56 protein-coding genes and 1 other RNA gene (1 of these 57 running past the window's edge) are annotated in these 57,230 nt (G+C 61.0%); 24 read left to right on the forward strand and 33 right to left on the reverse strand.

Annotated features, from left to right (window positions below):
- Nucleotides 1–681 (forward strand): methyl-accepting chemotaxis protein (locus AB5Y91_RS14710; protein ID WP_368170142.1); only part of this gene is annotated, 681 nt, incomplete at its 5' end.
- A 219-nt stretch (nt 682–900) separates the two neighbouring features.
- Here the strand turns inward: AB5Y91_RS14710 and lpdA are convergent.
- The 5 genes from lpdA to ampD form a co-directional block, all read right to left on the reverse strand.
- Nucleotides 901–2,328: a dihydrolipoyl dehydrogenase gene (gene lpdA / locus AB5Y91_RS14715; protein ID WP_106885664.1), complete on the reverse strand. Its 1,428-nt coding sequence runs from the start codon at nt 2,326–2,328 to the stop codon at nt 901–903.
- 153 nt (nt 2,329–2,481) lie between these two features.
- Entirely contained in the window at nt 2,482–4,374 is a 1,893-nt protein-coding gene (aceF, locus tag AB5Y91_RS14720; protein WP_368170143.1) for a pyruvate dehydrogenase complex dihydrolipoyllysine-residue acetyltransferase, read from the reverse strand.
- A 165-nt stretch (nt 4,375–4,539) separates the two neighbouring features.
- Nucleotides 4,540–7,200 carry a pyruvate dehydrogenase (acetyl-transferring), homodimeric type gene (gene aceE / locus AB5Y91_RS14725; protein ID WP_033132345.1) on the reverse strand — a complete coding sequence of 887 codons (2,661 nt, stop codon included), beginning with the start codon at nt 7,198–7,200 and terminating at the stop codon, nt 4,540–4,542.
- A gap of 79 nt (nt 7,201–7,279) precedes the next feature.
- Complete coding sequence (gene pdhR, locus AB5Y91_RS14730; protein ID WP_106885661.1) at nt 7,280–8,044, reverse strand: pyruvate dehydrogenase complex transcriptional repressor PdhR; 765 nt, start codon at nt 8,042–8,044, stop codon at nt 7,280–7,282.
- 275 nt (nt 8,045–8,319) lie between these two features.
- A complete protein-coding gene (gene ampD / locus AB5Y91_RS14735) occupies nt 8,320–8,892 on the reverse strand; it encodes a 1,6-anhydro-N-acetylmuramyl-L-alanine amidase AmpD (protein ID WP_368170144.1) in 573 nt (190 codons plus the stop codon).
- A gap of 136 nt (nt 8,893–9,028) precedes the next feature.
- Here ampD and AB5Y91_RS14740 point away from each other — a divergent pair, with 136 nt between their 5' ends.
- The 9 genes from AB5Y91_RS14740 to yacG all read left to right on the forward strand — a co-directional run bounded on the left by AB5Y91_RS14740 (nt 9,029) and on the right by yacG (nt 16,760).
- Nucleotides 9,029–9,499, forward strand: a complete 471-nt coding sequence (locus AB5Y91_RS14740) for a TIGR02281 family clan AA aspartic protease (protein WP_368170145.1) — start codon at nt 9,029–9,031, stop codon at nt 9,497–9,499.
- A gap of 3 nt (nt 9,500–9,502) precedes the next feature.
- Entirely contained in the window at nt 9,503–10,366 is an 864-nt protein-coding gene (gene nadC / locus AB5Y91_RS14745) for a carboxylating nicotinate-nucleotide diphosphorylase (protein ID WP_368170146.1), read from the forward strand.
- Between the two features lie 312 nt (nt 10,367–10,678).
- Nucleotides 10,679–11,128 (forward strand): prepilin-type N-terminal cleavage/methylation domain-containing protein, encoded by a 450-nt coding sequence (locus AB5Y91_RS14750; RefSeq protein WP_319863885.1) that lies wholly within the window; start codon nt 10,679–10,681, stop codon nt 11,126–11,128.
- A gap of 3 nt (nt 11,129–11,131) precedes the next feature.
- Nucleotides 11,132–12,838: a PilB family type IVa pilus assembly ATPase TapB gene (tapB, locus tag AB5Y91_RS14755; protein ID WP_368170147.1), complete on the forward strand. Its 1,707-nt coding sequence runs from the start codon at nt 11,132–11,134 to the stop codon at nt 12,836–12,838.
- A 130-nt stretch (nt 12,839–12,968) separates the two neighbouring features.
- Nucleotides 12,969–14,210 carry a type II secretion system F family protein gene (locus AB5Y91_RS14760; RefSeq protein ID WP_106885656.1) on the forward strand — a complete coding sequence of 414 codons (1,242 nt, stop codon included), beginning with the start codon at nt 12,969–12,971 and terminating at the stop codon, nt 14,208–14,210.
- 80 nt (nt 14,211–14,290) lie between these two features.
- Nucleotides 14,291–15,163 (forward strand): A24 family peptidase, encoded by an 873-nt coding sequence (locus tag AB5Y91_RS14765; RefSeq protein ID WP_368170148.1) that lies wholly within the window; start codon nt 14,291–14,293, stop codon nt 15,161–15,163.
- Nucleotides 15,164–15,181: 18 nt separating this feature from the next.
- Complete coding sequence (gene coaE / locus AB5Y91_RS14770; RefSeq protein WP_368170149.1) at nt 15,182–15,796, forward strand: dephospho-CoA kinase; 615 nt, start codon at nt 15,182–15,184, stop codon at nt 15,794–15,796.
- 37 nt (nt 15,797–15,833) lie between these two features.
- On the forward strand, nt 15,834–16,556 hold the full coding sequence (gene zapD / locus AB5Y91_RS14775; protein WP_162520171.1) for a cell division protein ZapD: 723 nt from the start codon (nt 15,834–15,836) through the stop codon (nt 16,554–16,556).
- A 9-nt stretch (nt 16,557–16,565) separates the two neighbouring features.
- A complete protein-coding gene (yacG, locus tag AB5Y91_RS14780) occupies nt 16,566–16,760 on the forward strand; it encodes a DNA gyrase inhibitor YacG (protein ID WP_025328449.1) in 195 nt (64 codons plus the stop codon).
- A 74-nt stretch (nt 16,761–16,834) separates the two neighbouring features.
- Here the strand turns inward: yacG and mutT are convergent, their stop codons facing one another.
- The 20 genes from mutT to rsmI all read right to left on the reverse strand — a co-directional run bounded on the left by mutT (nt 16,835) and on the right by rsmI (nt 39,968).
- On the reverse strand, nt 16,835–17,239 hold the full coding sequence (mutT, locus tag AB5Y91_RS14785) for an 8-oxo-dGTP diphosphatase MutT (protein WP_111911126.1): 405 nt from the start codon (nt 17,237–17,239) through the stop codon (nt 16,835–16,837).
- 155 nt (nt 17,240–17,394) lie between these two features.
- Complete coding sequence (gene secA / locus AB5Y91_RS14790) at nt 17,395–20,115, reverse strand: preprotein translocase subunit SecA (protein ID WP_111911128.1); 2,721 nt, start codon at nt 20,113–20,115, stop codon at nt 17,395–17,397.
- Nucleotides 20,116–20,172: 57 nt separating this feature from the next.
- Entirely contained in the window at nt 20,173–21,078 is a 906-nt protein-coding gene (locus tag AB5Y91_RS14795; protein ID WP_025328452.1) for a M23 family metallopeptidase, read from the reverse strand.
- Between the two features lie 140 nt (nt 21,079–21,218).
- The gene (gene lpxC / locus AB5Y91_RS14800) at nt 21,219–22,142 is read right to left on the reverse strand and encodes a UDP-3-O-acyl-N-acetylglucosamine deacetylase (protein WP_041204903.1); all 924 of its coding nucleotides are present in this window, start codon (nt 22,140–22,142) and stop codon (nt 21,219–21,221) included.
- 101 nt (nt 22,143–22,243) lie between these two features.
- Nucleotides 22,244–23,395 carry a cell division protein FtsZ gene (gene ftsZ / locus AB5Y91_RS14805; protein ID WP_005305686.1) on the reverse strand — a complete coding sequence of 384 codons (1,152 nt, stop codon included), beginning with the start codon at nt 23,393–23,395 and terminating at the stop codon, nt 22,244–22,246.
- 39 nt (nt 23,396–23,434) lie between these two features.
- Nucleotides 23,435–24,694 carry a cell division protein FtsA gene (gene ftsA, locus AB5Y91_RS14810; protein WP_025328454.1) on the reverse strand — a complete coding sequence of 420 codons (1,260 nt, stop codon included), beginning with the start codon at nt 24,692–24,694 and terminating at the stop codon, nt 23,435–23,437.
- Nucleotides 24,675–25,427 carry a cell division protein FtsQ/DivIB gene (locus AB5Y91_RS14815; RefSeq protein ID WP_025328455.1) on the reverse strand — a complete coding sequence of 251 codons (753 nt, stop codon included), beginning with the start codon at nt 25,425–25,427 and terminating at the stop codon, nt 24,675–24,677. The genes ftsA and AB5Y91_RS14815 overlap by 20 nt, the downstream gene beginning before the upstream one ends.
- 97 nt (nt 25,428–25,524) lie before the next feature.
- Nucleotides 25,525–26,979, reverse strand: coding sequence for a UDP-N-acetylmuramate--L-alanine ligase (gene murC, locus AB5Y91_RS14820; protein WP_171276948.1), 1,455 nt, complete (start codon nt 26,977–26,979; stop codon nt 25,525–25,527).
- 94 nt (nt 26,980–27,073) lie between these two features.
- Complete coding sequence (murG, locus tag AB5Y91_RS14825) at nt 27,074–28,159, reverse strand: undecaprenyldiphospho-muramoylpentapeptide beta-N-acetylglucosaminyltransferase (protein WP_368170150.1); 1,086 nt, start codon at nt 28,157–28,159, stop codon at nt 27,074–27,076.
- Entirely contained in the window at nt 28,156–29,340 is a 1,185-nt protein-coding gene (gene ftsW, locus AB5Y91_RS14830) for a cell division protein FtsW (protein ID WP_162627267.1), read from the reverse strand. The genes murG and ftsW overlap by 4 nt, the downstream gene beginning before the upstream one ends.
- A complete protein-coding gene (murD, locus tag AB5Y91_RS14835) occupies nt 29,337–30,620 on the reverse strand; it encodes a UDP-N-acetylmuramoyl-L-alanine--D-glutamate ligase (protein WP_368170151.1) in 1,284 nt (427 codons plus the stop codon). The genes ftsW and murD overlap by 4 nt, the downstream gene beginning before the upstream one ends.
- Before the next feature lie 3 nt (nt 30,621–30,623).
- A complete protein-coding gene (gene mraY / locus AB5Y91_RS14840) occupies nt 30,624–31,706 on the reverse strand; it encodes a phospho-N-acetylmuramoyl-pentapeptide-transferase (protein WP_005332102.1) in 1,083 nt (360 codons plus the stop codon).
- A complete protein-coding gene (gene murF, locus AB5Y91_RS14845) occupies nt 31,700–33,055 on the reverse strand; it encodes a UDP-N-acetylmuramoyl-tripeptide--D-alanyl-D-alanine ligase (protein WP_368170152.1) in 1,356 nt (451 codons plus the stop codon). Before murF ends, mraY begins: the two co-directional genes overlap by 7 nt.
- Nucleotides 33,052–34,536 (reverse strand): UDP-N-acetylmuramoyl-L-alanyl-D-glutamate--2,6-diaminopimelate ligase, encoded by a 1,485-nt coding sequence (gene murE / locus AB5Y91_RS14850; protein ID WP_368170161.1) that lies wholly within the window; start codon nt 34,534–34,536, stop codon nt 33,052–33,054. The genes murF and murE overlap by 4 nt, the downstream gene beginning before the upstream one ends.
- A gap of 104 nt (nt 34,537–34,640) precedes the next feature.
- Entirely contained in the window at nt 34,641–36,407 is a 1,767-nt protein-coding gene (locus AB5Y91_RS14855; protein ID WP_106885645.1) for a penicillin-binding transpeptidase domain-containing protein, read from the reverse strand.
- On the reverse strand, nt 36,404–36,718 hold the full coding sequence (gene ftsL, locus AB5Y91_RS14860) for a cell division protein FtsL (protein ID WP_025328463.1): 315 nt from the start codon (nt 36,716–36,718) through the stop codon (nt 36,404–36,406). The genes AB5Y91_RS14855 and ftsL overlap by 4 nt, the downstream gene beginning before the upstream one ends.
- A gap of 3 nt (nt 36,719–36,721) precedes the next feature.
- The gene (gene rsmH, locus AB5Y91_RS14865; RefSeq protein WP_139745600.1) at nt 36,722–37,660 is read right to left on the reverse strand and encodes a 16S rRNA (cytosine(1402)-N(4))-methyltransferase RsmH; all 939 of its coding nucleotides are present in this window, start codon (nt 37,658–37,660) and stop codon (nt 36,722–36,724) included.
- The gene (gene mraZ, locus AB5Y91_RS14870) at nt 37,661–38,119 is read right to left on the reverse strand and encodes a division/cell wall cluster transcriptional repressor MraZ (protein WP_005332092.1); all 459 of its coding nucleotides are present in this window, start codon (nt 38,117–38,119) and stop codon (nt 37,661–37,663) included.
- A 440-nt stretch (nt 38,120–38,559) separates the two neighbouring features.
- Nucleotides 38,560–38,946, reverse strand: an RNA gene (gene rnpB, locus AB5Y91_RS14875) — RNase P RNA component class A.
- Between the two features lie 188 nt (nt 38,947–39,134).
- Nucleotides 39,135–39,968 carry a 16S rRNA (cytidine(1402)-2'-O)-methyltransferase gene (gene rsmI / locus AB5Y91_RS14880; protein ID WP_139745541.1) on the reverse strand — a complete coding sequence of 278 codons (834 nt, stop codon included), beginning with the start codon at nt 39,966–39,968 and terminating at the stop codon, nt 39,135–39,137.
- Nucleotides 39,969–40,167: 199 nt separating this feature from the next.
- Between rsmI and AB5Y91_RS14885 the strand changes: the two genes are divergently transcribed.
- Genes AB5Y91_RS14885 through dolP form a run of 4 tightly spaced genes read left to right on the forward strand, consistent with a single transcriptional unit; the run spans nt 40,168 to nt 43,454 of the window.
- Complete coding sequence (locus AB5Y91_RS14885; protein ID WP_368170153.1) at nt 40,168–41,958, forward strand: penicillin-binding protein activator; 1,791 nt, start codon at nt 40,168–40,170, stop codon at nt 41,956–41,958.
- Entirely contained in the window at nt 41,876–42,271 is a 396-nt protein-coding gene (locus AB5Y91_RS14890; RefSeq protein ID WP_368170154.1) for a YraN family protein, read from the forward strand. Before AB5Y91_RS14885 ends, AB5Y91_RS14890 begins: the two co-directional genes overlap by 83 nt.
- Before the next feature lie 9 nt (nt 42,272–42,280).
- Complete coding sequence (locus AB5Y91_RS14895) at nt 42,281–42,871, forward strand: SIS domain-containing protein (RefSeq protein ID WP_005331389.1); 591 nt, start codon at nt 42,281–42,283, stop codon at nt 42,869–42,871.
- Between the two features lie 4 nt (nt 42,872–42,875).
- On the forward strand, nt 42,876–43,454 hold the full coding sequence (gene dolP, locus AB5Y91_RS14900) for a division/outer membrane stress-associated lipid-binding lipoprotein (RefSeq protein WP_106885641.1): 579 nt from the start codon (nt 42,876–42,878) through the stop codon (nt 43,452–43,454).
- Nucleotides 43,455–43,500: 46 nt separating this feature from the next.
- On the opposite strand, the gene AB5Y91_RS14905 is transcribed toward dolP, so the two are convergent.
- The 8 genes from AB5Y91_RS14905 to zapE form a co-directional block, all read right to left on the reverse strand.
- The gene (locus AB5Y91_RS14905; RefSeq protein WP_025328512.1) at nt 43,501–43,908 is read right to left on the reverse strand and encodes a ClpXP protease specificity-enhancing factor; all 408 of its coding nucleotides are present in this window, start codon (nt 43,906–43,908) and stop codon (nt 43,501–43,503) included.
- Nucleotides 43,909–43,925: 17 nt separating this feature from the next.
- On the reverse strand, nt 43,926–44,555 hold the full coding sequence (gene sspA / locus AB5Y91_RS14910; protein ID WP_025328513.1) for a stringent starvation protein SspA: 630 nt from the start codon (nt 44,553–44,555) through the stop codon (nt 43,926–43,928).
- Between the two features lie 87 nt (nt 44,556–44,642).
- Nucleotides 44,643–45,377, reverse strand: coding sequence for a cytochrome c1 (locus tag AB5Y91_RS14915; RefSeq protein ID WP_025328514.1), 735 nt, complete (start codon nt 45,375–45,377; stop codon nt 44,643–44,645).
- Nucleotides 45,374–46,591 (reverse strand): cytochrome bc complex cytochrome b subunit, encoded by a 1,218-nt coding sequence (locus tag AB5Y91_RS14920; RefSeq protein WP_368170155.1) that lies wholly within the window; start codon nt 46,589–46,591, stop codon nt 45,374–45,376. Before AB5Y91_RS14920 ends, AB5Y91_RS14915 begins: the two co-directional genes overlap by 4 nt.
- Nucleotides 46,592–46,593: 2 nt before the next feature.
- Nucleotides 46,594–47,184: a ubiquinol-cytochrome c reductase iron-sulfur subunit gene (petA, locus tag AB5Y91_RS14925; protein ID WP_025328515.1), complete on the reverse strand. Its 591-nt coding sequence runs from the start codon at nt 47,182–47,184 to the stop codon at nt 46,594–46,596.
- Between the two features lie 300 nt (nt 47,185–47,484).
- Complete coding sequence (rpsI, locus tag AB5Y91_RS14930; RefSeq protein WP_005891084.1) at nt 47,485–47,877, reverse strand: 30S ribosomal protein S9; 393 nt, start codon at nt 47,875–47,877, stop codon at nt 47,485–47,487.
- A gap of 14 nt (nt 47,878–47,891) precedes the next feature.
- A complete protein-coding gene (gene rplM / locus AB5Y91_RS14935) occupies nt 47,892–48,320 on the reverse strand; it encodes a 50S ribosomal protein L13 (RefSeq protein ID WP_033132308.1) in 429 nt (142 codons plus the stop codon).
- A 266-nt stretch (nt 48,321–48,586) separates the two neighbouring features.
- On the reverse strand, nt 48,587–49,681 hold the full coding sequence (gene zapE, locus AB5Y91_RS14940) for a cell division protein ZapE (protein ID WP_368170156.1): 1,095 nt from the start codon (nt 49,679–49,681) through the stop codon (nt 48,587–48,589).
- Between the two features lie 139 nt (nt 49,682–49,820).
- Here zapE and AB5Y91_RS14945 point away from each other — a divergent pair, with 139 nt between their 5' ends.
- The 10 genes from AB5Y91_RS14945 to AB5Y91_RS14990 form a co-directional block, all read left to right on the forward strand.
- A complete protein-coding gene (locus tag AB5Y91_RS14945; RefSeq protein WP_106885638.1) occupies nt 49,821–50,201 on the forward strand; it encodes a YhcB family protein in 381 nt (126 codons plus the stop codon).
- A gap of 81 nt (nt 50,202–50,282) precedes the next feature.
- Nucleotides 50,283–51,641, forward strand: a complete 1,359-nt coding sequence (locus AB5Y91_RS14950; protein ID WP_106885637.1) for a Do family serine endopeptidase — start codon at nt 50,283–50,285, stop codon at nt 51,639–51,641.
- A gap of 89 nt (nt 51,642–51,730) precedes the next feature.
- Nucleotides 51,731–52,852 (forward strand): outer membrane-stress sensor serine endopeptidase DegS, encoded by a 1,122-nt coding sequence (degS, locus tag AB5Y91_RS14955; RefSeq protein ID WP_106885636.1) that lies wholly within the window; start codon nt 51,731–51,733, stop codon nt 52,850–52,852.
- Nucleotides 52,853–53,155: 303 nt separating this feature from the next.
- Complete coding sequence (locus tag AB5Y91_RS14960) at nt 53,156–53,518, forward strand: transcriptional regulator (protein WP_106885635.1); 363 nt, start codon at nt 53,156–53,158, stop codon at nt 53,516–53,518.
- On the forward strand, nt 53,519–53,884 hold the full coding sequence (locus tag AB5Y91_RS14965) for an SFCGS family glycine-rich protein (RefSeq protein WP_106885634.1): 366 nt from the start codon (nt 53,519–53,521) through the stop codon (nt 53,882–53,884).
- Complete coding sequence (locus AB5Y91_RS14970; RefSeq protein ID WP_368170157.1) at nt 53,884–54,180, forward strand: DUF4312 family protein; 297 nt, start codon at nt 53,884–53,886, stop codon at nt 54,178–54,180. Before AB5Y91_RS14965 ends, AB5Y91_RS14970 begins: the two co-directional genes overlap by 1 nt.
- Nucleotides 54,181–54,205: 25 nt before the next feature.
- Nucleotides 54,206–54,982, forward strand: a complete 777-nt coding sequence (locus tag AB5Y91_RS14975) for a DUF4311 domain-containing protein (protein WP_106885632.1) — start codon at nt 54,206–54,208, stop codon at nt 54,980–54,982.
- An 11-nt stretch (nt 54,983–54,993) separates the two neighbouring features.
- The gene (locus AB5Y91_RS14980; RefSeq protein ID WP_025328524.1) at nt 54,994–55,644 is read left to right on the forward strand and encodes a DUF4310 family protein; all 651 of its coding nucleotides are present in this window, start codon (nt 54,994–54,996) and stop codon (nt 55,642–55,644) included.
- Between the two features lie 42 nt (nt 55,645–55,686).
- A complete protein-coding gene (locus AB5Y91_RS14985) occupies nt 55,687–56,826 on the forward strand; it encodes an amidohydrolase/deacetylase family metallohydrolase (RefSeq protein WP_368170158.1) in 1,140 nt (379 codons plus the stop codon).
- Nucleotides 56,810–57,230, forward strand: the start of a protein-coding gene (locus AB5Y91_RS14990; protein WP_368170159.1) for a DgaE family pyridoxal phosphate-dependent ammonia lyase. The gene runs 695 nt beyond the window's last position; only the first 421 of its 1,116 coding nucleotides appear in the window; its start codon is at nt 56,810–56,812; its stop codon lies off the right edge, out of view. The genes AB5Y91_RS14985 and AB5Y91_RS14990 overlap by 17 nt, the downstream gene beginning before the upstream one ends.

Here is a 57,230-nt window from a genome sequence, read left to right on the forward strand (position 1 = left end):
GCCGGCAATGCGTCGCTAGCCGCCGATGTGGCCAAACAGGCCAACGATCAAGCCGATGCGGGTGCGGTCGTGGTGGCGCAGGCCCGCCACGGCATAGTCGGTCTCTCCGGTGAGATCGAGCAGGTGGCCGGGGTCATCGAATCCCTGGCGAGCCAGACCGACTCCATCGGCAGCATACTCGACACCATCCGCAGCATCTCGGAGCAGACCAACCTGCTGGCACTGAACGCCGCCATCGAGGCCGCCCGCGCCGGTGAACAGGGCCGCGGCTTCGCCGTGGTGGCCGACGAGGTGCGCAACCTCGCCAGCCGCTCCGCCGCCTCCACCGCCGAGATCCAGGGCATGATCAACCGCCTCCAGGAGCAGAGCGCCCGCGCCGTCAGCGCCATGGCCCAGGGCCGCAACCAGAGTCTGGAAGTGGTGACCCAGGCCGATGCCGCCAACGGGGCGCTCGGCCAGATCACCGCCCACATCACCCAGATCAGCGACATGAACATCCAGGTCGCCACCGCCACCGAGGAGCAATCCAGCGTGGTGGGCGAGATCAACCGCAACGTGGAGGACATCAACCAGCTCACCACAGAGACAGCCGACATAGCCCACCAGCTGACCGCGTCCAGCCGCAGTCTGCAGCAGCTCTCCGGCGAGCTCGACAAGCTGGTCGGCAACTTCCGCCTCTAGTCTTCCCCTTCCCCTCAGACCAACCACAGGGAGCGTCACGACGCGCCCTGTGGTTTCAACGGCGACCCGCCTGCCTGTCTCATCTCCTGGCAAACAAGCACAGGGCCGGAGGCACTGTGGTGCCATGGTACTCCCCGCCGAATCCGGGAAGACCCCGCGCAACAGCCACAAAAAAGCCGCTCCGAAGAGCGGCTTTTCATCTTGGCGGAGAGAAGAGACTTACTTCTTCTTCTTGGCCTTGGCGTTCGGCAGGTCGGTGATGGAACCTTCGAACACTTCGGCTGCCAGGCCCACGGACTCGTGCAGAGTCGGGTGAGCGTGGATGGTCAGCGCCAGATCTTCGGCGTCGGCACCCATCTCGATGGCCAGACCGATCTCACCCAGCAGCTCACCACCGTTGGTACCGACGATGGCACCACCGATGACGCGGTTGCTGTCCTTGTCGAAGATCAGCTTGGTCATGCCGTCGGCGCAATCGGAGGCGATGGCGCGGCCGGAGGCAGCCCAGGGGAAGGTGGCGACTTCGAAGTTCAGGCCCTGTTGCTTGGCTTCCTTCTCGGTCAGACCGACCCAAGCCATCTCTGGCTCTGTGTAGGCGATGGACGGGATCACTTTCGGGTCGAAGTAGTGCTTCTTGCCGGCGATGACTTCGGCCGCCACGTGGCCTTCGTGCACACCCTTGTGGGCCAGCATCGGCTGACCGACGATGTCACCGATGGCGTGGATGTGGGCCACGTTGGTACGCAGCTGCTTGTCCACTTCGATGAAACCGCGCTCGTTGACGGCAACACCGGCTTTCTCGGCGTCCATCAGCTTGCCGTTCGGCACACGACCGACCGCGACCAGCACGTTGTCGTAGCGAACCGGTTCGGCCGGGGCGTGCTTGCCTTCGTAGGAGACGTACAGTCCGTCTTCACGGGCTTCAACTGCGGTGACCTTGGTCTCCAGCATGATGTTGAATTTCTTGGCAACGCGCTTGGTGTAGATCTTGACGATGTCTTTGTCGGCAGCCGGTACCAGCTGATCGGCAAATTCCACCACGTCGATCTCGGAACCCAGGGAGGAGTAAACGGTCCCCATCTCCAGGCCGATGATGCCGCCGCCGATAACCAGCAGCTTGCCCGGTACTGTGGTCAGTTCCAGCGCATCGGTTGAATCCCAGACGCGGGGGTCATCGTGGGGGATGAAGGGCAGCTTCACCGGACGGGAACCGGCCGCGATGATGGCGTTGTCGAAGGTCACTGTGGTCTTGCCGTCGGCGCCTTCTACCTCGAGGGTGTTCGGGCCGGTGAACTTGCCGAAGCCGTTCACAACCTGGACTTTACGCATCTTGGCCATGCCGGCCAGACCGCCGGTCAGCTGGTTGATGACCTTCTCTTTCCACAGACGCACCTTGTCGATGTCGGTCTGCGGGGCACCGAAGACGATGCCGTGCTCGGCCAGCGCCTTGGCTTCTTCGATCACTTTGGCAACGTGCAGCAGCGCCTTGGAGGGGATGCAGCCCACGTTCAGGCAGACGCCACCCAGGGTGGAGTAGCGCTCGACGATAACGGTATCCAGACCCAGATCGGCGGCACGGAAAGCAGCGGAATAACCGGCAGGGCCAGCACCCAGTACTACGACCTGAGTTTTGATTTCTTTACTCATCATGACCTCTTTGTCGTTCTATATCCCCGGACAGCACAGTCTTATGCCAAAGAAGGCGGCTGCAGCCGTGAAAAAAACGGGGCAAGTTTATAATTTTGTTAATGAAATGAGAAGTGAAAAGGGCGAGCTCTGTGCTCGCCCTCTCATTTACATTTACAGAACCAGTCGACGAATGTCGGACAGCACACCACTCAGGGTGGTGACGAAGCGAGCACCGTCGGCGCCGTCGATGACGCGGTGGTCATAGCTCAGTGCCAGCGGCAGCATCAGACGCGGCACGAACTCCTTGCCGTTCCACTTCGGCTTCATCTCGGACTTGGAAACGCCCAGGATGGCCACTTCCGGCGCGTTGACGATCGGGGTAAAGCTGGTACCGCCGATGCCACCCAGGCTGGAGATGGTGAAGCAACCGCCCTGCATGTCGGCAGCGGTCAGCTTGCCGGCACGGGCCTTCTTGGAGATCTCGGCGAGATCGCGGGACAGCTCATAGATGCCCTTCTTGTTGACGTCGCGAACGACCGGTACGACCAGGCCCCCCGGAGTGTCAACCGCCACACCGATGTGGATGTACTTCTTCATGATCAGCTTGCTGCCGTCTTCGGACAGGGCGCTGCAGAAGCGCGGGTGCGCTTCCAGGGCCTTGGCGGCGGCTTTCAGGATGAACACCAGCGGGGTGATCTTCACATCCAGCTTCTGCTTCTCGGCCAGCATGTTCTGCTCTTTGCGGAAGGCTTCCAGATCCGTGGTATCGGCTTCGTCGAACTGGGTGACATGAGGGATCATGGCCCAGTTGCGGTGCAGGGCAGGACCGGAGATCTTCTGGATCCGGGTCAGTTCCAGCTCTTCGACCGGACCGAACTTGCTGAAGTCTACCTTCGGCCATGGCAGCACGTTCATGCCGTTGCCATTACCGGTACCGGCAGCAGGAGCGGACTCGGCGCGCTTGACCGCATCCTTCACGTAAGCCTGCACGTCTTCTTTGACGATGCGACCCTTGCGACCGGAGGCCTTCACCTTGGCCAGGTTGACGCCGAACTCGCGAGCCAGACGACGAACCGCCGGGGAGGCGTGAACATAGGCATCGTTGGCGACGAAGTCGGAGGCAGCGGCAGCCGGGGCAGCAGCCTGAGCAACCGGCGCAGCGGCAGCAACAGGTGAGGCAACGGGGGCAGCAGCCTGGGCAACCGGGGCGGCGGCAGGGGCAGCACCAGCCACTTCGAACACCATGATCAGGGAACCGGTGGAGACCTTGTCACCCGCCTTCACCTTGATCTCCTTGACCACACCGGCGAACGGTGCAGGGACTTCCATGGAGGCCTTGTCACCTTCCACGGCGATCAGGGACTGGTCGGCTTCGACCTTGTCACCCACGGCGACCATGATCTCGGTGACTTCCACTTCGTCACCGCCGATGTCAGGTACGTTGACCTCTTTGGCAGCGGCGGCAACCGGGGCAGCAGCCACGGGAGCGGCGGCTTGAGCCGGAGCAGCCACAGCAGCAGGCGCAGCGCCAGCCACTTCGAATACCATCACCAGGGAACCGGTAGAGACCTTGGCGCCGGCGGCGACCTTGATCTCGACCACGCGGCCCGCGAACGGCGCCGGCACTTCCATGGAGGCCTTGTCACCTTCCACGGCGATGATGGACTGGTCGGCTTCAACCATGTCGCCCACGGCAACCATGATCTCGGTCACTTCGACTTCGTCGTCACCTATGTCAGGTACGTGCACGTCTTTGGCAGCGGCAGCAACAGGGGCAGCCGGTGCGGCGGCAACCGGAGCGGCAGCCTGAGCCGGAGCGGCGGCGGCAGCGCCTTCCGCTTCGAAGATCATGATCTGGGAACCGGTGGCAACCTTGTCACCCACCTTGATCAGGATCTCTTTGACGATACCCGCGGCCGGAGCCGGGACTTCCATGGAGGCCTTGTCACCTTCCACGGCAATCAGGGACTGGTCGAGCTCGACCTTGTCACCCACGGCGACCATGATCTCGGTCACTTCAACTTCATCGGCACCGATATCCGGCACCATAATCTGTTTGGACATTGTGCTTTATCCTCTTACGCGTACGTTTATCGCGTTAACCTTGGCAAGAGCAGGTTCCGGCTCGTTGTTGCCGTCCGGACCCTGTATGTCCTCTTACCCTTATGTCGCATTAACCTGGGCAAGGCCCTGTCCGGCACGCAAGTCCGGACAGGGCGCTCAATCCTCTTACGCGTACAGCGGGTTAACCTTGTCGGCATCGATGCCGTACTTGGCGATGGCGTCGGCCACAACCTGCTTGTCGATCTCACCGCGCTTGGCCAGTTCGGTCAGGGCAGCAACGACGACATAGAACTCGTTCACTTCGAAGTGACGACGCAGGTTGGCACGGCTGTCGGAACGGCCATAACCATCGGTACCCAGTACACGGTAGTTCTCGGTCGGCACGAAGGCACGCACCTGCTCGGCGAAGGACTTCATGTAGTCGGTCGCGGCTATGGTGGCTTCGGAACCCAGTACCGAGGTGATGTAGGGCACACGGGCGGCCGCAGTCGGGTGCAGCATGTTCCAGCGATCGGCGTCCTGACCATCACGAGCCAGCTCGTTGAAGGAGGTCACGCTGAACACGTCGGAACCCACGCCGTATTCGCTCGCCAGGATCTGGGCGGCGGTACGGACGTGGCCCAGGATGGAGCCACAACCCAGCAGCTGTACCTTGGCCTTGTTACCGGCCACGGATTCCAGCTTGTAGATACCCTTGCGGATACCTTCCTCGGCGCCTTCCGGCATGGCCGGCATCGCATAATTTTCATTGAGAGTGGTGATGTAGTAGAAGACGTTCTCCGGCTTCTCACCGTACATGCGGCGCAGGCCGTCCTGCACGATCACCGCCACTTCATAGGCGTAGGACGGATCGTAGGAGATGCAGTTCGGGATGGTGCCGGCCAGGATGTGGCTGTGACCATCTTCGTGCTGCAGACCTTCACCGTTGAGGGTGGTACGACCGGAGGTCGCGCCCAGCAGGAAGCCACGGGCTTGCTGGTCACCGGCTGCCCACGCCATGTCGCCGATCCGCTGGAAGCCGAACATGGAGTAGTAGATGTAGAACGGGATCATCGGGCAATCGTTGGTGCTGTAAGAGGTCGCAGCAGCCAGCCAGGAGGACATGGCGCCCAGCTCGTTGATGCCGTCTTGCAGAACCTGACCCTGCTTGTCTTCCTTGTAATAGGAGACGATGTCGCGGTCTTGCGGGGTGTACTGCTGACCGTGCGGGCTGTAGATGCCGATCTGACGGAACAGACCTTCCATACCGAAGGTACGGGCTTCGTCGGCCAGGATCGGAACGATGCGCTTGCCGATAGACTTGTCTTTCAGCAGCACGTTCAGGGAACGCACGAACGCCATTGTGGTGGAGATCTCGCGCGCCTGCTCACCCAGCAGCGGGCCGAAGGCATCCAGAGCCGGGATTTCCAGCTTGGTGGTGCTCTCGCGCAGACGGGTCGGTACATAGCCCTTCAGCGCGGCACGGCGAGCGTGCAGGTACTTGTGCTCTTCGGTACCTTCTTCGATCTTCAGGTACGGCAACTCTTCCAGCTGCTCGTCGGTGACCGGCAGGCTGAAACGATCGCGCAGGTGACGAACTGAGCCCAGATCCATCTTCTTGACCTGGTGAGCGATGTTCTTGCCTTCGGCCGCTTCGCCCATGCCATAACCCTTGATGGTCTTGGCCAGGATGACGGTCGGCTTGCCCTTGGTCGCTGCGGCCTTGGAGAAGGCGGCGAACAATTTACGGGGGTCGTGACCACCGCGGTTCAGGGCGAAGATCTCCTCGTCGGTCATGTCTTTGACCAGGGCGGCAGTTTCCGGATAACGGTTGAAGAACTGCTCACGGACGTAAGCGCCGTCGCGGGACTTCATGGTCTGATAGTCGCCATCCACGGTTTCGTTCATCAGCTGGATCAGCTTGCCGGAAGTGTCTTTCTTCAGCAGCTCATCCCACTTGCGACCCCAGATGACCTTGGTGACATCCCAGCCGGCGCCTGCGAACAGACCTTCCAGCTCGTTGATGACCTTGCCGTTGCCGACAACAGGACCGTCCAGACGCTGCAGGTTGCAGTTGACCACGAAGACCAGGTTGTCGAGCTTTTCACGCACGGCAACGGTCAGGGCGCCCTTGGCTTCCGGCTCGTCCATCTCGCCGTCACCCAGGAAGGCGTACACGGTCTGCTCGGAGCAATCCTTGATACCACGGTCGGTCAGGTACTTCAGGAAGCGAGCCTGATAGATGGCGGCGATGGGGCCCAGACCCATGGAAACGGTCGGGAACTGCCAGAAGTCCGGCATCAGTTTCGGGTGCGGGTAGGAAGGAATGCCCTTGCCGTCCACTTCCTGACGGAAGTTGTCCAGCTGCTCTTCGGTCAGACGACCTTCGGCGAATGCACGGGCGTAGATGCCCGGGGAGATGTGACCCTGGAAGTAGACCAGATCGCCACCGTCCTTCTCGCTGCGAGCGCGGAAGAAGTGGTTGTAGCAGACTTCGTAGATGGTCGCGGAAGAGGCGAAGGAAGACATGTGACCACCGAGGTCCAGGTCTTTCTTGGAGGCGCGCAGCACTATCATCATGGCATTCCAGCGGATGATGGCGCGGATGCGACGTTCCATCTCCAGGTCGCCCGGGTAAGCCGGTTCGTCGCTGGCAGGAATGGTGTTGATGTAGTCGCGATTCGCCTTCTCAGCCACGTCAACACCGCTAACGCGTGCCTTCTCAGTAAGCTGTTCAAGGATGAACTGAGCGCGTTGCGGACCCTCTTCACGCAGCAGGGATTCCAGAGAGGCAAGCCACTCCAGCGTTTCTATCGGGTCCACATCGTTCTTCAGGATATCAGACATGGCTGGTTCCTATTTTGTTGTGATTGCACGGCATTGCACGGCGAAGGGCGCAAGCATTCGACAATAGAGCCTTGTGGGATTAGTTATCCTGCTGACGGATCCGACGCATGGATCGCTGGATCCGGCTGTCTTCCCTCTGCATATCCAACAAGGTGTCCTCGATAAAGGCCAGATGCTCATGACAAGCAGCCCTGGCCCGCTCCGGAGCCCCCGACAGGATAGCCTCGATCAGGCTCGCACGATGGCGACGGATCTTGGCTACCACTCCCGGACGGCGATTCAAAATCTCGTTATTTCGTAAAATGTTCTGTTCGAGCATGGGGCCCATGGCCCGCAGCAGGTGCAGCAGCACCACGTTGTGGGACGCCTCCGCCACCGCCAGATAGAACTGGGTGACGGCGGTCGACTCGACCACCAGCGACCCCTGCTGACCCGCCTCTTCGATGGCGGACTGCGCCAGACGGATCCGCTCGAAGTCGGCCTCAGTCCCCCGCAGCGCGGCATAGTAGGCACAGATGCCTTCCAGCGCGTGACGAAACTCCAGCAGGTCATACTGGGCTTCCGGGTGGGTACTGAGCAGTTCGAACAGGGGATCGGCGATCCCCTTGCTCAAGGCATTCTGTACATAGGTGCCACCGCCCTGACGGCGATACAAGAGTCCCCTCGCTTCCAGACGCTGGATGGCTTCGCGCAGGGAAGGCCGCGACACCTGAAACTGGATGGCGAGTTCCCGCTCGGGGGGCAGCTTCTGCCCCGGCTGCAAGCTGCCTTCCAGAATCATGCTTTCCAGCTCGGCGACTATGGCGTCGGCCAGCTTGGGCTGAGTTATCTTGATATAGGGCATGAGGCTACTTTGTTAAATTGGTATTACCAATTCTATGATTGGGGCGAAAATTAGCAGAGGGCTTGGAAAAAGTCCACCCAAAATATGATCTGCATCAAGAACGATGCTTGCCACTTTAGGGGTAAAAAAGCGAAATCATGATATAGCTCATAGAAAATGGTCTGACCAATATTTATGAGCTTGCTCACAGATAACATTTGGCCAACAGCATGAAAAATGGCTCACCCAAAAGGCAAGCCATTGATTTTAAAAACACAAACTAATGTTTGGATTTTTTACTCAAAGTTGAGCATTCCGCGATATCGCTGCCATTCGAAACTGGTGCCAGGATCCGTCTTGCGGCCCGGCGCTATGTCACAATGGCCGACGATGCGTGATGCCGTCACCTCGGGATACTGATCAGAAATGGCCCGACTGAGGCTTGCCAGCACCTCATACTGCGCATCGCTGTACGGCAGCTCGTCGGTTCCTTCCAGCTCGATGCCGATGGAGAAGTCGTTGCACGCCTCCCGCCCCTCCCAGCTCGATACTCCCGCATGCCAGGCTCGCGCAGTGAACGGCACATATTGCACCAGCTCACCGTCGCGCCGGATCAGACAGTGGGCCGAAACCCTCAGTTGATGAATGCCGGCAAAGTAAGGGTGGGCGTCGGGATCGAGGCGACCGAGAAACAGATCGTCGATCCAGGGGCCGCCAAATTCTCCCGGTGGCAGGCTGATGCCGTGTATCACCAGCAGGGAGATGTCGTGCGGACCGATCCGTTCATTGTGATGGGGCGAAGGCACCCTGCGGGCCTGTTCACACCACCCTGCGCGATCGATGGAAAAAATGGTTGTGGGTTCAGTCATCGTCTACTCGACTCACAATGGGGAGAGGGACGTCATGGACTGTGCCCGCCGCCGCAAGAAACCGGAAACAAGCCTCTGAATCCATGGGTAAAGCTGTGTTAGGCTGAGCCATCACTTGCAAGGCACTGGACCCCATATGCACCCGATGGCACGCCGTCTCTGGCTGCTGGCCTGGCTCTCACTGCTGGGTCTGCTGACCCTTTACTTCTACTCCAGCGCCAAACCTAGCGTGACCGCCAGCGGGGAGCTGCTGCTCAAGGCCGATGCCAGTGGTCACTATCGTCTGGAGGGTGCCATCAACGACCAGCCGGTGCAACTGCTGCTGGACACGGGAGCCACCCGGGTAACCATACCGAGCCAGGTGGCGTCACGCCTCGGCCTCGTCACCACCGGTCGCAGCCGGGTCAATACGGCTGCGGGCCAGCTCCAGGTCGAGACGGGCCGGATCGAAAGCCTGGCGATGGGCCCACTGACCCTGTACGATTTGTCCGTCTTTATCAATCCGGCTGCCGACGGGGAGGAGATCCTGGTGGGCATGAATGCCCTGGGCCGGCTGGAATTACGTCAGAAAGACAGGCAGTTGCTTCTCAGACCCTTGCAGGAATAAGGCATGTTACAACAGGACATCAGCCGCGCCGTGCGCGCCGCACTACTCGAAGACTTGGGCGATGCCCTCACCGCACTGGATCAACCGGATGCCAGCGCCGATATCACGGCCCAGTTGATCCCGGCCGATCGCATCTCGACGGCGCGCGTCATCACTCGCGAGGCCGGCGTATTCTGCGGCCAGCCCTGGGTCGACGAGGTGTTTGCCCAGCTCGGCGGCGAGGTCAAGGTTGAGTGGAGGGTTCAGGATGGTGAGCGCCTCTCCCCCAATCAGGAGCTGTTCCGCCTCCACGGCCCGGCCCGGGCGCTGCTGACCGGCGAGCGCAATGCCCTGAACTTCGTGCAGACCCTGTCCGGGGTCGCCACCCTGACCGCCCGCTACGTGGCCGAGCTGGAAGGGACCGAGTGTCGCCTGCTCGACACCCGCAAGACCCTGCCCGGCTTGCGCAGCGCCCAGAAATATGCCGTCACCTGCGGCGGCGGCAAAAACCACCGTATCGGTCTGTTTGATGCCTACCTCATCAAGGAGAACCACATCCTCGCCTGCGGCGGCATCCGGGAAGCCATCACAGAAGCGCGCCGCCTCAACCCGGGCAAACCGGTGGAAGTGGAGGTCGAATCCCTGGCCGAGCTGGAGCAGGCGCTGACCGCCCAGGCTGACATAGTGATGCTGGACAACTTTGACGTGCCCATGATGAAGGAAGCCGTGCGTCTGAACCTGGGCCGCGCCAGGCTGGAGGTCTCCGGCAACGTCACTCTGGAGACGCTGGCCGATTATGCCGCCACCGGCGTCGACTTTATCTCGGTGGGAGCACTGACCAAGCACGTGCGGGCGCTGGACCTGTCGATGCGCTTCATCGAAAGCTGAGCGAGCAGAACGAGTCCACCTGGCCCAAAAATATTACAGGGCTCGAAACTTGCAAAAGGCGCCATCGGCGCCTTTTCTATATGCAGGATCCCACGACATAAGGAGTGTGAAGATGGGCCCTCCCCAATCTTGAGAAGCGTCATTGGAGACCATTTAATCCTTGATTTTGCTATCATTTTCACTAAATGACAGAAAAGTGGTTAACAAGGGCCCTGCCTCTGTTGCCAACCCGAAGCGCTCGGATAAGATGCTGGAGTGTGGATAGATTTCCACCAGCACTTTTCAGGAACCATGGACAAAAGGATATTTGACATGAAAAGACAGTCAGGGTTTACGCTAATCGAATTGATGATAGTCGTTGCGATCGTCGCCATTCTGGCCGCCATCGCGTTGCCGGCGTATCAGACCTATACCAAACGAGCAAAATTTTCAGAAGTTATTGCAGCCACAGGTCCAGCCAAAACGGCTGTCGAAGTCTGCGTGCAGGGCTCCACAGATGCGGTTAATGCCGCCCTTATGGGTACATGCGCCTCTGCGGGTGATGCCGCAGTCTCAGGTGCCTTTGATACGACGAACATTACTTCTGTTGATGCCTCAACAAATAGCGCAAGCGGCGCTGTTGGGGTAACTATCACCGCCACAGGCACCGCTGCGACCTTTGGTACAGCTTCAACATATTCACTAATTGGTACTGCCAATGCGACCACGAAGCAGGTTACTTGGGTTGTATCTGGATCATGTAAAACCGATGGCATGTGCTAACGCATGACCTCTAGCCTCAATAGCGGCCTGGCGACCAGCCTGGCCGCCTCTTCCCTCCTCAGCGAGCCGGATTCACAACGCTATCTGAGCCAGGCCAGGGCGCAGCGCAAGCCCTTTGTCACCTTCCTGATCGAGAACGACATCCTCGACAGCAAAGCGCTGGCGGATTTCTGCGAGCTGGAATATGGGGTACCTCTGCTGGATCTTGCCGCCTTCGACCTGGCCGAGATCCCGCAGAAGTACCTCAATCAGAAGCTTATCGAGAAACATCATGTGCTGCCCATCTACACCCAGGGCCACACCCTCTATATCGCCATGTCGGACCCGACCAATGTGTCGGCCCTGGAGGATTTCGGCTTCAGCTTCGGCCTGCACACTGAAGCCTTGCTGGTCGAGGAGAGCAAGCTCACCGCCGCCCTCGGCAAGCTGATGGACACCGAGCAGGACACCCTGGGCATGGATCACATCGACGAGGCCGAGATCTCGGAGCTCGAGGTGTCCGATGAGGGTTCGCGCCTCGACGAGAGCGTCAATACTGCCGACGACGATGCCCCCATAGTCAAATACATCCATAAAATCATGATGGATGCCATCAAGCGTGGCGCATCCGACCTGCATTTCGAACCCTATGAGACCAAGTACAGGATCCGCTTCCGGATCGACGGCATACTGCATGAAGTCGCGACCCCACCGGTCAATCTGGCGAACCGTTTCGCGGCCCGTCTCAAGGTGATGGCGAGACTCGATATCGCCGAGCGACGCCTGCCCCAGGATGGACGGATCAAGCTGAAGATCTCACGCAGCAGATCCATGGACATGCGGGTCAACACCCTGCCCACCATGTGGGGGGAGAAGATAGTCATCCGCTTGCTGGACTCGTCGGCAGCCCGCCTCAACCTCGATCAGCTTGGCTTCGACGATCGCCAGAAGGCGCAATACCTGCATGCACTCTCCAAGCCACAGGGCATGATACTGGTCACGGGCCCCACGGGCTCGGGCAAGACGGTGTCGCTCTATACAGGTCTCAACATTCTCAATACCAGCGAGGTCAACATCTCCACCGCCGAGGACCCGGTGGAGATCAACCTGCCCGGCGTCAACCAGGTGCAGATCAATCCCAAGGCGGGGCTCACCTTCGCCAGCGCCCTGCGCTCCTTCCTGCGCCAGGATCCCGACATCGTCATGGTGGGGGAAATACGGGATCTGGAAACCGCCGAGATTGCCATCAAGGCCGCCCAGACCGGTCACTTGGTACTATCAACCCTGCACACCAACTCGGCGGCCGAGACCCTGACCCGGATGATGAACATGGGGGTCCCCGCCTTCAACATCGCCTCCTCGGTGACCCTGATCATGGCCCAGCGTCTCGCCCGCAAGCTGTGCGATCACTGCAAGGCGCCCGAGGTGGTGCCCGACGCCGAACTGCAGGAGCTGGGCTTTACCCAGCAGCAGCTGGCCGCCGGACTGCGACTGTTCAAGCCGGTCGGCTGCAAGGAGTGTTCGGGAGGCTACAAAGGACGAGTCGGCATCTATGAAATCATGCTGATGTCGGACAACATTGCCAAGCTGATCATGCAGGGAGCCAACTCGCTGCAAATCGCCGCCATAGCCCAGAAGGAGGGCATGCGCACCCTGCGCACCTCCGGCCTGGAGAAGGCTCGCCTGGGGGTCACCAGCCTGGCCGAGATCAACAGGATCACCACGAACTGAATACGCAGTGTTCGAGTCATCAAGCCGGGTGAGGCCCATGCAGTCACCCTTTTGATGTTCTTCAAGCCAAGATGAGCCGGACAGGCAACACCCTCATCCGGCCACCGTCGCCCAATTGCAGGATGCAGTGATGGCAACATTAGCTCAAAAACAGAATGCACCAAAAAAGGTCTTCTCCTTCCGCTGGCACGGCGTCAATCGCAAGGGACAAAAGGTTTCCGGTGAGTTGCAGGCCGACAGCATTACGACCGTCAAGGCGGAGCTGCGCAAGCAGGGCGTCAATGTCACCAGGGTAAGCAAGCAGGGCCAGGGGATGTTTTCCAAGGGCGGCGCCAGGATCAAGCCGATGGACATCGCCGTCATCTCCCGCCAGATCACCACCATGCTCTCCGCCGGTGTGCCGCTGGTGCAGAGCCTGCAGATCATCGCCCGCGGCCACGAAAAAGCTGCAGTACGCGAGCTGATCGGCCAGATCGCCGCCGATGTGGAGACAGGCACCCCCCTGTCGGATGCGCTGCGTCGCCACCCCCGCCACTTCGATGCCCTCTACTGTGATCTGGTGGAGGCGGGGGAGCAGTCAGGCGCGCTGGAAACCATCTACGACCGGATTGCCATCTATCGCGAGAAGAGCGAGGCGCTCAAATCCAAAATAAAGAAGGCCATGTTCTATCCCGCCATGGTCATCCTGGTCGCCATCATAGTGACCTCCATACTGTTGCTGTTCGTCATCCCCCAGTTCGAAGAGATCTTCAAGAGCTTCGGGGCCGAGCTGCCCGCCTTCACCCGATTCATCATTGCCATCTCCCGCTTCATGCAGGATTGGTGGTACGCCATCTTCGGCGGCATAGCCCTGACAGTGTTCCTCTATGTGCGCGCCTGGCGCAGCTCCCAGAAGGTACGTGACAACACCGACAAGTTCATCCTCTCCATTCCGGTCGTTGGCAACATACTGCACAAGGCGGCCATGGCCCGTTTCGCCCGCACCCTCTCCACCACCTTCTCCGCCGGTATTCCCCTGGTGGATGCCCTGGTCTCCGCTGCCGGGGCCTCGGGCAACTATGTCTATCGCACGGCTACCCTGGCCATACGCAACGAGGTCGTGGCTGGCATGCAGATCAACGTCGCCATGCGCACCGTGGATCTGTTCCCTGACATGGTGATCCAGATGGTGATGATAGGTGAAGAGTCCGGCGCCATCGACGACATGCTCTCCAAGGTCGCCGCCATCTTCGAGCAGGAGGTGGACGACATGGTCGATGGTCTCACCAGCCTGCTCGAGCCCATCATAATGGTGGTGCTGGGGGTGCTGGTCGGCGGCATGGTCGTCGCCATGTACCTCCCCATCTTCAAGCTGGGCTCTGTGATACACTGAGCCCCTTCGGCAGAGCGACCAGCGGGCATGGCTCGTTCTGGTCCTCTGCCATCCTGATTCTCAACGCAAGCGGTTGATTTATGGTGCCTCTGATCGAACTGGCCCAGGGCCTGCCCTGGCTCTATCTCTCCCTGGTTTTTCTCTTCTCCCTGATGGTTGGCAGCTTCCTCAACGTGGTGATCCATCGCCTGCCCATCATGCTGGAGCGGGAGTGGCAGGCCGAATACAGTGACTACTTCGGCAGCGAAGTGGCCACCTCCCCCGCCGAGCCCTACAACCTGATGGTGCCGCGCTCCCGCTGCCCGCACTGCGATCACCCCATAGGCGCGCTGGAGAACATCCCCCTGTTGAGCTGGCTCTGGCTCAAGGGGCGCTGCCGGCAATGCAAGGCGCCTATCTCGGCCCGCTATCCCCTGGTCGAGCTGCTGACCGCCCTGTTGTCGGTCGCCGTCGCCGCGACCCTGGCTCCGGGATGGGGCACTCTGGCCGCGCTCTTGCTGACCTGGGTATTGATGGCCCTCACCTTCATCGATCTGGACAAGATGTTGCTGCCGGACCAACTCACCTTGCCGCTGCTGTGGGGCGGTCTGCTGTTCAATCTGGCGGGGGGCTTAGTGCCGCTGGCCGATGCGGTGATCGGTGCCATGGCTGGCTATCTGGTTCTCTGGAGCCTCTACTGGGCGTTCAAGTTGCTGACCGGCAAGGAGGGGATGGGCCATGGCGACTTCAAGCTGCTGGCGGCGCTCGGTGCCTGGCTGGGCTGGCAGGCGCTGCCCATAGTGCTGCTGCTCTCGTCACTGGTCGGCGCCATCATCGGCATAGGGCTCATACTGCTGCGCAACCATCATCAGGGCAAACCCATCCCCTTTGGCCCCTATCTCGCCATCGCGGGCTGGATAGCGCTGCTGTGGGGGGATAACATCACCCGCTGGTATCTGGACATAGTTCTCTAGCAAGGGGATCACAAATCTATGTATGTGGTAGCCATCACCGGCGGTATAGGCAGCGGCAAGACGACCGTCGCCAACCAGTTTGCGGCCCTGGGGATAGAGGTGGTCGATGCCGACCTGATTGCCCGCGAAGTGGTGGAGCCCGGCACGCCATCACTGACTGCCATCGTCAGCCATTTTGGTCCCGGCATCCTGGATGAACAGGGGCGACTGGACAGGCGAGCCCTGCGCGAGCGGATCTTCAGCGATCCGGCGGCCAAGTCCTGGCTCAATGCCCTGCTCCACCCGATCATCCGCAGCGAAATGCTGCGCCAATGCGCGGCTACCAACTCCCCCTACTGCCTGCTGGTGGTGCCCTTGCTGGTGGAAAACCGGCTCACCGAGCTGGCCGATAGAGTGCTGGTCATCGACGTGGATGAGGCGACCCAGATAGAGCGAACCTGTCGCCGGGACGGGGTCAGCCGAGAGCAGGCCCAGGCCATACTGGCCTCCCAGGCGAGCCGCAGCGAGCGTCTGGCGATGGCCGATGACGTGCTGGACAACCAGAGTGGCACGACTGAGACCATACGGGAGCGAATTTTAGCGCTGCACGAGACATATCTGGCATTTGCCTCTCAACAAGCCCCCCAAGTGTGAGTACACTAGGCCGGTTTATGGCTGGCCAGGATTAGGCATGATTTACGATTTTCCCCTCAACGAAAAAAGCCGGACCTATCTTCGTCTGGAGTCCCTGTTTTCCCAGATCCGCGACAATCTGGAGAGTGACCAGTCCTGGGCACACATCGCCTTCTTCAAGGGGTTGTTCGATTTGCAGGAGTTGCTGGAGCGCGGTGATTTGCGCGCCGATCTGATCAAGGATCTGGAGCGTCTCGGCCAGCGTCTGAGCCATTGGGCCAGCCTGCCGGACGTTGACCTCGAGCAGATCCAGCGGATGCAGCAGGAGAGCACCCAGCTTTCCCGCAGCCTGCTCAATTCGCCACGCCCCGGCGCCCGCCTGAAAGAGGATCGTCTGCTCGGATCCATCCGCCAGCGCTTCTCCATTCCAGGTGGCCTGTGCGCCTTCGACGTGCCACAACTGCACCACTGGCTGGTGACGCCTGCAGTGGCTCGCCATCAACAGATGCAGCAATGGCTTAGCGACATCAACCTGCTGATGAACGCCATCTCCCTGCTGCTGCGGCTGTGGCGTGAATCGGGCCACTTCAGCGATCAGGTTGCCACCAACGGCTTTTTCCAGGATACCGCCGAGGGGGCCGAGTTGATCCGCATCCGTCTGATCGGCTCCCAGTCCTGCTACCCGACCCTGAGCGGCCACAAGAACCGCTTCGCCCTGCGTTTTCTGCCCACCGCAGAACAACCGATTGGCGATGTGCCTTTCCAGCTTGCCTGCTGCTAAGGAGGGCCCATGGTAACCAAGGTAAAATGCCCGACCTGCCAGACTGAACTGGAATGGGGTCCCCAGAGCCCGTTTCGTCCCTTCTGCAGCAAGCGCTGCCAGCTGATCGATCTCGGCGAGTGGGCCGATGAAGAGAAGCGGATCCCGGGGGAGATCAATCCGGATCTGCTGCCGGATCCGGAAGAGGGCGACCAGTGGCTATAAGCCCTGATGGTTTCTCCTCTGCAAAATGAAAAAAGGGCCGATTGGCCCTTTTTTCATTGTCTCTTGCGACCGGCTCACGCCAGCGCGGCCTGCAGCCGCGCCACTATGGGGCCATTGGCATCGGGGAACTGGTAGTTATGCAGCTCTGCCAGCGGCACCCAGCGGCACTCCTGCCCTTCCTTGCCAAAGGGCTCGCCCAGGAAGCGGGTCACCTTCCAGATATCCAGCAACACCTGCTTGTCCGGATAGTCGTGGTGCAGCTCCATGAAGGGGGCGCAATCCTGCACCCGGATGCCTATCTCCTCCCACAGCTCCCTGTCGAGCGCGGTGAGCAGGTCTTCCCCCGACTCCACCTTGCCCCCGGGAAACTCCCAGCGATCACCCTGATGGCGATCGGAGGAGCGCTTGGCGATGAAGATATCGCCCCGTTCATTCTCGATGACGCCGACCGCCACCCAGATCCGCTTTTTCTGTTCCATCTTGTTACCTTTGCACTCAATGCCTGATCGGGTTGCTCTATGACCCCAACACCCGGCTGGGTGAGCTGCCGATGATGCCTAACATCCGATTTCGCGTCGCCATCTGACAAAAACAAGGCGGGCACCGGGCCCGCCTTGTCATGGCATCACGTCAATCAGGTCAACTGACCGTGACAATGCTTGTACTTCTTGCCTGATCCGCAGGGGCAGGGATCGTTGCGACCGACCTTCTGCTCGTCGCGCACGAAGGTCACCGGCGCCGCGTCGGCCTGGGTCTCTTCGTCGGCCAGCTGGTTCTCGGCGGCGGCATGGGTATAGGTGCGGGGAGCCGCTTCCGCCTGCTGGCGCTGCTGCTCTTCCATCGCCTCTACGTCGCGCTCCTGCACCTGAACCCGGCTCAGGATGCTGACCACGTCGCGCTTGAGGGTTTCCAGCATCTGGGTGAACAGATCGAAGGACTCGCGCTTGTACTCCTGCTTGGGGTTCTTCTGGGCGTAGCCGCGCAGATGAATGCCCTGACGCAGATGATCCATGGCCGCCAGATGCTCCTTCCAGAGGCCATCCAGGGTCTGCAGCATCACCGCCTTCTCGAAGTTGCGCAGCACATCGACGCCAACCAGCTCCTGCTTGTGGGCATAGAGCTTGGTGGCCTCTTCCAGGATGCGTTCGCGCAGCTTCTCTTCATAGAGCTTGTCGTCTTCCGCCAGCCACTGCTGCAGCGGCAGATCCAGCGCGAAATCGGACTTCAGGCGCGCTTCCAGACCCGGCACATCCCACATCTCTTCCAGGGACTGGGGCGGAATGTACTCGTCGATCACGCTGCCATAGACGTCATCGCGGATGACGTGGATGGTGTCGGAGATGTCGTTGGTGTCCAGCAGCTCGTTGCGCTGCTCATAGACCACCTTGCGCTGGTCGTTCGCCACGTCATCGAATTCGAGCAGGTTCTTACGGATGTCGAAGTTGCGACCTTCCACCTTGCGCTGAGCATTCTCGATGGCCTTGGTCACCCAGGGATGCTCTATGGCCTCGCCCTCTTCCATGCCCAGCTTCTTCATCATGCCGGTCACGCGATCGGAGGCGAAGATCCGCATCAGGGTATCTTCCATGGAGAGATAGAAGCGGGAGGAGCCCGGGTCACCCTGACGGCCGGAACGGCCGCGCAGCTGGTTGTCGATACGGCGGGATTCGTGACGCTCGGTACCGATAATGTGCAGGCCGCCAGAGGCCAGCACGGCGTCGTGACGCACCTGCCAGGCCGCTTTCAGCTCGGCAATCTGCTCGCTGGTCGGGTTCTCCAGCGCGGCGATCTCGGCCTGCCAGTTGCCCCCCAGCACTATGTCGGTACCACGACCGGCCATGTTGGTGGCTATGGTGACGGCGCCGGTCTGACCGGCCTGGGCAACGATTTCCGCTTCCATGGCGTGGAACTTGGCGTTCAGCACCTTGTGCGGGATGTTCTCCTTGGTCAGGATGCCGGACAGCAGTTCGGAGTTCTCGATGGAGACGGTACCGACCAGCACCGGCTGACCACGCTCGACGCAACCACGGATGTCTTCGACGATGGCGGCGTATTTTTCTTGGGCGGTCAGATAGACCAGATCGCCCATGTCCTTGCGCACCATCGGCTTGTTGGTCGGAATGACCACGGTATCCAGACCATAAATCTGCTGGAATTCAAAGGCTTCGGTATCCGCAGTCCCCGTCATCCCCGCCAGCTTGTCATAGAGACGGAAGTAGTTCTGGAAGGTGATGGAGGCCAGGGTCTGGTTCTCGTTCTGGATCTTGACCCCTTCCTTCGCCTCGACCGCCTGGTGCAGGCCGTCGGACCAGCGACGACCCGGCATGGTACGGCCGGTGTGCTCGTCGACGATGACGATCTCGTCCTTCTGGACTATGTAGTCGACGTTGCGTTCAAACAGGGTATGGGCACGCAGGCCGGCGTTGACGTGGTGCAGCAGGCTGATGTTGGTGGCGGAGAACAGGGAGTCCTCTTCCGCCAGCAGCCCCTCTTTCTTGAGCAGCTCTTCCACGAAGATCTGGCCGTTTTCGGTCAGCAGCGCCTGGCGGTTCTTCTCGTCCACAGTGTAGTGGCCGTCGCCGGTATACTCTTCCGAGTCTTCCTTGTCCTGCTTGACCAGCAGCGGGATCAGCTTGTTGATCTGGGTATACATGGCGGAGCTGTCTTCCGCCGGACCCGAGATGATCAGCGGGGTACGGGCTTCATCGATGAGCACCGAATCCACCTCATCCACCAGCGCGTAGTTGAGCGGGCGCTGCACGCGCTGCTCCGGCGAGAACGCCATGTTGTCGCGCAGGTAGTCGAAACCGAATTCGTTGTTGGTACCGTAAGTGATGTCGGCGGCGTAGGCGTCGCGCTTCTGGGACGCATCCATGCCGGGCACGTTGCAGTCGACCGTCATGCCGAGGAAGGTGAACAGCGGGCGGTTCGCCTCCGCATCACGCTTGGCCAGATAGTCATTCACCGTCACCACGTGCACACCGCGACCGGTCAACGCGTTCAGATAGGCCGGCAGAGTAGCAGTCAGCGTCTTACCTTCACCCGTCTTCATCTCGGCGATGCGGTTGGAGTTCAGCACCATGCCGCCGATCAGCTGCACGTCGAAGTGACGCATGCCGAACACCCGGCGGGACGCCTCGCGCACTGTGGCGAACGCTTCCGGCAACAGCTGCTCCAGGGTCTCACCCTGCTCCAGGCGCTGACGGTACTCGGCGGTCTTCGCCTGCAGCTCGCCATCGGACAAGGCCTCGAACTGAGGCTCCATCGCATTGATCTGTTTTACAATTTTGCGCAAAGCCTTGAGCGTTCTGTCGTTCCGGCTGCCGATAATCTTGGTGAGCAGTGTGCTAATCATGTGTACCAACTGTTTTGGTTATATAAGCGTTCCGTCACTGGAACCTGAAGAAAAAACCTAACCCCGTCTGGCATTCAGAAAGCGTGCGGGGTTGACCTGACGACCATCTTTCAACACTTCGTAATGCAGATGGACCCCGGTCGCACGACCGGTACGCCCCATCAAGGCAATCTTCTGGCCCTCATCGACCAGGGTGCCCACATCCACCAACAACTTGGAGTTGTGGGCATAACGGGTCACCAGACCATTGCCATGGTCTATCTCCACCATGTTGCCAAATTGCGGGTGGCGGCCTGCCCAGCTGATGATCCCCTTGCCGGTTGCCAGGATGGGAGTGCCAGGCTTGCCACGAAAATCCACCCCCTTGTGCATCTTGGCGCGACCGTTGAACGGGTCAACCCGCCCACCGAACCCGGAGGAGATCCAGACTCGCTCCTGCTTCACCGGTGAACCCGAGATGAAACCGGCATCGGTGATATGGTGATTCATGATGAAAGATTCAAGTACCGACAGCTGTTCTTCACGGCTGCTGAGCTGCTGGCTGAGGTGTTTCATGGAGGCTTGCAGCTCGCCCAGGTTCACTTCCAGCTCTTCGTCATAGGAAGGGCCGCCCATGGGGGGCAGCTCCTTGAAATTGAACTCGTCGGGATCGAGGTCTGCCTTCTCGGTCAGACGCTCGCCGAGCGCGTTGAGGCGACCGAGCTGCCCCTGCATGGTGCCCACCTGGGCGGCCAGCATGGCAAGCTGTTCACGGGCTTCATCGGCCCCTTGCGTGGATTTTTGCTGTTCGGCCATGGCCAGCGCGACTTCCAACGCCTCCATTTTCTGGTGCCAGCTCTGCCAGAGCCAACCACCACTCAGTGCCAATACAGTGAAGAGGATACCGCCGACCCAGGCCAGACGTTGTTTGGGTAAGTGCAACTTGCGGCGCTGCTTACCGTTGAGGATCAGGGTAATGCTCATAGAAATCTGTCTTCTCGGTCAGGTGAGGCCAGGAGCCTGCACGGGCAATAAAACCGGGAGATAATCGGTATTAAAGGATGGAATAAACAAATGACAGGACGTCGGTGCGGAGAGATGACCGACGTCCTGTTGCACAGCTATCAGGCCAGAACCAGACCGTTATCGTAGTAAGCGATGGGCGCTTTGTCGCCCTCACCCTCGAAGGTCACCAGTTCCCAGGCCTCCTGCTTGGCCAGCAAGGCACGCAGCAGTTTGTTGTTCAGGGCATGGCCCGTCTTGTAGGCACGGAATTCGCCGATGATGCTGCGGTTGCACATATAGAGGTCACCGATGGCATCCAGCATCTTGTGCTTGACGAACTCGTCCTCGTAACGCAGACCATCTTCGTTCAGCACCCGATAGTCATCCAGTACCACGGCGTTTTCCAGGCTTCCGCCCAGGGCCAGGTTCTGGGAACGCAGGTACTCGATGTCACGCATGAAGCCGAAGGTACGGGCACGGCTGATCTCTTTCACGAAAGAGGCACCGGAGAAATCCAGCACGCAACGCTGGTTGCGGCCTTCAAATACCGGATGCTGGAAATCGATCTCGAGATCCATTTTGAAGCCGTTGCGATAGGGGTGGAATTCCGCCCACTTGTCGCCGTCTTCAACCCGCACACTCTGCTTGATCCGCACGAACTGCTTGGGCGCATTCTGCTCACGTATACCCACTTCTTGCAGCAGGTAGATGAACGGGTGCGCACTGCCATCCATCACCGGGATCTCGGGGGCATCAACCTCGACATAGAGGTTGTCGATCCCCATCCCGGCCAGGGCGGCAGAGAGGTGTTCGATGGTTGACACGCGGACACCGGCTTCGTTTACCAGAGCGGTACAAAGCACGGTATCACGCACCTGATCGGCGTTGGCTGGCAGCGCGACCACAGGATTCAGATCGGTACGCAAGTAAACGATCCCTGTGTTCACAGGCGCCGGACGGAACGTCATTGTGACTTTCCGGCCCGAATGCAGGCCCACACCGGTGGCCTGGACACTCGTTTTCAAGGTTCTTTGTCTAATCATGGGCGTATCCGCTTAACAGCTCAAATTCCTGACCAGATGGTCGTTGCCGGGCCATCTTAGCACAATCCTTAAGCAACAAACAAACCAGGTCCATGCGAGACTTAGTCAGCTTGCTTGCGCAGGAACGCAGGAATATCGAGATAATCCGGTTCGCGACGAGCTTGCGGCTCGGCGTTCACCACCTTGGCCGGGGCCTCTTCCATCACGCGAGACTGCAGGGCTTCGCTGATCAGGGGCTGACGGGCCGGACGCTCTTGTACCATGTTGTTCTTGACCAGCGTGATGTCGGGCTTGCGCTCGGCACCGATGCCGGTAGCCACCACGGTGACCCGCAGTTCGTCGTGCATTTCCGGGTCGATTACGGTACCCACCACTACGGTGGCGTTCTCGGAGGCGAAGGCCTTGACCGCGTTACCCACGGTTTCGAACTCTTCGATGGTCATGTCCATGCCGGCGGTGATGTTGACCAGGATGCCACGGGCACCGGCCAGATCCACGTCTTCCAGCAGCGGGCTGGAGATGGCCTTCTCGGCCGCTTCTTCGGCACGGTCATCACCGGAGGCGGAGCCGGTACCCATCATGGCGGTACCCATCTCGCGCATCACGGTACGCACGTCCGCGAAGTCGACGTTGATCAGGCCCGGACGGGTGATCAGCTCGGCAATGCCCTGTACCGCACCCAGCAGTACATCGTTGGCCGCCTTGAAGGCGTCCAGCAGGGAGATGCCACGACCCAGCACCTTCAGCAACTTGTCGTTGGGGATGGTGATCAGGGAGTCGACGTTCTTGGACAGCTCCTCGATACCGTGAGCGGCGAAGCCCATCCGCTTCTTCCCTTCGAAGGAGAACGGCTTGGTCACGACGGCGACGGTCAGGATACCCATCTCGCGGGCCACTTCGGCCACGATAGGTGCGGCACCCGTACCTGTACCACCACCCATGCCGGCGGCGATGAACACCATGTCTGAACCGGTCAGCAGCTCACGCAGCGCTTCCCTGTCTTCCATGGCGGCATCACGGCCCACTTCCGGATTGGCTCCGGCTCCCAGACCCTTGGTGATACCACCGCCGATCTGCAGAGTCGTGTTGGCACTGGAGTTGCGCAGTGCCTGGGCGTCGGTGTTGACGGTAATGAACTCAACACCCTCGATGTTTTGACGAACCATGTGTTCGACTGCGTTGCCGCCGCCGCCACCCACACCTATCACCTTGATGACGGCTTCGTCAGTGTGGCTATCCATAAATTCAAACATGTTGTCTCTCCGCTTTATTTGCTGACTGACGCAAAATCTTTAGAACTCGCCACGCAACCAGTTGCTGACCCGTTTGACCAGCCCACCTACGCTTGCCTTGGCGGCATATTCCTTGCTACTGCCGGTGGATTGATTGGTACGGCCGTACTGCAGCAGCCCGACCGCGGTCGAGTACACAGGTGCCTGCACGTAATCGCTCAATCCCCGAATGTTCATGGGTTCGCCCACCCGGACCTGGCTCTGGAAGATCTGCTCTGCGCACTCCACAATGCCTTCGATCTGGGCCGCGCCACCGGTCAATACCACACCGGCCGCCAGCTGATGCTTGACCCCCTGTGCCTTCAATTCGCTCTGCACCCGTACCAGCTCGTCATTCACCATGGAGAGCAATTCCGTGTAACGGGGTTCAATCACTTCAGCCAGTGTCTGCCGTTGCAGGCTACGCGCCGGGCGACCGCCGACACTGGGGACTTCAATATTGTCTTCTTTGCTGACCAGGCGGCCGAGGGCGCAACCGTAGCGCACCTTGATCGCTTCGGCGTCCAGCGGCGGTGTGCCGAAGGCGTAGGCGATGTCGCTGGTCACAGTGCTGCCGGCGTACGGGATCACCTTGGTGTGACGCAGGGCACCGCCGGTAAACAGCGACATGTCCATGGTACCGCCACCTATGTCCACCACGCAGACACCCAGCTCCTTCTCGTCTTCGGTCAGCACGGCATAGCTGGAAGCCAGGGCCGAAAAGATCAGCTGATCCACTCGCAGACCCACCTTCTCCACACACTTCTCGATGTTGCGAGCCATGTCGTTGTGGCAGGTGATCAGGTGCACCTTGGCCGCCATCCGCACGCCGGAGAGACCGACCGGATTCTTGATGCCTTCCTGATAGTCGATGGCGAACTCCTGGGGCAGCACGTGCAGCACCCGCAGTTCGTCCGACAGTCGCACCGACTTGGCGGTGTGGATGACGTTGTCCACGTCCTCCTGGGTCACCTCTTCATCGGAGATGGGCACCATGCCGGTTTCGTTGCGGCAATCGATGTGCTTGCCGGACAGCCCCAGATAGACGGAGCTTATCTGGCAGTCGGCCATCATCTCGGCCTCTTCCACCGCGCGGCGCAGGGACTTGACCACGGAGTCGAGGTCATTGACCCCGCCCTTCTCCATCCCGCGAGAAGCGTGGCTGCCCATGCCGATGACATTGAGTTCGCCATCGGGCAATACTTCGCCAACCAGTACCGCCACCTTGGTCGTGCCGATATCCAGTCCGACAATCAAATTTCTATCTGCGGTGTTGGTCATTCACTTTCTCTTCGCTTTTCTTCCAGCCAACTGCCATTCCGGTGTCGTATCGAAGATCCACGTAAGCAACCCGCTCACGGGGTTCGATGACCGGAAAGGCATCGATAAACCGCTGCAGGCGAAGCGCGATATCCGAGCGCCCCACGAACAGCTGAATGTTGCCATCCAGGGTCAGTTCCCAGGCATGGCGGGGAGTCAGATTCACCCCCAACAACTTGTATCCCTTGGCCGCCAGCAGCGTCTCGTACTGATGGCTGGCTTCCAGCACCTTGGCGGCCTGATCATCGGGCCCGGACAACTGCATCAGGGGTTTCTTCACCCTGTCCGGTGCACTGAACACCTCACCCTTGGTGTTGACGAAGCGGTTGCCGTTCCAGCGTGCCGCCACAGCCTGTTCGGTGAGGTAGACCTTGATCTTGTTCGGCCACTTCTTGCGTACCGAGACCTGGGCCACCCAGGGCAGGGCGTTCAACCGCCCCTGCAATTCGTTCACGTCCAACTCGAAGAAGTTGCGCAACTCGGCGCCATCCAGCACGGCGGCGCGCAACTCATCGGCTTTCAAATATTCGTGTTGCCCCTGCAGCAACAGCTCGCTCATGGGCAACCGACTGGCATCTGTCAGCCAGTCTTTAACATCCAGCGCAGTCTGGTAGAGCCCCCACATGACCAGGATGAAAAATGCCACCCCGGCGATGAAGCCCCCCTTGGTGCGCCCTTGTGCCCTTGCCTCCACCCGATCTATCCCCGTATAACGCGCCATGCCGGCCACTTGCAGACCGGTTCGCCATTATATAGGCCTCGGCTTGGCGGTCAAAATACTCATTGGGCCCTCAGGCACCGGATTTCATGCTATCCACGCTCAATTTCATCTCACCGAGACGGCGGGCCAGTGCCCCGACGTTACCGGCGCCCTGAGTCAGCACCAGATCCCCCTCGCCGATCAGGTCGGCCAGCACGGCCGGCACATCGTCAGGGGTTGCGACAAAGATGGGTTCCAGGGTGCCGCGAGAACGGATGGAGCGGCACAGGGCACGGCCATCGGCCCCCGGGATCGGCTCTTCACCGGCGGCATACACCTCCAGCATCACCAGCACATCCACCTTGGAGAGCACGTCGGCGAAATCTTCATAGAGATCCCGGGTCCGGCTGTAACGGTGCGGCTGGAACACCATCACCAGTCGCTTCTCGGGCCAGCCGGCGCGGGCGGCATTGATGGTCACCTTGACTTCGCTCGGGTGGTGGCCGTAGTCGTCCACCAGCATGGCCTTGCCACGCCCCGTCTCGAACTCGCCATATTGCTGGAAGCGGCGACCCACACCTTCAAACTTGGCGAGCGCCTGGATGATGGCCTCATCGCCAATGCCGTCTTCGGTCGCGACCGCGATGGCGGCGGCGGCGTTGAGGGCGTTGTGAATGCCCGGCAGATTCAGGGTCACGGTCAGCTCGCCAGCATCCTTGCGGCGCACCCGGAAGCGGCTGCGGTTGCTGGTCTGCACAAAGTCCAGCACCTGTACGTCGGCATCCTCGGCAAGGCCGTAGGTCAGGGTCGGACGGGCGATCTCCGGCAGCATGCCACGGATCACGGGGTCATCCACACACACCACGGCCAGACCGTAGAACGGCAGGTTGTGCAGAAAGTCGATGAAGGTGGCCTTGAGCTTGGAGAAGTCGCCGCCATAGGTGTCCATGTGATCTGCTTCGATGTTGGTCACGATGGAGACCATGGGTTGCAGATGCAGGAAGGAGGCGTCGCTCTCGTCCGCCTCGGCGATCAGGTAGCGGCTGCTGCCCAGGCGGGCGTTGGTGCCGGCGCTGTTGAGCAGACCGCCGATGACGAAGGTCGGGTCACGGTCGGCTTCGGCATAGATGCTCGCCACCAGGCTGGTGGTGGTGGTCTTGCCGTGGGTGCCGGCGACGGCAACCCCGTGGCGGAAGCGCATCAGCTCGGCCAGCATCTCGGCACGGCGCACCACGGGAATGCGCAGCTCACGGGCAGCCAGCAACTCGGGGTTGTCCTGCTTGATGGCGGTAGAGACCACCACCACGCTCGCCTCGTTCACGTGCTCGGCACTGTGCCCCACGAAGATATGGGCCCCCAGGGACGCGAGCCGCTCTGTCACCGCATTGCGGGACAGATCGGAGCCGGAAATCTGGTAGCCCTCGTTGGCAAGCACCTCGGCGATCCCGCCCATACCGGCACCACCTATGCCGATGAAGTGGATGCGACGCACGCGGCGCATTTCGGGGATCACGGTACGCAGTTTTGCCAGTTCAACCTTGGTCATAGCTCTCTCTTCAAGTCTGCCGTCAGCGGTTTGCGCTCGGCGGCATCAATAAATACGGGGACAAGACTGCACGGCCTGGCCTGTGCAATCTTGCTCAACATGCTTTCTCGCTCTGCCCGCTGGCGAGCCGCTTGCACTCATCGGCAACCCGCTCGGCGGCATCTATGATGGCCACGCGACGGGCGGCCTGGGCCATGTTCAACAGTGTCTCCCTGCGTCCGGCGAGCCAGGAGAGACGCGCAGCCAATGAGGCCGGGGTCAGCTCGGACTGGGGCAGGAATTCGGCCGCCCCGCCGTCGACCAGGGTCAGGGCGTTGCGGGTCTGGTGATCATCCACCGCATGGGGCAGCGGCACGAAGATGGCGGCCACACCGGCGGCAGCCACTTCGGAGACCGTCAGGGCCCCGGCGCGGCACACCACCAGATCGGCCCAGGCATAGGCATCGGCCATGTCCTTGATAAACTCGCTCACCTCGGCCTCGACGCCCTGCTCGGCATAGGCCTGGGCGACAGTCTCCCGGTTGCCCTTGCCACACTGATGACGCACTTCAATCGGCACGCCGGCGGAGGCCACCGCTGGCGGCACCTGCTCGTTGAGCACCCGGGCACCCAGGCTGCCACCGACGATCAGCAGGCGCAGCGGTTCGCTGCTGCTGCGCAACTGGGGATCCGGCAGGGCCACCACCTCGGGGCGCACCGGATTGCCCACCACTGCGGTGCGGGCACTCGGCGCAAAGGCGCCGGGGAAGGCCATCAGCACCCGCTTGGCGAGGCGGGCCAGCAGCTTGTTGGTGAGACCGGCCGCCGCGTTCTGCTCGTGCAGCAGCAAGGGAATACCGGACAGCCAGGCCGCCACCCCGCCCGGGCCTGAGGCGAAGCCCCCCATGCCGAGCACCACATCAGGACGAATGTTTTTCAGCACGCGACGTGCCTGCAGCACAGATTTCACGATGCGATAGGGGGCGACCAGCAGCCGCTTGATGCCGTTGCCACGCACCCCCTGAATGTCGATGAAGGAGATGGGGTAACCGTGGGCGGGCACCAGCTCGGCCTCCATCCGGTCGGCGGTACCGAGCCAGTGAATGGTCCAGCCCTGGGCCTTGAGGCGATCGGCCACGGCCAGCCCGGGGAACACATGGCCCCCGGTACCACCCGCCATCACCAGTAACGTCTTGCTCACGAAACCTCCCGCACACGCGCCTGGGCACTGGCCTGGCGCAACTCGAAATCGATACGAATCAACATGCTCACCGCCACCATCATGATGATGAGACTGGAGCCGCCGTAGCTGACCAGCGGCAGGGTCAGGCCCTTGGTCGGCATCATGCCGCTGGCGGCACCGACGTTGACGAAGGTCTGGAAACTGAACCAGATGCCAATGCCGATGGCCAGATAACCTTCATACAGCCGTTCGGACACCAGCGCCTGGTGACCGAGCTTGAGCGCCTTCACCGCCAGCGCAAAGATGAGGAAGAGCGCACCCAGCACCCCCACGTAGCCCAGCTCCTCGCCCAGGATCGCAAACACGAAGTCGGTGTGGGCCTCCGGCAGGTACTCCATCTTCTGGATGGAGTTGCCTAGCCCCTCGCCAAACCAGCTGCCACGGCCGAACGCCATCAGGGACTGGGTCAGCTGATAGCCGCTGCCGAAGGGATCGGCCCAGGGATCCAGGAAGGAGGTGACCCGCCGCATCCGGTAGGGCTCTGCGATGATCAGGGTCACCACGGCGCTCACCCCCACCAGGATGAGACCGATGAACTGCACCATGCGGGCCCCCGCCAGGAACAACATCCCGAGGGAGGTGACGAACATCACCACCACGGATCCCAGGTCGGGCTGGGCCAGCAGCAAGGTGGCCACCACGAACAGCACCGCCATGGGTTTCATGAAGCCGATGAAGCGCTCGCGCACCTCGCTCTGGCGGCGTACCAGGTAACCCGCCAGATAGACGAACAGCGCCAACTTGCCGAATTCCGCCGGCTGCAGGTTGAAGGGGCCGAGCGGCAACCAGCGCACCGAGCCGTTGACGCTGCGCCCCACCAGCAGCACCAGCACCAGCATCACTATGGCGAGCAGCAGCATGGGGCCGTTGTACTGCTGCCAGCGCGCCATGGGCACCTGCAGCACGAACCAGGAGATGCCGAGCGCCATCACCAGGAAGAGACCGTGCCGCTTCACGAACATGAAGGGGTCATCGCCCAGGGCAATCCCTTCGGGAATGGAGGCAGAGGCCACTATCACCAGGCCCACCGACATCAGCGCCAGCGCCAGCACCACCAGTTGCCTGTCGTAGAGACCGGCGGGACGCGCCGGCAACAACCAGCGCTGCAAGAAGCCTGCGACGGCGCGAAGGGCGTTCATAACTTTTGTACCAGCTCGGTGAAGCGATCGCCGCGAGCCTCGAAGGACTTGAATTGATCCAGGCTGGCGCAGGCCGGCGCCAGCAGTACCCAGTCACCGGGTCTGGCATCGGCGGCTGCCTTGGCAATTGCGTCGTCGAGGGAGGCGACCTTCTCGGTCTGCTCACCCAGCGCGAGCAGTATGTCCGCGTCCTGACCGAAGCAGTACATGTGATCTATCTGGTTGCCGAGCAGTGCCTGCACAGGGCCGAAATCCTGTCCCTTACCCTGACCACCGGCCAGCAGCAGCAGGCGTCCCCTGACCGATTCACGCACCCCGGCCACGGCGGCCAGGGTGGCCCCCACGTTGGTGGCCTTGGAGTCGTTGATCCAGCGCACCCCGTTCACCTCCCGCACGAAGCGGGCACGGTGGGGCAGTCCTTCGAAGCGGCGCAGCACGGCGAGTTGCGGCTCGCGGGGAATGCCGACCGCATCGCACAGGGCCATGGCCGCCAGGGCGTTGGCCTGATTGTGGGCGCCGACTATCTTCATTTCGTCCACCGCCAGCAGCGGCTCCCCGTGCAGGGTCAGCCAGTGGCGACCCGCCAGCTCGCAGCGGCCGTAGCCGTTGCAATCCAGCCCGAAGCTCTGCCACACCTGACCCACGTCGGGCAGGGTCTGGGGATCGTCCCGGTTGACCAGGATGTGCTGGGAGTGCTGATGGATCTCCTGCTTGGCGGCGCGGTAATCCGCCATGCCCTGATAGCGATCCATATGATCCTCACTGAGGTTTAACACCACGGATGCCGCGGCACGCAGGCTGTAAGTGGTCTCCAGCTGGAAGCTGGAGAGCTCCAGCACGCAGAGATCCATGGGCTGCTTGAGCAGCTCCAGCGCCGGGGTGCCGATGTTGCCACCCACCCCCACCTTGAGGCCCGCCTCGGCGATCATCTCGCCGACCAGGGTGGTGACTGTGCTCTTGCCGTTGGAGCCTGTGATGGCAATGACTGGGGTCTGGGTCTCGCGCACGAACAGCTCTATGTCGCCGACGATGCGCACCCCGAACTCGGCCGCGGCCTTCAGCTCGGGCGTTGCCAGGGCGATACCCGGGCTCGCCACTATCATGTGCGCCTGCTTGAGCAGATCGCCGTCCAGCCCGTGGATCAGCTCCACCTCGGGGGGAAGTTGTTCCTTGCCCGGGGGATTGGCGCGGGTGTCCATCACCAGGGGCGTGACACCACGACCGAGGAAGTAGTCGACGCAGGAGAGTCCGGTTTTGCCGAGTCCGATGATGATGACCATGGCTTACCTCACCTTCAGGGTGGCGAGGCCGAGCAGCACCAGCATGAGGGTGATGATCCAGAAGCGCACAATGACGCGCGGCTCCGGCCAGCCCTTCTTCTCATAGTGGTGATGGATGGGCGCCATGCGGAAGATGCGCACGCCGCGCAGCTTGTAGGACCCCACCTGCAGTATCACGGAGACTGTCTCCATCACGAAGACGCCCCCCATGATCACCAGCAGGAACTCCTGGCGCACCAGCACGGCTATGGTGCCAAGTGCCCCGCCGAGGGCCAGGGAACCGACGTCCCCCATAAAGACCTGGGCCGGATAGGTGTTGAACCAGAGGAAGCCAAGCCCCGCACCGACGATGGCGGTACAGACGATCACCAGCTCGGAGGTATAGGGCACGTAGGGAATGTGCAGGTAGTTCGCGAAGTTCACGTTGCCGGTGGCCCAGGCGACAAAGGCGAAGCCCCCCGCCACCATCACGGTCGGCATGATGGCCAGGCCATCCAGACCGTCGGTCAGGTTGACCGCGTTGGAGGTACCGACGATGACGAAGTAGGTCAGCACTATGAACATCAGGCCGAGCTGCGGCATCACATCCTTGAGGAAGGGCACCACCAGCTGGGTCTGGCCGTCATGGGTCGCAGTGGCATAGAGGAACACGGCCACGGCCAGGGCGACCGCCGACTGCCAGAAGTACTTCCAGCGGGCGATCAGGCCGTCGGTGTTCTTGCGCACCACCTTGAGGTAGTCGTCGGCAAAGCCGATGGCGCCGTAGGCACCGAGCACGAACAGCACCAGCCAGACATAGGGGTTGTCGAGGCGGCTCCAGAGCAGCACTGAGATGAAGATGGCCGCAATGATCATCAGGCCCCCCATGGTCGGGGTGCCCTTCTTGCTGAGGTGTGACTCTGGGCCGTCGTTGCGGATCACCTGACCGAATTTCAGGATCTGCAGGCGGCGGATGAGGCGCGGCCCCATCCAGAGCGCCACCACCAGACCCGTGATGATCGACAGGATGGCGCGGAACGTCAGGTAGGAGAAGACGTTGAAGAAGGTGAAGTGCGGGGTGAGCAGTTCCGCCAGCCAGACTAGCATGTGGCTGACTCCTGACGGTCAACGACCATCTTGACGATATCTTCCATGCGGGAACCGCGGGCACCCTTGACCAGGATCGAGATTTCTTGATGTGTATTTATCATTTGCGCAAGCACTTCAAACAACGACGCCTTGTTATCGAAATGTCGACCCGCCGCGGCATCTGCGGTGTGACGACTCTGTTCCCCTACCGTCAGCACGGCGTCGAGGCCCTGCTCGCGGGCGTGGTGTCCGACCCGGGTGTGCTGGGCCGCGGACTCCTCACCCAACTCCTTCATGTCACCGAACACCAGCACCTTGTAGCCGCCCATGGCGGTCAGGGCATCGATGCCCGCCAGCACGGACTCCACGCTGGCGTTGTAGGTGTCATCCACCAGGGTGAGACCACCCCAGCGTTGCACGCAGAAGCGGCCCTTGACCGGTGCCATCTGCTCCAGCCCCGCCTTGACGGAAGCGAGGGAGGCGCCCAGCGCCAGACAGCCGGCGGCGGCAGCCAGGGCATTGGCCACGTTGTGGCGGCCCGGAATGGCCAGGGTCAGGGTCAACTCTCCCTGCGGGGTCACCATCACAAATTCGGCGCAGCCCTGCCCGTTGAGCGCTATGTCACGGGCATGGAAGGGCTGACTCTGATCTTCGAGGGAGAAGGCGCACCGAATGCCCTTCTCCTGCCACTTGGGCCAGAACTCGTTGTCGGCATTGACGATGGCGGTGCCACCCTCGCCCAGGCCCTCAAAAATTTCGCTCTTGGCGTGGAAGACCCCTTCCAGGGAGCCGAAGCCTTCCAGATGGGCGGCGGCCACGTTGTTGATGAGGGCGGCATCGGGCCGGGCCAGGGAGGTGGTCCAGGCGATCTCCCCCGGGTGGTTGGCACCCAGCTCCATCACCGCAAACCGGTGCTGCGCCTCGAGGCGCAGCAGGGTGAGCGGCACCCCCACTTCATTGTTGAAGTTGCCGGCGGTGGCCAGCACCTCCCCCTCACCGCGCAGGATGGCGGTCGCCATCTCCTTGACCGTGGTCTTGCCACAGCTGCCGGTGATGGCCAGCACTTTAGGGTTGATGCGCTCGCGCACCAGCTTGCCGAGGCGGCCCAGTCCCTTGAGGGTATCGGCCACCACCAGTTGCGGTATGGCGAGCGGCAGCTCGCGCTCCACCAGCAGGGCAGAGGCCCCGGCGGCCAGGGCCTGGTCGCAGAAATCGTGGGCATCGAAACGCTCGCCACGCAGGGCGACGAACAGCGCCCCCTTGCCCAGGGTGCGGGTGTCGGTACTGACTGCCGTGATCTCGAGATCGCCGCCGATCAGACGGGCATCGAGCACCTGCGCCAGGTCGGCAAGCCTGAGGGTCATCATCTGAATGACTCCATTAATGTGTGCAAGGCGGCCGCGACGGTTTCCCGGTCGCTGTAGTGCCGCTTGTCGGTTCCAATGATCTGATAATCCTCGTGGCCCTTACCGGCCACCAGGATGATGTCCTGCTTGCTCGCCTGACTGAGGGCCAGCCGGATCGCCTTGACCCTGTCGTGCTCGATCTGCACGGCAGCAGGATCGCGAAGGCCCGCCACCATGTCCGCCATGATCTGCTCCGGCGCCTCGGTACGGGGATTGTCGTCGGTCAGGATCACGCGATCCGCATGTTGCTCCGCCATGGCGGCCATCATGGGCCGCTTGCCGCGATCCCGGTCGCCACCACAGCCCACCAGGCACCAGAGCCGACCTTCGCAGTGCACCCGCAGGGCCTGCAATGCCTTCTCCAACGCATCCGGGGTATGGGCATAGTCGACCACCGCCAGCGGCGCCTTGCCACCGCCGAAGCACTCCATGCGACCGGTCACGGGTTGCAGTTTCGGGGCGCTGGCCAGCAGTGCATCGAAGTCATAACCCAGTACCAGCATGGCGCCCATGGCGGCCAGCACATTGCTGACGTTGAAGCGGCCGAGCAAGGGGGCGGATAATACACCATTCCCCCAGCTGGAGTTAATGCGCGTGTCAAATCCTTGTTGGTGGAAATGGGGATCCTGCGCCGTCAACTGTCGCCCGGCATGGTTTTCAATCGGGCCATGCACGCCGAAGGCCACCGCAGCGGGGTAGGCGGCCAGCCACTGGCGCCCCAGACGGTCGTCGGCATTGATGACGGCGCAGGGCTCGTCCACCAGTTTCAGCAACTCTTCCTTGGCGGCGCCATAGGCCTCCATGGTGCCGTGATAATCGAGATGATCCCGGCTCAGGTTGGTGAACACAGCCGCGGAAAACGGCAGGGCCGCCACCCTGTGCTGCACCAGACCGTGGCTGGAGACCTCCATCGCCACCAGATCGGCCCCCTGCTGTTGCAGGGCGGCAAGATTGGCCTGCACCTGGACGGCGCTGCCTGTGGTGTTTTCCGCTTCCACCAGTTCACCGAACATGCCATTGCCTATGGTGCCCATCACCCCGGCCTTGCCTCCCAGCAGGGTGCGCCAGTTGGCGACCAGCAGGGCAGTGGTGCTCTTGCCGTTGGTGCCGGTGATGCCCACCAGTTGCAGCTTCTGCGCCGGATAGTCATAGAAATGGCCGGCCAGTTCGGAGAGACGAGCGGGCAGATCCTTGATCCCGAAACAGGGGACCGAGGTGGCGGGGGCCACGAATTCCCCATCCTCCTCAAACAGGACGGCGGTCGCTCCCTGGGCCACCGCCTGTTCGATGAAACGCCTGCCATCCATCTGGTGGCCCCGGATTGCCACGAAGAGAGAACCGGGCCCGACTCGCCGGCTGTCGAGCTGGATGTCGGTGAGCGCGAGCGCCGGGGCATGGATGCCAAAATGGCTCATGAGTTGATCAAGTGCGCGGGGCGGCAACATGGGAAGCCTCCGAATGGGCAGGAATGCAGGCGCTCAGGGAATGCGGCGCCATGGAAAACACCCCGACAGTCGCGGGGTCGACAGAGAGAAACGGATGCCAATCAGGTACGAGGTGCGCCATGGGCGGCCTCCGTACGGGCAAGCTTCGCCGGCACCTCGGGGGGGATGGCGTCGGGACGAATGTTGAAGAGCTGCAGCACGCCCCCCATGGCCTCGGCGAACGGCGGGGTCGCCACGGCACCGCCGTAGTAGGCATCGCCCTTAGGCTCGTTGATCACCACCACCATGACGAAGCGGGGGTTGCTGGCCGGGGCGAAACCGGCAAACCAGGCCATGTAATCCTTGCCGTAGCCACCGGCGACGGCGACCTTGGCGGTACCACTCTTGCCGCCGACCCGATAACCCGGGATCTGCGCCTTGGGAATGGCATTGCTCACCACGTACTCCAGCGCCTGCAGCATGGCGGTGGCGTTGTTGTGGTCGATGACCTGCTCACCCTTGGGCGGCGTGGTCACCTTGATGATGGAGAGCGGCACCCGCTTGCCCTTGTTGGCCAGGGTCGCGTAGGCGGAAGCCAGCTGCAGCGGGGTGACCCGCAGGCCATAGCCGAACGACAGGGTCGCCCGCTCGATGTCGGACCAGCGGCGGCGCTGGGGCAGCATACCGCCGCTCTCTCCCATCAGGCCACTGCCGGTATCCATGCCGAAGCCGACCATGCTGAGGGTGTTGATCATCTCCTGGGCCGGCATCCGCAGCGCGATACGCGACATGCCGATGTTGGAGGAGTAGCGCAGTATGTCGTACAGGTTGGTCGCCTTGTGAATGCTCACGTCGCGGATCTGCTTGGCCCCGATGAACAGGGGACCACCGGGTATGGTGTCCTTCCAGCTGGTGACTCCCGCCTGCAGGGCGCTCAACAGGATCAGCGGCTTGACGGTCGAACCAGGCTCGTAGGTGTCGGTCACCACCCGGTTGCGCACCCGGAAGCTCTGGTACTGGCCCCGGTTGTTCGGGTTGTAGGAGGGGGTATTGACCATGGCGAGCACTTCGCCGGTCTTCACATCCAGCATCACCATGGAGCCGGAGGTGGCCTTGTTCTCGTCGGTGGCGCGCTTGAGGGCACGGTAGGCCAGCGCCTGCACCCGCTGATCTATGCTCAGTTGCAGATCGTTGGCGTGCTTGCCCTCCTTGACCAGTCCGAGCCGCTCGATGACCCTGCCCTGCCTGTCCTTGCGCACCCGCATCTCGCCAGGGGTCGCAGTCAGCCATTCGTTGTAGCTGCGCTCTATCCCCTCGATGCCGCTACCGTCTATGTTGGTCACCCCCACCAGGTGGGCGCTGATCTCGCCGGTCGGGTAGAAACGGCGCGCCTCGGGGCGCAGGTAGATGCCCCCCAGCTTCAAGCCCTTGATGTATTCCGCCACGGCAGGCGTGACCTGGCGCTGCAGATAGACGAAGCGCTTACTGGGGTTGGAGATGCGGTGCTTGAGGGTGTTGATGTCGAGCTTGAGCACGGCGGAGAGCGCCAGCCAGGCGCGCTCGTTGTGGATGGCGCCGGACTCGTGCACCGTCTTGGGATCGGCCCAGACCGCCTCGACCGGCACCGAGACCGCCAGCTGCTCGCCGTTGCGGTCGGTGATCATGCCGCGCACCGCCTGGGTGGAGGTGGTGCGCAGGGAGCGCATGTCCCCCTCCTGGCGCAGCCTGTCCGGATCTATCACCTGGATCCAGGCCAGCCGCAGGATCAGGCCGGCAAACGCAATCCCGATGAAAAACACCAGGGTGCGAAAGCGCCACGGGTAGAGTGACGGAGCTTTAGCCTTGGCTTTGTCCTTTGCCGGAGCCTTGGTGGCGGCCTTGCGTGTCATGGTTGTGTAATTACCTTCTCGGTGGTCACCAGCGGGCGAGCCATCTGCAATTTATCCATGGCCAGACTCGCGACACGGGAGTGTTCGGCCAGGGTGCCCTGCTCCAGCAGCAGGTGCCGCCACTCGATGTTGAGTCTGTCCTCTTCCGCCATCAGGTCATTCTGCTTGGCCGTCAGCCCCCGGGTCATGTTGGTCACCAGGATCACCGCAAAGGCGGTGATCAGCACGGCCAGGGTCAGCACGACCTGCAACTTGTGGCGCCAGAGATCACCGATGATCTCCCTGGACAGATGAATACGTACCTCGCTCATGACTCAATCCGCCAGACGCTGGGCGACTCGCAGCACAGAGCTGCGGGATCGGCTGTTTTCGGTGACTTCATGTTCGGAAGGTTTGAGCGCCTTGCCGACCGACTTCAACTTGCGGCCACCGGCCAGTTGCGCCTCGGTCAACGGGATGCCATGGGGCACTTCCGGCCCCTTCTCGTGCTTGCGGATGAAGTGCTTGACCAGACGGTCTTCCAGAGAGTGGAAGCTGATGACGGAGAGGCGACCCTCGGGCGCCAGCGCCTGCAGAGCACCGTTCAGCGCGGTTTCGATCTCGTCCAGCTCGCTGTTGATATAGATGCGGATGGCCTGGAAGCTGCGGGTTGCCGCATGCTTGCCCTTCTCCTTGCTCGGGTTGACCCGGGCAATCATCTCCGCCAGCTGGCGGGTGCGCACATAGGGTTCGGTGACGCGGTCATGGACGATGGCACGGGCAATCTTCTTGGCAAAACGCTCCTCGCCGAAGGTCTTCAGCACCCAGGCGATGTCATCCACATCGGCCTTGGCCAGCCACTGCGCGGCGCTCTGGCCCGTGGTCGGGTCCATCCGCATGTCGAGGGGGCCGTCTTTCATGAAGCTGAAACCGCGCTCGGCGTCGTCGAGCTGGGGAGAAGAGACCCCCAGATCCAGCAGGAAGCCGTCGACTTTGCCGAGCAGGCCGCGATCGGCCAAATAGGTGGTGATACCGGAGAAGGGACCGTGCACTATCTCGAAGCGGGGATCCTGGATCTTGGCCGCCTCGGCAATGGCCTGGGGATCCCGGTCTATGGCGATCAGCCGACCCTGCGGACCGAGCTGTTGGAGAATGAGACGAGAGTGACCACCCCGGCCAAAGGTACCGTCGACGTAGATACCGTCCGGCTTGATGGCCAGCCCTTCGACGGCTTCGTGCAACAGCACTGTGATGTGTTCAGCGGCTTGGGTCATTTATAAAGAAAAATCCTGTAGTCGTGGTGAACTTGCCCAGTCGTCCTCGGGCAGGCCCAGGATGTCGTCATTGATCTGTTGTTGCCAGCGGGCTTCATCCCACAACTCAAACTTGTTGAGCTGGCCTACCAGCATGATCTTCTTGTCCAGCCCGGCGTGGCTACGCAGTGGCTGGCTCAGCAGCAGACGGCCATTGCCGTCCAGTTCGCACTCGGTGGCATGTCCGAGCAGCATGCGCTGCAGGCGGCGTTCCGCCGGATTGGTACTGGAAAGGGTCTTGAGCTTGCGCTCTATCTCTTCCCATTCACTCAGGGGGTAAAGCAGCAGACAGGGATGGGCTATGTCGATGGTGCAGACCAGCTGGCCGTCGCGCTCGGAGCGCAGCCAATCTCGATATTTGGTCGGAATCGCCAGTCGCCCTTTGCTGTCCAGGCTGATGGCGTGAGCGCCACGCAACAAATTGCAGTCCCCGAAGGTGAGTTATGGAGGCAAATTGCCCAATAAAACCACTTTGATCCACTTTTCTCCACCATGAAGTTTAAGGACGAGCAGGGGGCTTTTCAAGCAAGGATCTCAGGCATGGGGAACATATTGACGCAGCGCGGGGAGGCTACAGATTAACTGAGTTGATTTTCCACAAGTTATTTGTGTTAACAGCCATAGGATTAATTGCGAACATTTTTAAAATGAACAATGTGAAAGAAGTAAATCATGCTGGAGTCTCCCCTCTTTTTACACACTAGTGCATGACAAAAGTATGCAAACAAAAAAACAACAACTTGATTTATAAGGTATTTTTATAATCCCCTCATGTCGGCCAATATCGCCGTTCAATCTTTTACTATTTCTACCGCTATAAAAAAGAGCCTCGCGATAAATCGCAAGGCTCTTCAGGAATAGGTCGGAGTCGGCCTGTAAGCCGGGTTCTGTACCGGGTTGCCCCGGGTAGCAATCATTCCTCTAGGCCAGCAATCGCTCACTGGCTCAAGCAACCTACCCGCCCCCAACGCGGGCCGCGCCAATAGGGGCCTATTTGGTCTTGCTTCGGGTGGAGTTTACCGTGCCACGAACTGTTGCCAGTCGCGCGGTGCGCTCTTACCGCACCCTTTCACCCTTACCTGATCCCTTGCGGGCCATCGGCGGTTTGCTCTCTGTTGCACTGGTCGTAGGCTCGCGCCTCCCAGGCGTTACCTGGCACCCTGCCCTATGAAGCCCGGACTTTCCTCCCCTCCGCCCGTCTGTCCCGAGGGACACAACGACGAAGCAGCGATTGCCCAGCCGACTCCGAGGCGCGGATTATAGCCTCGTGACACAGTGGGGTAAACCGGCAATTCCCGTTTGCAGCAATTAATAGTGCGCCAACCCCTGCCAGCCGGGCCCACTCTTGCGGGCCCCCTGGCCTGCGCCAGTCAGCACGCTCTCATTTTGCCTATTTTTACGCCTTGGCGGTACTCATTTGACCCGCTTGCACGGCTCAGTGGTGCTCGAGACCGTATTTGTAGAGGGCATTCTTCTTTACGCCGTGGATCTCGGCGGTGAGAGCAGCCGCTTTTTTCAGCGGCAGCTCCGCCACCAGCAGCCCCAGGGTGCGGATAGCCTCGGCGGGCAGCTCTTCATCCACCTTGCTGGCACCGGCGACCACCAGCACGATTTCGCCGCGGCAGCGATTATCGTCTTCCCCAAGCCAGGTCAGCATCTCGGAGGCAGGCAGACCGTGGATGGATTCGAAAGTCTTGGTCAGCTCGCGGCACACCACCACCTGGCGTTCACCGAGGATGCGAGCGATGGCTTCCACCGTATCCTGCACCCGGCGCGGCGACTCGTAGAACACCAGGGAACGGGTGTCTTCGATGACGGCCTGAAGCCGATCGTCACGCCCCTTGGCTTTTGCCGGCAGAAACCCTTCGAAGGCGAAGCGATCTGTGGGCAGACCGGCGGCAGAGAGTGCCGTGATGGCGGCGCAAGGGCCCGGCAGCGGCACCACCTTGACCCCGGCCTCGCGACAGCGGGTGACCAGGTGATAACCGGGGTCGCTGATGAGCGGCGTACCCGCATCCGAGACCAGGGCGACGCTCTTGCCCTCCTTGATCCGGCCGATCAGCACATCCGCCTTCTGCTGCTCGTTGTGATCGTGCAGGGCGAAGGTCGGCACCGAGATCTGGTAGTGGCTGAGCAGGATGCCGGAGTGCCGGGTATCTTCGGCGGCCACCAGATCGACGCTGCGTAAAATGTCCAATGCACGCTGGGTGATATCCGCCAGATTACCGATGGGAGTGGGGACTATATACAGGGTTGGGGTGTCACTCATGGGATCTCCGAGTGTCCCGACAATTGTGTCGCCATATTGGCCCGTTTACACTATGGAGAACTTCAACACTGGTCGGGGAATGAACTTGAACCGGGTTACAAAGCAGCTAAGTGTATCACGACTCTTCGGCATCATACTCGCGGCAGTACTGCTCGCCGCCTGTGCGTCGGAGCCCAACCCATCTTCCGCGGAGCCCGGCATGCCGTCGGCGTTCTCGGATCTGACCAAGAATGCCCAGTGGTATCTGGAGCAGGTGGATCCCGCCAAACCGGCTGAGGCCTTCACCTGGCAGGTGATGGCGGCGCGCAGTTATCTGGCGCTCGGCCAGGCCAAACCGGCCGCAGCCCTGTATCAACAGTTGCAGAAGCAGGCCGGCAACCCGGTGCAGCAGGCACAACTGCAACTGCTGCAGGCGCACCTCTTGCTGGCCCAGGGCAATGCCAACCAGGCGCTGATCCTGCTGGAAGGCAAGCCGGAAGTGGCCCTCGATGCCGATACCCAGAAGGATTGGTATCGCCAGCGGGTGGTGCTGCAACTGGACATCAACAACAAGTTTGGTGCGGCCAAGTCGCTGATCCTGCTGGAGCCTTACCTGGCCAAGAATGAGCTGGCCACCAACCACCAGCAGATCTGGTCACTGCTGAAAAGCATGACCCCCTCCACCCTGCAGGCGCTGGAAGAGGCGCCGGCCCCCGACGTGACCACTGGCTGGCTGCGACTGGCTGCACTGGTGAACGAGTTTGGCGCCCAGCCAAGTCAACTCGCGCGCCAGCTCGCAGGCTGGAAGCAGAGCTTCCCGAACCACCCGGCCCAGACTGACATGCCGGCTGGCCTCGGGGATCTCGCCACCACGGATACAGGTGCACTGCAGCAGGTCGCCGTCTTCCTGCCCCTCTCCGGCAACCTGGAGGCGCAGGGCGCCGCCATCCGCAACGGCATGCTGATGTCCTACAAGGAGAATCAGGGGCAATTCACCCTGAACTTCTATGACACTCAGGGCAAGGCGATGGGGGATCTCTACAAGCAGGCGATCCAGGAGGGGACCAACATGATCATTGGCCCGCTGCTGAAAGATCAGGTCGAGGAACTGCTCAAGGCCAACCCGGCCGTGCCGGTGCTGGCGCTCAACGAGCTGGACAAGCCCGTCATCAACGACAACACCTTCTACTTCTCCCTCTCCGCCGCCGCTGATGCGAGCCAGGCCGCCCAGTACCTCTATGGTCAGGGTTACCGCAAGCCGCTGCTGATCGCGGCGCAAGGCCGGATTGGCTACAGCAGCATCAAGGCATTCGAGCAGGCCTGGGCCGGCGTCAGCCAGGAGAAGCCCGTGGTCGCCACCTTCGGGGCGCGCAACGAGGTGCAGGGCATGGTCAAGAATGCCCTGAGCGGTCGTTCCACCGCCCGGGCCGGGGAGATAGTGCAGCTCTCTGATGCGGCGCCGCGCAGCATAGATGCCGTCTATGTGGTGGCCAACAGCCTGGAGACCCGGATGATAAAGCCCTATGTGGACATCTCGGTCAATCCCATGGGCAGCCTGCCCATCTACAGCAGCTCGCGAGGCTATGACAGCGGAGCGACCGAGGTGGCTTCCGAACTCAACGGCATGCACATCTCCGACATGCCGCTGCTGCTGGGAGGCTATGAGCAGCAACGGGAACAGATCGCCCTGCTCTGGCCACAGACCCAAGGTGACCTGCTGCGCCTGTTTGCCCTCGGCTACGATGCGGTCAGCCTGGCTAGCAACCTGCCGCAGATGCGCAAGCTCAATGCCATGCAGCAACCGGGCATGAGCGGGCAGCTGAGCGTGGATCCCCAGGGCAACATAGTGCGCATGCTGGACTGGGCCACCTACCAGAATGGCAAGCTGGTCAGCGACAGCGCCGTGCCCCAGCTGGAGGACACCACCCATGAAGAGGCTACTGGCACAACTGCACCAGCAGTGGTTGAACCTGTTGCCGTCGGCAGCGACGAGCAAGGGACAGCACTTTGAGCAAGTAGCGGAACGCTGGTTGCAGGCCCGCGGCCTGCAACCCGTGACCCGCAACTACTGCTGCCGTGGTGGTGAAATAGATCTCGTCATGCGCCAGGGGGATACCCTGGTGTTTGTCGAGGTCAGATATCGCGCTCGGGCCAGCCATGGCGGAGCCGCCAGCTCGGTCACCCGGCGCAAACAGCACAAGATCGTGCTGGCCGCGCGCCACTATTTCAAGCAACATGCCATCAACGAGGCCAGCCAGGCCTGCCGATTCGATGTGATCGCGTTCGAGGGCGACCAGCCAGACTGGATCCAGAACGCTTTTTAAGAGGACCCCATGACTGATCCCATCAAAGAGAATTACACCGAAAGCATCCAGACCAAGATAGCCGCCGCCGAGGCGCTGCCGGACGCCATCCACACCGCGGCCCAGATGCTGACCATCTGCCTGCTCAATGGCCACAAGGTCATGGCATGCGGCAATGGCCCCTCCTCGGCCCTGGCACAGCTGTTCATCTCCGAGCTGGTCAACTGCTACGAGACGCCACGCCCCTCCCTGCCCGGCCTGGCCCTGACCCCCGACATGGCCACCATCAGCGCCATCGCCACCGATCACGGCTTCGAAGAGGTCTATGCCAAGCAGATCAGGGCTCTGGGTCAACCCGGCGACATCCTGGTGGTGCTCACCACCACGGGTAACAGCCGCAGCCTGATCAAGGCCGCTGAGGCGGCACTCTCCCGCGACATGACCATCATAGTGCTCGGTGGGGGCGACGGTGGTGAGATAGCCGGCCTGCTCGGGCCCAATGACGTGGAGATCCGCGTGCCATCCGCCCGCCGTCCTCGCATTCTGGAAGTGAATCTGTTGACCCTGCACTGCCTCTGTGATCTCATCGACCAGACACTTTTCCCGCAACAGGAAGATTGAAACCATGAAGAAGCCTATTCTCGCACTCGCCCTGCTGACCGGCGCCCTGCTGCTGCAAGGCTGTGCCGCCGTGGTAGTGGGTGGCGCAGCCGGTACCGCCAAGGCGACCGGGGATCGCCGCACCCTGGGTGCCCAGTGGGACGATCAGACCATAGAGCTGAAAGCGGCCAATCTGCTGGCCGACAACAAGTCGCTGAGTGCCTCCAGCAAGATCAGCGTCTACAGCAACAACGGCCGTGTCTTGCTGGTCGGTCAGACACCGTCTGACGCTTACAAGCAGGAAGCGGGCAAGATTGTGGGCCGGATCGAAGGGGTTCGTCATGTCTACAATGAACTGCGTCTCGGCAAGCCGGTGAGCATAGGGGTACGCAGCAACGATACCTGGATCACCTCCAAGGTACGGGCCGACATGCTGGGCACCAAGAACTTCGACAGCACCAAGGTCAAGGTGGTCACCGAGAACAGCGAGGTGTTTCTCATCGGCCTGGTGACCCGTCAGGAAGGGGATCAGGCAGTGGAGATCGCCCGCCACGTCAGCGGGGTCAAGCAGGTTATCAAGGCCTTCGAATTTGCCCAGAACTAAGCGGGCAATGATGAGATAAAAAAACGCAGCCAGTTGGCTGCGTTTTTTATTTGATGACTTTCAGGGTCGGACGACCGGTCGGGCGCGGTGGCTCCGGCTCGGGTTCTACCGGCGCCTCGGCCTGCTCCAGCCAGAGATCGTAGCCCGGCTCAGGCGGGAACAGGGTTCCCACGCCGTTTTCCCTGGCATGAATGGCCAATATGGCCGCCATGGGAATGTAGACCTGCTGTGACACGCCGCCGAAGCGGGCGCTGAAACTGACGGCATCATTATCCATGTGGAACTGGCCCACGGCCCGAGGCGCTATGTTCAGGACGATCTGCCCATCCTGCACGAACTGCATCGGCACCATCACATGGGGGATATTGGCATTGACCACCAGATGCGGGGTCAAGTCGTTATCCAGCAACCAGTCAAAAAACGCCCGCAACAGATAGGGGCGACTGGGTGTCATGGTCGGTTCCATACTACTCATACGCTGGCACGGATCTCGCGTTCAGCCTCGGTCAGGGAGGCCTGGAAGGATTCACGTTCGAACAGACGGACCATGTAAGCCTTCAGCTCTTTGGCACCGCGACCGGTGAAGTCGATGCCCAGGCTCGGCAGACGCCACAGCAGCGGAGCCATGTAGCAGTCAACCAGACCAAACTCTTCGCTCATGAAGTAGGGCATTTCACCGAAGATCGGCGCTATGGCCAGCAGGTTGTCACGCAGCTCGGCACGGGCAGCTTCGGTATCGGTGCCCGCCATGATCTTGTCGGCCAGCGAGTACCAGTCCAGCTCGATGCGATGCATCATCAGACGGCTGTTGCCGCGAGCCACTGGATAGACAGGCATCAGGGGCGGGTGCGGGAAGCGCTCGTCCAGATACTCCATGATGATGCGCGAGGTGTACAACGCCAGCTCGCGATCCACCAGAGTCGGTACAGTGTTGTACGGGTTCAGCTCGGCCAGCTCGTCCGGCAGGTTGCTCGGGTCAACCTGGCAGATATCCACGCTAACACCCTTCTCCGCCAGGACAATACGCACCTGATGGCTGAACATATCGTTGGCACCGGAAAACAGCGTCATTACCGAACGCTTATTGGCAGCTACAGCCATTGAACCCTCCCGTCATTAAAAAGCAGAAACGGCAATGAAGCATCTTGATCTCCATTGCCGTGCGTCATATTACTCCGATCTGGTCGCTTAGTGAACGTCGCGCCAGAATTCCTTCTTCAACAGCACAGTGAAGATGAAGAAGATTGCGATGAAACCTAGCACCCAGAAGCCCATGCGTTCGCGCTCCTGCTGCACCGGCTCAGCCGAGTAGACCAAGAAGTTTACCAGATCCAGTACCGTCTGATCATATTCTTCGTTGTTCATTTCACCATTGCCGTCAGATTTGATGCTGACGACTTGCTGCATCTCCACTCCATCCAGGGTGTGCGTCTCGAACTCGGCACGGGGAGTCCCCTGCAACGGCTCCAATACGTGGGGCATGCCCACGGACGGGAAGACTGCATTGTTCACACCGAACGGCCGGGTTTCATCCACATAGAAAGAACGCAGATAGGTGTATATCCAGTCGGCGCCCCGCACCCTGGCCACCAGGGTCAGATCCGGTGGCGGCGCCCCGAACCAGCGCGCCGCATCCTTCTCGGACATGGCGCTCTTCATCAGATCGCCAATCTTGGCACCGGTGAAGACCAGGTTCTCCCTCATCAGCTCTTCCGGAATGCCGATGTCGGCGGCAACCCGGTTATAGCGCTGATATTGGGTGGAATGGCAGCCGGCGCAGTAGTTCATGAAGGTCGCGGCCCCCCGTTGCAGGGATGCCTTGTCACTCAGATCGTACTCTGCCTTGTCGAGGGGGAAGCCACCGCCAGCGGCCAATACCAGACCGGGTAGCAGGGCCAGTACTGCAAAAATTATTCTTTTCATTTGAATGTCACCCTCTCCGGCAGCGGCTTGGTGTTCTCATTCTTGCTGTAGAAGAACAACAGGATGAAGAACCCGAAATAACCCAGAGTGCAGAGCTGCGCGATCAGCGTCAGCATAGGCGTCGATGGCAGAACGCCCAGCACACCCAGGATGACGAAGCAGACAACGAACTGGGCGATGTTCAGCTTGTGCAGGGTGCTGCGGTAGCGTACCGAACGCACCTTGCAGCGATCCAGCCAGGGCAGCAGGAAGAGCACGACTATGGAGAGCCCCATCATGATGACCCCCAGCAGCTTGTCCGGCACTGCGCGCAAGATGGCGTAGAAGGGGGTGAAGTACCAGACAGGGGCTATGTGCGCCGGCGTCTTCAGCCCGTTCGCCACTTCAAAGTTCGGTTTCTCGAGGAAATAGCCCCACATATCCGGCTTGAAGAAGATGATGGCGCAGAACAGGAACAGGAAGCCCGCCACCCCTATCATGTCCTTCACAGTGAAGTAGGGATGGAATGCCACCGCATCCAGCGGCCAGCCTTTCTCATCCTTGTGCTTCTTGATATCGATGCCGTCCGGGTTGTTGGAGCCCACTTCGTGCAACGCCAGTATGTGCATGGCAACCAGCATCACCAGCACCAGCGGCAAGGCGATCACGTGCAGCGCGAAGAAGCGGTTCAGGGTAGCCCCAGAGATGACGTAATCACCCCGGATCCACAGGGTCAGATCGTCACCTATGACCGGAATGGCGCCAAACAGCGAGATGATGACCTGGGCCCCCCAGAACGACATCTGTCCCCAGGGCAGCAGGTAACCCATGAAGGCTTCGGCCATCAGCACCAGGAAGATCAGCATGCCGAAGATCCACAGCAGCTCGCGCGGCTTCTGATAGGAGCCGTAGATCATGCCGCGAAACATGTGCAGATAGACCACAACGAAGAAGGCGGAGGCGCCGGTGGAGTGCATGTAGCGCAGCAGCCAGCCGTAGTCCACGTCCCGCATTATGTATTCCACGGAGGCAAAGGCCCCCTCCGCCGACGGGTTGTAGTTCATGGTGAGCCAGATGCCGGTGATGATCTGGTTGACCAGCACCAACATGGCAAGGGAACCGAAGAAGTACCAGAAGTTCAGGTTCTTGGGAGCCGGATACTTGGCCATGTGGTCGTTGTACATGGCCGTGAGCGGGAAACGATCGTCAATCCAGCCCATGATTTTGGCAAACATGGTCAGGCCTCCTTGCCATCGGCACCGACCAGAATGGTGGTGTCGCTAAGAAATTGGTATGGCGGAATGACCAGGTTCAGCGGTGCGGGCACGCCCTGGAACACTCGACCGGCCATGTCGAACTTGGAACCATGGCATGGGCAGAAGAAGCCGGAGGTCACCCCTTGCACCTGCTCGCCGAAGCTGTCCGGCAGGTAGGAGGGGGAGCAGCCCAGATGGGTACAGATACCGACCGCCACGAAGATCTCCGGCTTGATGGATCTGTAGCCGTTGTGGGCATAGTCCGGCTGCTGTGGCTCATCGGAGGCGGGATCGCGCAGTTTGTCATCGTGCGTGGCCAGGGCATCCAGGGTCTGCTTGGTGCGCTTCACCACCCAGACCGGCTTGCCGCGCCACTCGACGCGGATCAGCTGACCCGGCTCCAACTTGCTGATATCCACCTCTACCGGTGCCCCGGCCGCTTTGGCTTTGGCACTCGGATTCCATGACTTTATAAACGGCACTGCGGTAAAAGCAGCTCCTACACCGCCAACGGCAACCGTTGACCAGGTAAGAAATCTGCGGCGACCGGTATCAACTGGCGCATTGCTCATCCAAAAACTCTCCCATGTGGACTCCGCTCATTCTTATAGTGTCCCCGTTTCCTATCTCCTCTCCCTCTGACAACTGCGGCGGAAGCGGAGTGGCAATTGACACAGAAAGACCATGGAAATTTTAAAGAAAAGATAACAATTTGACAAGAAAGAGAAGCGATGGGCAAAAACAATAAACACACAAATTTTTGTCTTTTGTGACGTATGGTTAGCATTGGCCTATGTAATATTACCAATAAAAAAAGCCTGGCACATGGCCAGGCTTTTTTGACACTCGTGAGAGTGCGTACCAAAAGCGAATTAACGCTTGGAGTACTGCGGACGCTTACGCGCTTTGTGCAGACCGACTTTCTTACGCTCAACCTTACGGGCATCGCGAGTAACAAAGCCAGCTTTACGCAGTTCGCCACGCAGGGTCTCGTCGTACTGCATCAGAGCACGAGTGATACCGTGACGGATCGCACCAGCTTGACCGGAGATGCCACCACCGTTAACGGTGATGTACAGATCCAGTTTCTCGGTCATCTCAACCAGTTCCAGCGGCTGACGAACTACCATACGAGCAGTCGGACGGCCGAAGTATTGCTCCAGGGAGCGCTGGTTGATTACGATTTTACCGCTACCCGCTTTGATAAAGACGCGAGCAGTGGAGCTTTTGCGACGGCCGGTACCGTAGTATTGATTTTCTGCCATGTTGCCAGTTCCCGTTAGATATCCAGTACTTGAGGTTGCTGAGCAGCATGAGCGTGCTCTGCGCCTGCGTAAACTTTCAGCTTACGGAACATGGCACGGCCCAGCGGACCCTTCGGCAGCATGCCCTTGACGGCAGCTTCGATTACCATTTCCGGCTTGCGCTGAATCAGCTTGTCAAAGCTGATGGACTTGATACCACCCGGGAAACCGGAGTGAGAATGGTACATTTTGTCGGTAAATTTCTTACCGGTTACGTGTACCTTCTCAGCGTTTACAACGATGATGTAATCACCGGTGTCAACGTGCGGAGTGTATTCAGCTTTGTGCTTACCACGCAGACGAGCAGCGATCTCGGTTGCGATACGACCCAGAGTTTTACCTTCTGCGTCCACAATGTACCAGTCACGTTTTACGGTTTCTGGCTTGGCAACGAAAGTTTTCATTAAGTTAAACCCAATTACCTGTTACAGACCCAATTGCTTATGGGGGCTCTCCCACAAACAACAAACGATGGCCTACCTGTACCCCTTCGAATACAAGTAAAGCTTAAAGTGTTGCTGTCTTATCGACAGCTGTAACGTGGGCCGGGCGATTATAAGTGAAGTTGCCTTAAATATCACCTGCTAATTTCACTGCCATGAAGCTAGCAAATGTCGCCCGGCCCTACCTGCCGCAGATGCCCATCCGACTGGCAGGCGCAGTATTGTGACTAAGGAAGGTGCACTCTTGCAAGGTATTCGTGCGATTGCATTTCCTGAAGCCGCGAAAGACAGCGCTTGAATTCGAAATTCAGCAGGCCATCTCCGTAGAGCGCGGCCATGGGCACCGCCGCCGACAGAATGAGTTTGACGTGCCGCTCATAGAACTCGTCCACCATGGCGATGAAACGGCGCGCCGCATCGTCCGTGCCTGTGCCCATGGGCTGCACGTTGGCCAGCAGGACGGTGTGAAACTCCCGGGCCAGCTCTATGTAGTCCCCCTGGGATCGCGGGGTGCAGCAGAGTTGCTCGAACTCCATATAAAGCACCCCTTCCCCCATGCCCAGCGCGTTCAGTTGACGATGGTTGATCTCCAGCGTGGCGGCCGCGATCTGCCCCAGCCCGGTCAGTTGCCCAAAATAGCGGTCCAGATTGGACTTGGCCTGCTGATCCAGCGGGAAGTGATAGATTTCCGCCTGCTCCAGGGTGCGCAGCCGGTAGTCGACGCCACCATCCACATTGAGTACCTCGCAGTGGTGCTCTATGAGGGCGATGGCAGGCAGGAAGCGGGCTCGCTGCAGCCCATTGCGATAAAGGTCCCGGGGCGGGATGTTGGAGGTGGCCACCAGCACAACGTCATGACCGAACAGCTCCTGGAACAGGGTGCCCAGCAGCATGGCATCCGTGATGTCGGAGACGAAAAACTCGTCAAAGCAGATGATGTCTGTCTCGCCGGCCAGCTTGCTGGCGATGAGCTTGAGCGGATCGGCCTGACCGGTCAGCCCCTTGAGTTCATCGTGCACCCGATGCATGAAACGGTGGAAGTGGACGCGCAGTTTGCGCTCCCCCGGCAGGCTGTCGAAAAAAGTATCCATCAGCCAGGTCTTGCCTCTGCCCACTCCGCCCCACATATAGAGACCCAGGATGGGCTCGCGGGCTTTCGGCTTTTGCAGCCAGCCCAGCAGGCCACGGGATCTGGTCGGAGTCGGGCTGGCGCACAAATCCTGATAGAGTCGCTCCAGGCGGGTCACGGCCATCGCCTGGGCCGGGTCGGCCAAAAAGCCGGGACGCTGCAAATCCTGCTGGTATTTTTGCTGCGGGGTCATCCTGTAAACCGCCTCCAAGTCCCTGAATGAGGGACAAAATGGTATCACGCTCTCGGGGTGCACGGTATAGTGCCAACGAGGCATCGCGGTCAATCCGGCCGCCTCAAACTCATCGATTTAGCTGTAACAAGGAGCTTCTATGACTCTGTTAAACGGGATCCTGCTGGCGGTAGCCGCCCTGATCATCGGCGTGTTGATCGGCCGTTTCACTGTCCGCAGCCGGGATGCCGGGCGCCTGGAACAGGAGCTGAAAAAGGCTCACAAGGAGCTGGAAAGCTACCAGGGCCAGATCACCACCCACTTCGCCGACAGCGCCGCCCTGATGGAGCAGTTGGCCGATCAATACCAGACCCTCTATCGCCACATGGCCGAACAGAGCAAGTTCCTCGCCAAGGCGCAGGAGCCCTTGTTCCGCGAACCTCAGGTGGAAGAAGGCAACGCTGACTCCGCCAACGAGGAGCCGGGCCAGCCGCCCCGTGACTACGCCGGGGCCTCCGGCCTGCTCAAGCAGCCCGGTTAGCCTCTGGTGGAACTAATTACGCCTTATCGTGGTCAGACCTTGACGATTGCATTGCAACTTTTTCTGGGAGCTGTTTCTCATATGCGTAAATCTCTTTCTGTATTCAGTGTGTTAGCCCTCAGTGTCGGTATCGCCCTGTCAGCAGCGCCGGCACAAGCCGCCCTGCCCCTGATGGGCAACAGCCAGGAGATGCCGAGCCTGGCCCCCGTCCTCGAGCAGGTAACCCCTGCCGTGGTCAACATCTCCGTCTCTGGCAAGAAGATCACCCGCCAGCGCCTGCCGGAACAATTCCGCTTCTTCTTCGGCCCCAACATGCCCGATGAGCAGGTGAGCGAGCAGCCCTTCCAGGCCCTTGGCTCCGGCGTCATCATAGATGCCAAGAAGGGCTACGTGATCACCAACGCCCACGTGGTCCACGAGGCGGACGAGATCAAGGTCAACCTGAAAGACGGTCGCGAATACGCGGCCAAGAAGATAGGTGAAGACAAGCAGTCCGACATCGCCCTGCTGCAAATCAAGGCGGAGGACCTGGTGCAGATCAAGTTCGCCGACTCGGACGAGCTGCGGGTCGGTGACTATGCCCTGGCCATCGGCAACCCCTTCGGCCTGGGTCAGACCGTCACCTCGGGTATCGTCAGCGCCCTGGGCCGCAGCGGCCTCAACATCGAGAACCTGGAGAACTTCATCCAGACCGATGCGGCCATCAACTCGGGCAACTCAGGTGGTGCCCTGCTCAACCTGCGTGGGGAGCTGATCGGCATCAACACCGCCATCCTGGGCCCGAACGGTGGCAACATCGGCATCGGCTTCGCCATTCCCTCCAACATGGTGCGCGACCTGTCCGAGCAGATCGTGAAATACGGTGAAGTGCGCCGTGGCCAGTTGGGGATCACCGGCACAGAGCTGACCACGGATATCGCCAAGTCCTTCGGCTACAACAAGAAGGATGGTGCCTTCGTCAACCAGGTCATGCCTGACTCCGCCGCCGCCAAGGCGGGCATCAAGGCCGGCGACATCATCATCAGCATAGATGGCAAGCCCATCCGCTCGTTCGGTGAACTGCGTGCCAAGATCGCCACCATGGGCGCCGACAAGCAGGTTGCACTCGGCCTCATCCGTGATGGCAAGGAGCAGACCGTCAAGGTCACCCTGAAGAAGGCTGATGACAGCGAGATCCTCGCCAGCGCCCTGCACCCGGCACTGGAAGGGGCCAAGCTCAGCACCACCTCGGATCCGGTGACCGGCGTAGCGGTGGCCGACATAGATCCGCGCTCCCCTGCCGCCGCCGCCGGCCTGCAGAAGGGCGACATCATCATCGGGGTCAACCGTCTGCGCATCAACTCCATGGATGAGCTGACCAAGGCCTTGAAGAACAAGCCGGAAGTCTTGGCGCTGAACATACAGCGCGGCGACTCCTCGCTCTATTTGGTGATCCGTTAAGTCCCTCACACCCGCGGCAACCGCCGCGGGTGATTTTTATCCACCGATAATGTTATTCTCTGCGCGCAGCATGTACGGACGAGAATGACATGAAAATCCCACCTTTGATCAGTTACTTGGGCAAGTCTGTCGGCTTTGGCCTCACCGTGGCTGCGCTCCTGCTGCTGCTGTTCCCCAGTTTTCGGGGCGGCGCCCCCTTGCCGGGTCTCATCACCAATGCCCGCGAGCTGAGTTTCTCCTATGCCGCCCACCGCGCCGGCCCTGCCGTCGTCAACATCTACACCCGCAGTTTCGCCGGCAATCGCGGCGAGAAGGCAGAGCTGAGGCCACAGGGGCTGGGCTCAGGGGTCATCATGAACCAGCGCGGTCATGTGCTGACCAACTACCACGTCATCGCCGATGCAGACCAGATCATAGTCGCGCTACAGGATGGCCGGGTATTCAGCGCCGAGCTGGTCGGCACCGACAAGCTGACCGATCTCGCCGTGCTCTACATAGAGTCGGACAACCTGCCGGTGATACCGCAGGATCCGGAGCGGCTGCCGGACGTGGGCGATGTGGTGCTCGCCATCGGCAACCCCTACAACGTCGGCCAGACCATCACCCAGGGCATCATCAGTGCCACCGGCCGCATCGGTCTCTCCAGCATGGGACCGGACAGCAACGGCCGGCAGGATCTGCTGCAGACCGATGCCGCCATCAACGAGGGCAACTCGGGTGGCGCCCTGGTCAATGGCCGTGGCGATCTGGTGGGCATCAACACCGCCGCCTACCACCTCAATGGCAACCAGGAGAGCTACGGCATCAGCTTCGCCATCCCCTACAAGCTGGCCAAGCGGATCATGGACGAGCTGATCGCCAATGGCCGTGTCATTCGCGGCTACCTCGGCATCTCCAGCGTCGAGATCAACCCCATAGTCGCGCGCATGATGAATCTCGGGGATCTACAGGGTCTGGTGGTGGAGAGTCTGGATCCCGACGGTCCGGCCACCAAGGCCGGCCTCAGACGCGGGGATGTGCTGCTCAAGATCAACGGCGAAGCCATCAGCGGCGTGCGCCCCGTGATGGACAAGATCGTCGAGAGCCGCCCCGGCACCAAGCTGACCATCTCGGTGATCCGCAATGGAAAGCCTCTGGACGTCGACGTCATCATAGAGGAAGACGTGCGCTACCAGAATCTGCCCACCAGCAGCGCATCACCCGCCAGCTGACGGCAAGGGAACCAACAGAGGGGCCATCAGGGCCCCTTTTTCGTGCCTCCTTCTCAGGCGGCGTGAGATGACTCACAGTTTCCACCGGCACACGACCGGGCGGCTGCGGGGTGAAACTGTGGCCCCGCTCACACAGTGCCGGGGTCAATCCCCTCCCTTTCCCCCTTGCCGCCACAAATTCGGCCTCTTTCGGGGCTTTTTGCCCGGAATTTCCATTTCAAATCGGAAAAACAGTGCCTCCTCCTGCTCTCATCCCCGTCTTAAGGTAATCCCATCCTTTCTGCCAGCCTTGGAGAGCAGACCTTGACTACCGACACTCATGACACAGCCCTGACCCCGAACAGCCCGGCGTTGCTGCGCAAGACAGATCTCACTCTGGCGCGCATCCACAGCCTGCTGGCGGATCAGGGCATCATCCCCAACGAGGTGCAGAAACAGATGCTCGCCTCCCACGTCAAGGCCATGGTGTGGCGCTCCCACAGCGGTGAAGCCCTGCCCGAGGTCGACCTCAGCCTGTTCGAGGAGATCTCCCCCCTCTCCCTGCGCCTCGCCGAACAAGTGGTCGGCTGGCTGGACAGGCTGGCCTATGAAGAGGCCCACCTCTTGTCCGTCCATTTCGAAGTTGCCAAAGAAAATGAACTCAGCTCAGTCAAAGGAGAAATCTAAATGTCAGCCATCAAACTCGTGATTGGAGATCGTCTCGGCAAGGGCCAGAAGGTAGGAGCAGGGGCAGAGGCAGCCGGCGCCACAGTGACCGTCATCCCCGGCATGGCCGCCGACATGAAGCTCGGTGATGTGATGAACAAGGAGCAGGCGGATCTCGGCATCTCCTTCTGCGGCAGCGGCGGCGCCGGCGCCATCACGGCCCAGACCAAGTACGGCTACAAGTGCCGCTACGGCATGCGCTCCGTCGAGGAGGGTGTGACCGCCATCAACGAAGGCTGCGTGGTGCTGGGCTTCGGCTTCATGGACAAGGAAGAGCTGGGTCAGAAGCTGGTCGAGGCCTTCGCCAAGAAACACGGGCGCGCCTGATGAAAGAGGACTTCACCACCCAGGTCATGGTCAACGGCAAGGGGGCGACCCGCCAGCAGGCGTTTGCCGCCGCCCTCGGTCAGGTGCAATCCAACCTGCTCAAGGACAACCCCAGAGTGATGCTGCGCATCGAGCCGCTCGAGGTCCGGGTGCTCAAGGCCGAGGAGTCGGTCCGGGTGGAGAAGTTCCTGTTCTTCTTCCTGCCGCGCCAGCGCCGCGAGTTCCGCGTCCAGCTGGAGATCTCGGTCAAGGTCAGCAGCCTGGATGTCGACAAGGTGGATTTCACCAGGGCGTAACCCCACAACCAAAAGGACATGTTGGATGTTTCTAATCATTTTGATGAAGTCACTCATCATCGGCGGCCTGGTGGGCGTCGGCGTGGGAGCCGGTGCGGCGCGGATGTTCCACGCCCCGACAGTACAGGGTATGGGTGCCTTCCGCACCCTGGGTGAGCTCAACTCCTGCGAAGGGGATCCCGCCTCCCACTTCTCGTTCGGTCTTGGCTTCTTCTTCAATGCCTGGGCCTCAACGGTCGCGGCAGGTGCCTTCACCCAGGACGTGGATCACCGCATCATCCCGCACTGGGCCACGGCCGCGCTGCTGTTCAAGAACCGGGATCTCGCCACTACCCTGCACGACCCGAAGAAGATGGCCATCGCCGGCGGCATCATAGGTGCCATAGTCGTCGCCTTCCTCAACAGCACGGCGGCGGCCGTGCCCGAGGCCCTGCAGGTCACTGCGGTCAAGGTGCTGGTGCCAGCCGCCAACCTGCTGGTCAACACCGTCATGCCGGTGATCTTCTGGCTGGCCGCCATAGAGGCGGGCAAGAAGTCCGGCTTCTGGGCCACCATCTTCGGCGGTCTGGCGCAGCTCATCATGGGCAACGCCGTGCCGGGCCTGGTACTTGGCATCCTGATCGGCAAGGGGGTCGAAGAGAGCGGCTGGAACCACGTCACCAAGGTGATGATGAGCGCCATAGTGCTGCTGTTCGTGCTGAGCGGCTTCTTCCGCGGCTTCGATATGAAACTGATTGAGTCCTTCCACCTGGGCATTCCCCTGTGGCTGGAAAACGTCCATCACCTGCTTGGCAGTAAATAAGGGACCACACCATGGATGAGAAACTGAGAAACAACTTCTGGTACGCCGACTGGTCCTTCCCCATCTTCGTCGGTCTGCTGTCGGCCGGGGTCTTTGCCGGGACCCACATGTTCTACCTGTACGGGGTCGGCGCCTTCAACGAGGTGGCCTTCGTCGCCATGCTGAAAGCCGGGATGGACACAGGTGCCTACGGCGCGGTCGCAGCCTTCGGTGCCAGCTTCCTGTTTGCCCGCATCATAGAGGGCTCCCTGGTGGGGATCCTGGACATAGGCGGTGCCATCCAGACCGGCGTCGGCCTGGGGGTTCCCGCCCTGCTGCTGGGTGCCGGCATCGTCTACCCGGTGGAGAACTTCGGCGCCTCCCTGGTCACCGGCATGGCCATAGGTCTGGCCATCGGCTACGTGATCATCCTGGCGCGCAAGTTCACCATCAACCAGAGCAACTCCACCTACGGGGCGGATGTGATGATGGGGGCTGGCAACAGCTCGGGCCGCTTCCTCGGCCCCCTGATCATCCTCTCCGCCATGGGGGCCTCCATCCCCATAGGGCTGGGTTCCCTGGCGGGAGCGCTGCTGTTCTACATCTGGGAGAAGCCCATCACAGGCGGCGCCATCCTGGGTGCCATGCTGCTCGGTACCTTCTTCCCCGTCGCCCTGGCCTAAGCCCCCGCCGCCCTTCGGGGCGGCATTTCAGAGGTCATCACCATGTATGACATGATCATCAGAGCGGGACGCCAGGGAAATGGCCAGCTCATCGACATCGCCATCCAGGACGGCAAGATAGCGGCGCTGGGGGCTCTACCAGCGTCCGCCGAGGCGAAGCGAACCCTCACGCTGGCCGGACAGGTTCATGTGAGCGCCGGCTGGATTGACGGCCACACCCACTGCTACCCCGCCTCCCCCATCTATCAGGATGAGCCGGACAAGGTAGGCGTCGAGTCCGGTGTCACCACCGTCATCGACGCAGGCAGCACCGGGGCCGACGATGTGGACAACTTCCAGCGCCTCGCCGCTGGCTGCAAGACCCGGGTCCATGCCCTGCTCAACATCTCCCGCATCGGCCTGCTGCGCCAGAACGAACTGGCCAACCCCGCCGACATAGACCCTGAGCTGGCCAAGGCGGCCATTCGGCGTCACCCCTCCTTCATCGTCGGCATCAAGGCGCGGATGAGCGGCAGCGTGGTGGGCGAGAACGGCCTGCAGCCCCTGCGCATGGCTAAACAAATCCAGCGGGACAACGGCCAGCTGCCGCTCATGGTGCACGTGGGCAACACGCCGCCGGATCTCGACGAGATAGTCGCCCTGCTGGGAGACGGGGATCTGCTGACCCACTGCTTCAACGGTAAGCCCAACCGCATCCTGACCCCGGCGGGTGAGCTGCGGGTCGCGGTGCGCGAGGCGATGCAGCGGGGTCTGCGCCTCGACATCGGCCACGGCGGCGCCAGCTTCAGCTTCGAGGTGGCGGAGGCCGCCATCCGGCAAGGGATACTGCCTCACACCATCAGCTCGGACATCTACTGCAAGAACCGCATCAAGGGCCCCGTCTACAGCCTGGCTCACGTGATGTCGAAGTTTCTCGCCATCGGCATGACCCTGGAGCAGGTGATCGCCTGCGTCACCAGCCAAGCCGCCGATGCCCTGCGTCTGCCCGGCAAGGGACGACTCGAGGTGGGCGCCGATGCCGATCTGACCCTGTTCGAGGTCATGAGCGGCCCGACGCTCTTTACCGATACCGAAGCCGAGTCCCGCCACGGCGACCGGCAACTGCGCCCCCTCGCCGCCCTGGTCGGCGGTGACCTGGTTCTCACTCAATATGGACAATCCCACCATGCCTTCCGTGTATGAGAAATATCAGCTCAAACCCGTGATCAACGCCTCCGGGCGCATGACCATCCTCGGCGTCTCCACCCCGGAGCAGGAGGTGGTCGACGCGGTCAACTTCGGCCTTGGCCACTACTTCGAGGTCAAAGACCTGGTCAACAAGACAGGTGCCTACCTGGCCGGCCTGCTCGGCGTGGAAGACGCCGTGGTGGTCTCCTGCGCCAGTGCCGGCATAGCCCAGTCGGTGGCCGCCGTCATAGTACGCGGCGATCCCTACCGCCTCGAGCAGTTGCATGCCCATGCCCACGGGGTGCCAAGCGAGATAGTGCTGCCCAAGGGTCACAACGTGAACTTCGGCGCGCCGGTCGGCACCATGGTCAACCTGGGGGGCGGCAAGGTGGTAGAGGCCGGCTATGCCAACGAGTGCT

It is taken from the genome of Aeromonas sp. R4-3, from assembly GCF_040908275.1.
GTDB classification, from domain to species: Bacteria; Pseudomonadota; Gammaproteobacteria; order Enterobacterales; family Aeromonadaceae; genus Aeromonas; species Aeromonas rivipollensis.

Coding starts and splice junctions, on each gene's coding strand:
- lpdA (WP_106885664.1), bottom strand. CDS start 2,328: ATGAGTAAAGAAATCAAAACTCAGGTCGTAGTACTGGGTGCTGGCCCT.
- aceF (WP_368170143.1), bottom strand. CDS start 4,374: ATGTCCAAACAGATTATGGTGCCGGATATCGGTGCCGATGAAGTTGAA.
- aceE (WP_033132345.1), bottom strand. CDS start 7,200: ATGTCTGATATCCTGAAGAACGATGTGGACCCGATAGAAACGCTGGAG.
- pdhR (WP_106885661.1), bottom strand. CDS start 8,044: ATGCCCTATATCAAGATAACTCAGCCCAAGCTGGCCGACGCCATAGTC.
- ampD (WP_368170144.1), bottom strand. CDS start 8,892: ATGACTGAACCCACAACCATTTTTTCCATCGATCGCGCAGGGTGGTGT.
- AB5Y91_RS14740 (WP_368170145.1), top strand. CDS start 9,029: ATGCACCCGATGGCACGCCGTCTCTGGCTGCTGGCCTGGCTCTCACTG.
- nadC (WP_368170146.1), top strand. CDS start 9,503: ATGTTACAACAGGACATCAGCCGCGCCGTGCGCGCCGCACTACTCGAA.
- AB5Y91_RS14750 (WP_319863885.1), top strand. CDS start 10,679: ATGAAAAGACAGTCAGGGTTTACGCTAATCGAATTGATGATAGTCGTT.
- tapB (WP_368170147.1), top strand. CDS start 11,132: ATGACCTCTAGCCTCAATAGCGGCCTGGCGACCAGCCTGGCCGCCTCT.
- AB5Y91_RS14760 (WP_106885656.1), top strand. CDS start 12,969: ATGGCAACATTAGCTCAAAAACAGAATGCACCAAAAAAGGTCTTCTCC.
- AB5Y91_RS14765 (WP_368170148.1), top strand. CDS start 14,291: ATGGTGCCTCTGATCGAACTGGCCCAGGGCCTGCCCTGGCTCTATCTC.
- coaE (WP_368170149.1), top strand. CDS start 15,182: ATGTATGTGGTAGCCATCACCGGCGGTATAGGCAGCGGCAAGACGACC.
- zapD (WP_162520171.1), top strand. CDS start 15,834: ATGATTTACGATTTTCCCCTCAACGAAAAAAGCCGGACCTATCTTCGT.
- yacG (WP_025328449.1), top strand. CDS start 16,566: ATGGTAACCAAGGTAAAATGCCCGACCTGCCAGACTGAACTGGAATGG.
- mutT (WP_111911126.1), bottom strand. CDS start 17,239: ATGGAACAGAAAAAGCGGATCTGGGTGGCGGTCGGCGTCATCGAGAAT.
- secA (WP_111911128.1), bottom strand. CDS start 20,115: ATGATTAGCACACTGCTCACCAAGATTATCGGCAGCCGGAACGACAGA.
- AB5Y91_RS14795 (WP_025328452.1), bottom strand. CDS start 21,078: ATGAGCATTACCCTGATCCTCAACGGTAAGCAGCGCCGCAAGTTGCAC.
- lpxC (WP_041204903.1), bottom strand. CDS start 22,142: ATGATTAGACAAAGAACCTTGAAAACGAGTGTCCAGGCCACCGGTGTG.
- ftsZ (WP_005305686.1), bottom strand. CDS start 23,395: ATGTTTGAATTTATGGATAGCCACACTGACGAAGCCGTCATCAAGGTG.
- ftsA (WP_025328454.1), bottom strand. CDS start 24,694: ATGACCAACACCGCAGATAGAAATTTGATTGTCGGACTGGATATCGGC.
- murC (WP_171276948.1), bottom strand. CDS start 26,979: ATGACCAAGGTTGAACTGGCAAAACTGCGTACCGTGATCCCCGAAATG.
- ftsW (WP_162627267.1), bottom strand. CDS start 29,340: ATGAACGCCCTTCGCGCCGTCGCAGGCTTCTTGCAGCGCTGGTTGTTG.
- murD (WP_368170151.1), bottom strand. CDS start 30,620: ATGGTCATCATCATCGGACTCGGCAAAACCGGACTCTCCTGCGTCGAC.
- mraY (WP_005332102.1), bottom strand. CDS start 31,706: ATGCTAGTCTGGCTGGCGGAACTGCTCACCCCGCACTTCACCTTCTTC.
- murF (WP_368170152.1), bottom strand. CDS start 33,055: ATGATGACCCTCAGGCTTGCCGACCTGGCGCAGGTGCTCGATGCCCGT.
- AB5Y91_RS14855 (WP_106885645.1), bottom strand. CDS start 36,407: ATGACACGCAAGGCCGCCACCAAGGCTCCGGCAAAGGACAAAGCCAAG.
- ftsL (WP_025328463.1), bottom strand. CDS start 36,718: ATGAGCGAGGTACGTATTCATCTGTCCAGGGAGATCATCGGTGATCTC.
- rsmH (WP_139745600.1), bottom strand. CDS start 37,660: ATGACCCAAGCCGCTGAACACATCACAGTGCTGTTGCACGAAGCCGTC.
- rsmI (WP_139745541.1), bottom strand. CDS start 39,968: ATGAGTGACACCCCAACCCTGTATATAGTCCCCACTCCCATCGGTAAT.
- AB5Y91_RS14885 (WP_368170153.1), top strand. CDS start 40,168: ATGCCGTCGGCGTTCTCGGATCTGACCAAGAATGCCCAGTGGTATCTG.
- AB5Y91_RS14890 (WP_368170154.1), top strand. CDS start 41,876: ATGAAGAGGCTACTGGCACAACTGCACCAGCAGTGGTTGAACCTGTTG.
- AB5Y91_RS14895 (WP_005331389.1), top strand. CDS start 42,281: ATGACTGATCCCATCAAAGAGAATTACACCGAAAGCATCCAGACCAAG.
- dolP (WP_106885641.1), top strand. CDS start 42,876: ATGAAGAAGCCTATTCTCGCACTCGCCCTGCTGACCGGCGCCCTGCTG.
- AB5Y91_RS14905 (WP_025328512.1), bottom strand. CDS start 43,908: ATGACACCCAGTCGCCCCTATCTGTTGCGGGCGTTTTTTGACTGGTTG.
- sspA (WP_025328513.1), bottom strand. CDS start 44,555: ATGGCTGTAGCTGCCAATAAGCGTTCGGTAATGACGCTGTTTTCCGGT.
- AB5Y91_RS14915 (WP_025328514.1), bottom strand. CDS start 45,377: ATGAAAAGAATAATTTTTGCAGTACTGGCCCTGCTACCCGGTCTGGTA.
- AB5Y91_RS14920 (WP_368170155.1), bottom strand. CDS start 46,591: ATGTTTGCCAAAATCATGGGCTGGATTGACGATCGTTTCCCGCTCACG.
- petA (WP_025328515.1), bottom strand. CDS start 47,184: ATGAGCAATGCGCCAGTTGATACCGGTCGCCGCAGATTTCTTACCTGG.
- rpsI (WP_005891084.1), bottom strand. CDS start 47,877: ATGGCAGAAAATCAATACTACGGTACCGGCCGTCGCAAAAGCTCCACT.
- rplM (WP_033132308.1), bottom strand. CDS start 48,320: ATGAAAACTTTCGTTGCCAAGCCAGAAACCGTAAAACGTGACTGGTAC.
- zapE (WP_368170156.1), bottom strand. CDS start 49,681: ATGACCCCGCAGCAAAAATACCAGCAGGATTTGCAGCGTCCCGGCTTT.
- AB5Y91_RS14945 (WP_106885638.1), top strand. CDS start 49,821: ATGACTCTGTTAAACGGGATCCTGCTGGCGGTAGCCGCCCTGATCATC.
- AB5Y91_RS14950 (WP_106885637.1), top strand. CDS start 50,283: ATGCGTAAATCTCTTTCTGTATTCAGTGTGTTAGCCCTCAGTGTCGGT.
- degS (WP_106885636.1), top strand. CDS start 51,731: ATGAAAATCCCACCTTTGATCAGTTACTTGGGCAAGTCTGTCGGCTTT.
- AB5Y91_RS14965 (WP_106885634.1), top strand. CDS start 53,519: ATGTCAGCCATCAAACTCGTGATTGGAGATCGTCTCGGCAAGGGCCAG.
- AB5Y91_RS14970 (WP_368170157.1), top strand. CDS start 53,884: ATGAAAGAGGACTTCACCACCCAGGTCATGGTCAACGGCAAGGGGGCG.
- AB5Y91_RS14975 (WP_106885632.1), top strand. CDS start 54,206: ATGTTTCTAATCATTTTGATGAAGTCACTCATCATCGGCGGCCTGGTG.
- AB5Y91_RS14980 (WP_025328524.1), top strand. CDS start 54,994: ATGGATGAGAAACTGAGAAACAACTTCTGGTACGCCGACTGGTCCTTC.
- AB5Y91_RS14985 (WP_368170158.1), top strand. CDS start 55,687: ATGTATGACATGATCATCAGAGCGGGACGCCAGGGAAATGGCCAGCTC.